The organism is Pseudarthrobacter sp. NIBRBAC000502770, assembly GCF_006517815.1.
Classification (GTDB): Bacteria; Actinomycetota; Actinomycetes; order Actinomycetales; family Micrococcaceae; genus Arthrobacter; species Arthrobacter niigatensis.
Genome location: NZ_CP041198.1, coordinates 1,363,734 through 1,418,943, shown reverse-complemented (window position 1 = coordinate 1,418,943; position 55,210 = coordinate 1,363,734). Strand labels below are relative to the sequence as shown.

The following is a 55,210-nucleotide window of genomic DNA, read 5'->3' as shown; positions in this document are numbered from 1 at the left end:
GCCCTTACATACAATGGGAATCCGCGAAATCATGCGGAATTCGAAGAAGTCCGGCAGCTGTACGAGGCAGTACGAGACGAAAAGTGTGAACATTGTCCACACCCCATTTTCGGGGGGTGAAGGACTACCGGGGCACCAGATGCCTGGAAATTTCGGCGGCAGAGTCCAGCAAGTCGACAGTGCCCGCGGCGACTCCGACGACGAGGTCGAAGCCTTCCTCCGTGGTGAAGCCATGCCGGTAACCGTTGACCCAGAGCAACAACACCATGAGCGTCCACGCCGTCCGTTTGTTCGCATCAATGAGTGGATGGAACCGCGCGACCGACTCCAACAAAGCGGCCGCCTTCACCGCCAGTTCCGGATAAGCATCCGCACCCATGACAGTCGTAGCCGGCCTGGCCAACGCCGAGGCCAACAACCCGACATCACAGATATGGAACCCGTACCGATCAACTACCTGAAGTGCATCCTCAATGTCCAGGTACGCCGTCACGCGTCCTCAAGGCGCTTCAGCAACTCCGCGTCATGACTCACAACAAAATCAAGCCCAGCGCTGATCTCACGCCGCCGCGCATGGCGCTGCAGAACCAGTTCTGCCCCCTGCAACAGAAGCGCGGACTTGGACGTGTGTTCCTCGGCGGCCAACTTCTCCAGCCGCCGATCGAGGTCTTCAGGGACACGGAGATTCATAGCCATGTCACCATGGTACCAAAACGGTACTGACACCTCAGCAGGCGGCACGCGCCTTCGATTCAAGTCCCGAGCTCAAGGGGCGGGAGCACCGGGATGAAGTTCGCTGCCCGAATCTTTCAGGCGGCCGGGCGCCTAAATCCGAAGGGTCCTGTCGGCTTTATCGAACGGCCGATATCGGCCTTCGAATTTGACCTGGGGATGGCTCGGAGAAGGACGCCCCTGGGCTTTTCTCTCGCTTACCAGCGCGTGACAGGTGGTCCCCGGGCAGTGCCGACGTTTTACCCTCAGTCGCCGGCGCCTGCCATCACCCTTGGCGAAGTGGTGCCTCAGGGGTAGCCCAGGCGGCCATCCCGAGCCATGATGGCACCATGACTGATCCCCAACGGAAGCTGTCCGCCGCCGAACTCGCCGAGGCCGGGCTCACCGGCTGGCACGTGACCGGCGAGGCCCTCGCCGCCACCTTCAGGACCCGGAAGTTCTCCACTGGCCTGGAGCTCGTAAACCGCATCGGCGCCTCCGCCGAGCAGGCCAACCACCACCCCGACCTCACGCTCACCTACCCCGAGGTCCGCGTCACGCTCTCAAGCCACGACGTCGGCGGGATCACCAGCCGCGACATCGACCTCGCCCGCACCATCAGTGGCCACGCCGCGGACCTCGGGGTCGCCGCCGCGGAGTGAGTCCGCGCCGTCGGGCACAGGGCGAACGGACCATCGAGGCGCTAAGCGGCCTTTACGGAATCTCCATTATCAGCCTTTGAAATCAGACAGGGAGTGCTCGGCATAGGGCTACTTCCGGCCGATATCGTGACGGTTTCTCCTCAAGCTCTCCCAGTCCAAACTGCCCCGCTGCGTCTAGCCGCCGGGCGGGGCCACGACCAGGCCGCGAAACGCTCCCTTTTGTTTATCAGGCCGGAATGAGGGAGGACATCTCGTCGAGGCGGTGGATTTCCAGTTCCGTGAGGGTCAGGGAGGCTGCTGCCATGAGGTCGGGCAACTGTTCCGCGGTGCGGGCGCTGGCGATTGGGGCGGCGATATTGGGTCGGGTGAGAAGCCATGCGAGAGCTGCTGTCGCAATGGTGGTGCCTCTCTCCTGTGCGATGTCGTCGAGGACGGAGATGACCCGCAAGCCTTCGGTACTGAAGTAACTGCCTGCCATCTTTTCTCGGGGTGTGCCTACGAGGTCTTCACGGGTCCGGTATTTGCCGGTGAGGAACCCGCTGGCGAGGGACCAGTAGGGGATGACCCCGAGCCCGTTGGTGGCAGCCAGTGAAGCGAGTTCGCCCTCGAAGCCGGTTCTGTGTACCAGGTTGTAGTGCGGCTGCAGGGCCACGGGACGGGCATAGCCGTTGTCGTCCGCGATCCTGATCCATTCCCTGATCCGCTCCGCGCTGTAGTTGGAGAGGCCGACGTGACGGACTTTTCCGGCGATGACGAGATCACCGAAGGCTCCGACGGTCTCCTCCAGAGGAGTGGTCTCGTCATCGAAGTGCGCATAGTAGAGGTCGATGTAGTCGCTGCCTAGCCGTCGCAGGGATGCTTCGGAGGCTGCCACGATGTTCTTCCGGGACAGGCCTGGAAAACCGGGGTGCTGGCTGACTTTCGTTCCGATGATGACCTGAGACCTGTTGGAGCGCCGTGCCATCCAGTCTCCGATGATCGTCTCGGATTCCCCTCCGGTGTTGCCCTCGGCCCAGGCCGAGTAGCTGTCTGCTGTGTCGACGAAGTTTCCGCCCTGCTCAGTGAAGGCGTCCAGGACAGCGCGGGACTCTGTTTCATTGGAGGTCCACCCGAAGGTGTTTCCGCCCAGGGCGATCGGAAAGATGGTCAGGTCGGAATGACCAACGGTAGGCATGAGGTGTCCTTGAGGTGTCGGGGTCAGTCGGAGAGCGCGTCGATGGCTTCCATCTCGGCCGTGTTTAGGGCGAACCCGTCCAGGTCGAGGTTTTCGACGATCCGTGCGGGATTGGTTGAACGCGGGATTGTCACGATCTGCTTTTGGAGCATCCAGCGAAGGACGATCTGGGCGACGCTGACGTCATGGTCTTCGGCCAGGTAAAGCAGTGTCTTGTTATGCAGGACCGGACCCCCCTGACCCAGCGGTGACCAGGCTGTCGTGACGATGCCGCGTGCGGTATTTTCCGCGACCAGGCTCTTGCGCTGCCGTAGAGGGTTTAGTTCGATCTGGTTTACCGCGGGGGTGACGTCCGAGTGCTGGGCCAGCAGGTCAAGATCGGCGGCTTCGAAGTTTGAAACACCGATGGAGCGGACGGTTCCGCGTTCCAGGAGTTTTTCCATGGCCCGCCAGGTTTCGGTGATCAGGCGGGAGTCCGGCTGGGGCCAGTGGATGAGATAGAGGTCGATGACGTCGGCATCGAGCAGGCGGCGTGAGGTTTCGAACGCCTTCAGGGTTTGAGCGTAGCCCATGTCGCCGCGCCATACCTTGGTGGTGAGGAAGACGTCTTCGGGGTTTAGCCCTGCGTCCCGGATCCCCTGACCTACGGCCTGTTCGTTCGCGTAGAAGGTTGCGGTGTCAAAGGCGCGGTATCCGGCGCGCGCGGCGGCGGCAATATCGGCGCGGGCGGTCTGCCAGCACCCGTATCCGACCGGCGGGATGCTCGCTCCGGTATTCAGCCGGATGTTTCCTGCGGTGGTCATGTTGTGATCCTTTCCTTGCCAGGGTTTGGTGTGGTGCGTTTCTGGTGCGTTGCGGACGCGAACCAGATAACGAGGGCTATGAGAACGAAGGCGCCAGCCTGCACGCCGACGAGGGGCATCCCTCCGGCACTGAAGGCGACCGTGCCCGTGAAGGCTCCGGCTGAGCCGCCCAGGAACACTGCGAACATGAAGACCGTGTTGGCCTGGGCTGATTGGACCGGGTTCGCCGCCAGGGTCCGGGCCTGGTTAGCGGAGAGGATTGTCTGGTTGGCCCAGGTGATGACGAACATGCTCGCACCAAACAGGACGGCCGACGAGGGATCTATGATCACCGACAGCACGCCCAGGAGCAGGACCAGCAAGAACACGAGACCGACCGGAAGGGGCCCGAAACGGTCAACGAAGCGACCGCTGAATGGGGTAGCGATTCCGGCGGCAAGTCCGACGGCCCCGAAAAGGCCGGCCGAGAGGACGCTCCAGCCGAAGCCAGGTCCGGTGAGGTGGAGCACCGTGACCGTCCACAGGGAGTTGAAGGTGGCGAACACGAAGAACTGCATCAGCGCAGACTGGATCAGTTCAGGGCTCCGCCGGCTCAGCTGAAGGGTCGAGGCCAGCAGGTGTCGGTACTGGCCGCCGGCGGAGTGCAGCTCGAGATCTGTGGCCAGGGCAGTGCGCAGGAACGGCAGCACGGCCAGGACCAGGGCGGCGAAAGACAAGACGACCCACCGCCATCCGATGGTCTGGACGAGCAGGCTTGCGATGATCCGGCCGCCGAAAATTCCGATCAGCAGGGCGCCGGCCACTGTTGCCAAGGCAGCGCCCGCCTTCCCTTTGGGGGCTAACCGACTCGCGGCCGGGATGACGATCTGGGCAATGTTTGCCACCAGGCCCACTGCCAGGAATCCCAAGGTGACGCCCACAATCTCGGGCAGCACCGCCGTTACTGCAAGGGCCGCGGCAAGGAGAACCGACTGAATCGTGACCTGCCGCCGGGGCTGAACGCGGTCAGCGAGGGGAACCAGCAGGAAGATGCCGATGGCGTAACCGGCCTGAACGCTGGTCGCGATGACACCGGCCGCTGCCGGGGCCACACCAAAACCAGCCGCCAGCACCGTCAGCATGGCCTGTGGCAGGTAAATAACGCTGACCGCTGTAGCTGCGGCGACCGCAAGAACGGTCAGTCTGGCGGCCCAGGACCATTCCCGCGCATTGCCCATCAGGGCACGTACCTTTCAGATGACTGGCTGCTTAGCACAACGGGCGGAATGATCCGATCGGCCTCAAGTTCACGGAAGAGTTCCAGGAACCGGTCTTCGCTGTCGAGGCAGTCGGTGAAGCCGGCCTGGCGGGCCTTAATGGTGGAGGAGACGTTGTCGAACCCGGACCGCAGCAGGAAGTCGCCGAATTCCCATCCGACCAGGTCTTCATACGGAGTCGGGACCAACGAGTGCCGGGCCACCAGCCGCTCCCAGACGTTTTTGAGCTGAGGCATCGCGTCAGCCAGGGGCACCGGCTGGGGTTCGGCGTAATCCATGCCGAGGTGACGGGCGAAGGCCGGCCACAGCTGGCGCCAACGGAACTGGTCACCGTTGGTGATGTTGAAGACTTCGCCGGCGGCCTGTGGATCCGAGCCCGCCCATACTGTGGCCCGGGCAAGCAGCCCTGCATCGGTGACCTGATAGAGGGCGTCAAAGGCGGCAATCGTGCCGGGAAACCGTAGCGGCTGGCCCAGTTCACGACAGATGCTGGCGTAGACGGCGATCACCATCAGCAGGTTCATTGGGTTGCCGACAGCGTAACCGACTACCCCTTCGGGACGCAGGATGGTCAGGTCAAAGCCGCGCTCCGCTGCGGTTTGACGCAGCAGGTCCTCCTGGTCGTAGTAAAAGTTCGGCTGCACGAGGCGCGGGTCCCGCTCCTTGGCCGGTGTGTTGAAGTAACCCAGATGCGCCCCGTAGGCCTTTCCGCCCTGATATAGGGTGACGTGACGCAGTGGGGCACCGGCGCTGTAAAGGCCGTCAAGGGTATTGCGCAGCAATCCGACGTTGGCCTCTGAAAGCTCCCGGGACGTCGGGCGCTCGGCGTAAGCGCCGAAGACCAGATGCGTTGTGTCTTCGGCCTCAGCCAGACCTGACGCGGAGGCTGCGGGATCGCTGAGATCTACCGACAAGTGGTCCCAGCCGGCGCCCTGGACGGGGCGCCGGCTGATGCCGCGAACCTGCCAGCCCTGACGTACATACTCATCGGCCGCATGCCGTCCGATCACTCCCCCGGCCCCGGCAACAAGCACGCTGCCCTTCCGGCGGGGCTGGTCCGGATCCCTGAGGTGCTGCTCAGACAAGGCGGGCTCCGCCGTCAACGTGGTGGATTGTTCCGGTCGTGAAGCCGTTATCGATCAGGTGCAGGACTGTAGAGGCGAGGTCCTCGGGACGTCCGATACGGCCGGTCGGCAAGGATTTGGCCTGCTGCTCGAAGGCTGCTGCTTTTTGGCCGTCGGGGAGGTGGGACCAACCCTCGGTGTCGGTCATGCCCGGACTGACGGCGTTAACCCGCACGGGAGCTAGTTCGACGGCGAGAGAACGGGTGAGGCCTTCGACGGCGGCGTTCACTGCTGTCACGGCTACCGTGCCGGGCGCGGGGCGGTCGGCGGCGATGCCGGAGAAGAAAGTGATGCTGCCGGTGTCCGGCAGCAACGGCCCGAAGACTTGGACGGCGCGGTAGTAACCCCAGAATTTTGCTTCGAAGACGTTCCGGGCGTCGTCGATGGCAAGTTCCCGGAAGGGGGCATAGGCCAGGGCGGCGGCGGAGAGGACCAGGTGGTCGATGGGGCCTGTTGCCGCAGCGGCTGCCCGGAGGCTGTCCATGTCAGTGAGGTCAATCTCAAGGCCGACGGCGCCACCGCCAATGTCCCGGGGCGTGGCCTGCGCGCGGGTTTGCGCGCGTCCGGCAACGATGACCGCGTCACCGCGTGATGCCAGCAGTTTCGCGGTGTCGCGACCTATGCCGGAGGTTCCGCCGATAATCAGTACTGTCTGCGAGGTGCTCATGCTGATGTTCCTTTGGGTTCGGGCCGTGAAGGCAAATTGGTCAGTTACGGGGTGGTGCACAGGGCGCCGGTGGAACCCGGATCCCTGGTGACGTACGAGCAGGCATGGTTTTTCAAGAGGCGGGCCGCGGCGGCGGCTTGACCCGCATCGAGGGCTGCCATGATTGCGGCGTGTTCTTCCACCGAGTTGGGGAAGCCCACCTGGTCGTGGGCGGCGCCTACGAGGGTGAGCATTTCGATTCCCAGGGCGTTCCAGGCCCGGGTGAGTGCATCGTTGCCGGCGCTTTCAACGATGTGGCGATGGAAGCGTGTGCTGTGGAAGCACAGCGCGATGAGGTCGCCGTTTTCCTGTGCGGCCCGCATACCGTCCAGCGCGCTGGCCAAGTCCGTTGTCTTGCCCTTCAGATGACGTGCAGCGGAATGTCCGGCGATTTCCTCGAGGGCGGCCCGGACGGGGTGGGCCTGTCGCAGGTCCTCGCTGTCCAGTTCCCGAACGCGGCAGCCCTTGTTGGGTTCGGACTCTACAAAGCCCATGCCCGCAAGGTCCCGCAGCGCCTCCCGCGCAGGTGTCTGGCTGGTGCCCAGGCTCCGGGCTATCTCCAGTTCTGTCAGGCGCTGGCCCGGGGCGTAGGTCCCGTCCACGATCCTGGCCGCGATGTGGTCGCGGACGCGGACGCGCAAGAGCGTGGCAACCAGAGGGCCGCCGGAAGAGGAGTCCGGATCCTTCACGGTGGACTCCCCCGCTGTCACTGTCATTTGTTGCTTACTTCCCTTAGATGAGCCTTACCAACCTAGATACTACATTATCGATAATGGATAATTGATTCATGACTGAAGAAGAGATTGATTCCACGCTCACCGACCATGGTCCCGCGCCTTATGTCCTGGACATCGAGCGTGCTACGGAGGCCAACGATGACTACCGAAGGACAATCTGGACGGGCGGCCGGCTGCAGGTCACTGTTATGGCCATTGCCCCGGGGGACGACATCGGACTGGAAGTGCACCAGGCTGTGGACCAGTTCCTGCGGGTGGAGAGCGGACAGGGGAAGGTCCAGATGGGTCCGGCAGCCGGGAACCTGATCCATGAGTGGGGCGCACGGGACGGCGATGCGATCTTTGTTCCGGCCGGAACCTGGCACAACGTCACAGCCGTGGGTGCTGTCCCCTTGAAGCTCTACTCGATCTATTCACCACCGGAACACGCGCACGGCACTGTGCAGGCGACAAAATCCGATCCCAAATAACTGCCCCAACATCGATACGGTCGGACCCCTGCGGCGGATTAACGTCCGGCACTGTGCGTCCCGATCCGAAAGGAACGCCGAGCTATGTCTGAACGAAACATTCCCCGGCTGACAGCTGTGGCTGTGACCCTGGCTGTCGTCATGGACCTGCTGGATACCACTGTGGTCAATATCGCGGTGCCTACCCTTCAGGAGGAGTTCGACGCCGGCCCCGGGCCGGTCCAGTGGGTGATCACCTCCTATCTTTTGGCGATCGCGGTGTCACTGCCGATGAGTGGCTGGATCAGCCGCCGTCTGGGCCAGGGCCGGGCATTCCTGATCGCGCTGGGAATCTTCGGGATGGCCTCGGCCCTCACTGCCTTGGCATGGTCCCTGCCGGTCCTCATCGCGTTCCGGGCTCTACAGGGTCTGGGCGGAGGGTTGATCCTCCCGATCGGCATGGCCATGCTTTTCGCCGCGTTCCCCGCCGACCAGCGGGCGAAGGCCTCCGCGCTCATTTCGGTGCCGGCGGCCCTCGCCCCGGTCCTGGGCCCGCTGATCGGTGGGTGGTTTGTGCAGGACATCGGCTGGCGGTGGGTCTTCTGGCTTAACATGCCCATCGCCCTCGCCGCCATTCTGACCGGCCTGCGCTTGCCGGCGCAGCGGCCGGCCACCCCCGGTGCCCGGTTCGACGGCGTTGGCCTTGTACTTGTCTCGGCAGGCCTTGTGCTTTTGGTGCTGGGTCTTACCGGAGCCGAGAACGGATACCCCGCCGCTCTGCCCCTGATCGCCATCGCCACCGCAGTGCTGCTCCTGGCCGGCTTCGCCGTGCGGCAGCTCCGCCGCGAAGATCCCCTGCTCAATGTCCGGCTGCTCGTCAAGCAGGAGATCTGGAGCAGCAACCTCGCCTTCCTCCTGACCGCCCTGTCCTATGGGGCGCTACTGTTCCTGCTCCCGCTGTATCTCCAGGGCCACGGCGGGATGTCCCCGCTGAACAGCGGATTCATGACATCCCTGCATGCCGTCGGCATCCTGCTGGCCACCCCGGTCACCACGCGCCTTACCCGGCGCACGGGCCCGCGTGCGCCGCTGGCTGCAGGGTTGGGTCTCATGGCAGCGGGAGCGGGTGCCCTGTCACTGGCGGGCCAGGCAACGCCGGGGTGGCTGACGGCAGCCGCGATTCTGGTTGCGGGTGCGGGTTTCGGCACAACCATCGTCCCGCTGCAGACGGCTACCGTCACCGGACTGCAAGGTCCGGAGCTGGCCGACGGTTCGACAATCGTGAACATGGCCCGGCAGATCGGCATGGCGGTCGGCGTAGCCGCCGCCGCTGCTGCCCTCAATGCCTTGAACGGCACCCACGGCCCCGGTTCCGGATATCCCGGCGCCTTTCTCCTCGCCGCGGCCCTGGCAGCGCTGGCCATTGTCCCCAGCCTGGCCTTCAGGGACCCCAAGCCCGCACCGCGAGATCCAGAACATGACCCGAAACGGCCTGAACGGACGGGCGCCACGAGAGCATCATGAAAGACTGGGGAAATGGCGGTATCAGCAGCATTTGAGAACGAGAGCCTCTCGGAAAAAGTCAAGCGCACCATCGTGGACAGGGTCGTTGACGGCACCTACCCTCCCGGTATGCGCCTCGTGGAGCTCCAGCTCGCCAAAGAATTCGGCGTCAGCCAAGCGCCGGTCCGCGAGGCCCTGCGGGAGCTGTCCTCCACACGGCTGGTCGAAAACATCCCCCGCCGCGGAACCTTCGTCCGGTCCGCCTCCCAGGATGACCTCGCCGAAGTCTACTTCGTCCGCCTCGCCCTGGAGGGAACCGCCGCCGCCGCCGCATATCCGGCACTGAACGCCGACCCGGCACCGCTGCGGGAGGCCCTGGCCGGCATGCGTGAGGCCGCGGCGACGAACGATGCCCACGGCATCGCCAAATACAGTACCGACTTCCACCGGGCTGTTGTAGTTGCGACCGGGAACCGGCTGATGCTGGAGATCTGGGATTCCCTGTATGTCGAGGCCCGCACCATGGCCACCGTCGTGCGCGGCCACGTCGACCTGCACGCAGCGGCCGAAGCCCACGTCCCGATCCTGGAAGCCTTCGAGAGCGGCACACCGGACCTCTGCACCAAGCTCGTCACCGAACACCAGCACGAGTACTCCATCCTCCCCCAGGAATAGGCCCCTTCCTCCTCCCCCGGAAGGGCCCGCACCCCCTCCAAAAGAAATTATCGATAATCGCTTGTGATGCCAGTCACGGTCATGTAGAGTCACATCATCAATTATCGATAATCGATTCGAAGGGGAATCACTTTGAAACTCGTTACTTTCCGCCACAACGGCACCCAGCAGACCGGCGTCCTCAACACCGACGCCACAACGGTGACTGCTGTGCCGGGCGGGCAGGACCTGCTTTCGCTCATCGACAACTGGGACAGCGCAGCTGCCCAGCTCGCCGCCTCGACCGGAGAAGCAATCCCCGTGGCCGACGTCGAGCTGCTGGCCCCCATCCCGCTCCCCCGCCGGAACATCTTCTGCGTGGGCCGCAACTACGTCGAACACGCCAAGGAATTCGCCAACTCCGGCTACGACGCAACCGCAAGCGCCACACCCCAGCCGGAATACCCGGTGGTGTTCACTAAGGCACCCTCCACGGTCATCGGCACCGGCGCGGACGTCGACCCGCACGCCGGCGTCACCTCCGAACTCGACTACGAAGCCGAACTCGGCGTCATCATCGGCACGGGCGGCCGCGGCATCAGCAAGGCCGACGCTCTGGACCACGTCTGGGGCTACACGATCATCAACGACGTCACCGCCCGCGACCTCCAGAAAGACCACAAGCAGTGGTTCCTGGGCAAGAGCCTCGACACCCACTGCCCCATGGGGCCCTGGGCCGTAACCCGCGATGAAGTCGGCGACGGCCCCCTGGACCTGCTCTGCACCGTCAACGGTGAAACCCGCCAGAAGGCCACGACAGCGGACCTGATCTTCGACATCCCCACCATCATCGAAACGATCAGCGCCGGCATCACGCTCCAGCCTGGGGACATCATCGCGACCGGCACCCCGGTCGGCGTCGGCATCGGCTTCACTCCGCCGCGGTTCCTGACCAGCGGAGACGTCGTCGAGATCACCATCAGCAAGCTCGGCACGCTGCGGAACCGGATCGGAGAAGGCCGATGAGCACCGCGACCATCCCCGCAGGGCTGACAGCCGTCGGAACGAAACACCTTTTCGTCGAAAGCACGGGCACCGGAGAGGATGTTGTCCTGGTCCACGGACTGGGCGGCACCACCAGCTTCTATGAACCGCTCGTCGCTTCACTTGCCGAACGGTTCCGGGTCACCCGCTACGACTTCGCCGGACACGGCCGCTCGCCCCGGGTGGGGGAACTTAGCCTGGAATCCCTGGCCGCCGAATTGGCCCTGGTCATCGAATCCCAGACCACGACAGGCCGCGCCCACCTTGTTGCCCACTCGATGGGAACCCTCATCGTCCAGCAGCTGGCCTCAACACGTCCTGACCTGGTCCGGGAAGTCGTCCTGCTGGGCGCGGTCCGGGAACAGGCCCAGGCGGCCAAGGACGCCACCCGGGCACGGGCGGCCCTCGTCCGCGAAAAGGGCATGGCCGCGGTGGCCGACACCGTCGCGACCGCCGCCACGGCCGATCATGCAGCGATCGGGAACCCGTTGGTGCGCCCCTTCGTGCGTGAACTGCTCCTGGGCCAGGACCCGGAAGCCTACGCGCAGGCCTGCGAAGCCCTGGCCTCAGCAACCAACCCGGACCTGGCCAGGATCCAGTCCAAGGTGCTGCTGCTGACCGGCAGCGAAGACAAAGTCAGCACCCCGGAATCGAACGAGGCCATTGCAGGGGAGCTGGGCCAGGCCGAACTCCTGGTCGCCCCGGGCACCGGCCACTGGACGGTGCCGGAGGCGCCGGACTTCGTCACCGCCGCGGTCCTGGACTTCCTCACCGGCTCCACGCTCAAGCCGGAGACGAAGAAGACATGTGCCTGCAGCAGCGCCAGCCCCGGCTGTCAGTCACGCCGCCAGCAGACCATCACCATGCAGATCCGCAAAACCCCCTAAGAACACCTCCACCGTTCCAGCTCAAGATAAGGACAACGAAGTCATGTCGAAAACCCTCTTCACCAACGTCAACATCCTGGACAGCACCGGCGCCCAGCCCTTCCTCGGGGAAGTGCTCGTCGTCGATGAGCGCATCACCGACGTCCGTCCCGGCACGGGCAACCTGCCCCGGGAGGGCTCCCGGGTCATCGATGGCCGCGGCCAGACCCTGATGTCGGGACTGTGCGACGCACACACCCACTTCACCTGGAACGACGGCGACCTCAACAGCCTGGAAACGATGAACGTCGAGGAACACCTGCTGCACACCGTCGAGTCAGCCAAGTACTACATCGACTACGGGTACACCATGTGCTTCGGGGCGGCCAGCGCCAAGAAGCGGCTCGATGTCGTCGTACGCGACGCCATCAACGCCGGCCGCATCCCCGGCCCCCGCTACCTGGCCAACGGCCAGGAAATCGCGACCACCGCAGGGGACCTCGTGCCCGGCATCACCCAGATCGCCGACGGCGTGGAGGAAATGCGCAAAGTGGTTCGTGAAACCATCGGACTGGGCGTGGACCAGATCAAACTCAGCATCTCCGGTGAGGAAATCACCGGCACCAAGGCAGCCACCGACACCTACATCACCGAAGAAGAACTCCAGGTCGCCGTCGACGAGGCGCACCGCCGGCACGTGCGCGTCTGCACCCACGCCCGCAGCCGCGACTCTGTGCTCATTTCCCTGAAAACCGGCGTCGACATGATCTACCACGCCTCCTACATTGATGACGAAGGCATGGACCTCCTCGAGGCCGCCAAGGACCGCGTCTTCGTCGCCCCTGCCATCAACTGGCTGGTCGCAACGCTCCAAGACGCCGAAGCGTTCGGCTACTCCCACGAGGCGGCCGAACAGGCCGGCTACGCCCGCGAACTCGACATCGCCGTCAAGGCAATGCAGGAGATGCGCCGCCGCGGCATCCGCGTGCTGCCCGGCGGAGACTACGGCTTCGCCTGGACGCCCCGCGGAACGTACGCCCGGGACCTGGACCACTTCGTGAAGCTCTTCGGCTACACCGAAATGGAAGCCATCATCGCTGCCACCGCCCTCGGCGGGGAACTCTTCGAAAAGCCCAACGAACTCGGCAAGGTCCTGCCCGGCTTCTACGCCGACATGATCCTCGTCGACGGCAACCCGCTCGAAGACATCACCATCCTGCAGGACATCAACAAGATCACCGCAGTGATGAAGAACGGCGAGTTCCACCGCGCACCGGTGGAACCCACGCCTGCGACTCCCGACAACGCGGACCCCGCCGACCTCGCCCTGACCCACCTCTAAAACACTCCCCACGTAGTACGGCCCCGGCGTCCTTGCCGGGGCCGTACCGCCAGATTCACCCGCACCCGAAAGAGCTAACACCCGCTCCGCGTTCTGCGCACTTCAGCGAAGCCTGCACATTCACACTCCCTCAGCTTTCCTTTTCAAAAAGACAATGACGCCATTTTGACCCTAAGGAACTACCCATGAAGCCCCTCGTCATCATCGGAATCACCGCCGGCATCCTCGCCGGGCTCTGGACCCAATTCAGCACACCCTTGGGCCTTATAACCTGGGTCGGATTCCTCTCCTGGGCATGCTTCTTCGCAGCCGGCGGAAAACGCGCCGCACTCCTCAAAACGATCCCTGCCAACCTCTCCGGAGTCCTCTGGGGCGCCATCATCGTCTGGGGAGCGGCGAACCTCCCCATCCCCGGCGCGCTCGGCATCTCCGTCGCCGTCGCAGCGTTCGCCATGTGCGTCCAGGCCCGCTGGAGCCTCCTGGGCTTCATCCCCGGAGCGTTTGCCGGATGCGCCGCCTACTTTGGCGCCACCTTCGACGTGGCCGGCACCTGTCTGGCCTTAATCGTCGGCGCCTGCCTTGGGTGGCTCTCCGAATACACCGCGGGGCTCCTCACCACGGCTAAAAAGGACCAGGCATCCGTCCCGGTCGCGGACACGCAACCCGTCGCCTGAACCACAGCAAGCCTGCTCGACCCGCCAACCCCTCTCAGGTGCCACCGGCCAGCTCCCCGGCGGTCGGTGGCACCTGACCCCACCCCTGCCCGCCGCCACCTGAGGAACCGTGATGAACGCACCAACAGCCCATGCTGCGGCCGGGTCCTTCCCGATCGAACGCAGAACCTTCACCCCCCACCCGCCACAGTCCTACCGGCTCGATGACTGGTTCCATCTCCCGACAACAGCAACAGTGGAAATCCGCCGAAACGGCACATACGTCAGAACCGCACGCATCGAAGATGCCACCCCCGACTCCCGAATGCTGTGGCTCGCACCCGAAGGCGTCGACTCACGCATCCTCATCGACAAACTCGACGGATACGAAGTGTGGATTGACGCCGAGCAGCTCTACTACATCCAGCAACACCGGTAACCGAAGGAGCCAGCCATGACTATCGTTACCGAACGGCCCGGCACTCTCGATCCCACCCACGTGCGGGACACCATGTCCATGGTGCCCACCAGCGTCGCCGTCGTCGCCGGACAGTCTGAACTCACCGGTGACCGTGCCGCAATGATCGTCGGATCGTTCGTCTTTATCTCCCTGGACCCGTGCCTGGTCGGCTTCTTCATCGGCCACGAGTCTTCCAGCTGGCCACAACTCAACAAGGCCACCGTGCTGGGCATCAGCGCTCTTGCATCAACACAGGCGCAGTTCTGCCGCAAGCTGGGTAAAAAGGACGCGGACCGCTTCGATGACAGCTTCTGGATCCAAGGAGCATACGGTGCCCCACTGGTCGCAGGCGCAGTCGCGGCCTTGGAATGCCAAATCGAGAACGTCACGCCCATCGGGGACCACGCCTTTGTCCTGGCCAGGGTCCTGGGCCTCAACACCGGGAACGCCAAAGATCCATTGGTCTTCCAAAACCATGAATTCGCGGGACTCCTCCCCCGCTAACGCCCTTTGCGTCCGCGCGCAGCAGCTTGAAATGCATTCACCGCGCACTAGGCCAGGGCACCGGACGCCGCCGGAGGGAAAGGCAGGGGCACGATGGTCCACACGATGGAAGCCGGCCTGAATGCCTCTGCCATCAGCATCGCCGGAAACGTCAACTAAATGCCAACGACGGATCAACTAAAATGGGACGCTCCCGCGTGTGGAGCACACCCCACACTCACAACGTCTCCTGGGTCGTCGGATGTCAGCGAAGCCGGAAGGCTTCGACCATCCGGGCGACGTGAAGGGTCAGGTATGTCACTTCGTATTCGGTCAGTTACCCGACAATCCAGGCCGAGCTGTTCCCGGCCTCTGTCCGGGTCTCCGGAATCGGCTTCGCACACCAGATCGTCATCGCCGTTTTTGGCGGCACCGCACCACTGATCGCCGCCGCGTTCGTCGGCGCCGGACAGCCCATGTTCGTCGCGGTATACATGATCGCCATCGTCGCCCTCTGCCTCGTCGTTTACTTCACACTCCCCGAGACCGGCAGCCGGGGCGGACGTGCCACCGTCGCTCCGGCAGACCCCGAAGTGCTGAAGGGCGAGCACCTGCTCGCCGAGACTCCACACGGCGGGATGCGGGCGCATAATTCCAAGCCGTAGACCTCCATCTCCTCCACAAGTCTGGACGTGAGGAAGGCCCTCGACCGACTCCGGTCGAGGGCTTTCCCCTTCCCCGCTAGGGCCGGCTCCAAGATGGAGTTAAACCCTAAGTTGACGTAAGGCCGCACGTCAGGCAGGGCTTGAATGAGGTGTGGTCGTTCATTTCCCACGTTGTCTTGGAAAAGCTCTTGGATCGAACCCTGCCACTTCTGTCTTAGCGCAACGTTGACCCCGTCGGGTCCCGATCACTGCAAACTGCAGCGCGGAGTCTCTCGAGCCGGGACGACCGTAGGCCCAATCCCCGGCGCTTGGTCCAAGCACTCGGTGTGTCAGAAGGCCGCGCCCGTTCCTGGGCGTCGTAGTGGCCCGCTCCCCCACAATTTTGTGCGACCTGCAGCCAAGCCTGCTTCGCCTTTATCCTTCTGCTCTTCACTGGGCCGTTCCCCGCCGCAGTCAGGGCGGCACATGGCGCCCTTGATCCGACATGCCCTTCCGTGCTCCTAGCCAGCAGGGACTCTCACAAAGCAGACGTAAGTGTGGACACTGTCCACACTCAATTTGGCAGGACAAATCGAGCGCATACGGCTCCGGCGGCGGTTGCAAGGAGCCCTTCAATAAAATTGCCGTACCAACGGCGGCTACGTCATGTTGTACCCGCTACCTCGGACCATGAATAGGTGTTGGACAACCACGCCCACCACACAGAACCGAAACGAGGAAGCATCTAACCGCACCACAGCAGGCGGAAGGCCCACCAGCTAGGGACTTGAACCCGCCACCCCACACACCTGAACAGGCCCCGCGGCGGCCAGGCACCAGCCCGCGACCCACCCGCCAGAGCGACGCGAAACAAGCTTTGTCAACACGTCAAAGCAAAAAAGCCCCTGACGAGGGAAAACACTGTGCCCGAGGTGGGACTCGAACCGCATTCCGGCCCTTGAAAACCCTGGGAACCCGCGAAAACATGCGGAATCCTGGCCAAACCGAAGGCTGTTTGGCTCAGTACGAGACGAAAAGTGTGGACATTGTCCACACTCCCTTCGGGGGCGCCGGAGGACTACCGGGGCACCAGATGCCTGGAAATCTCGGCGGCAGAGTCCACCAGGTCGACAGTGCCCGCGGCGACTCCGACCACGAGGTCGAAGCCCTCATCCGTGGTGAAGCCATGCCGGTAACCATTGATCCACAGCAGCAGCACCATAAGCGTCCACGCCGTCCGTCTGTTCCCATCAATGAGTGGATGGAACCGGGCGACCGACTCCAACAAGGCTGCCGCCTTCACCGCAAGTTCCGGATACGCCTCCACGCCCATGACAGTCGTGGTCGGCCTGGCCAATGCCGAGGCCAACAACCCCACATCACGGATATGGAAGCCATGCCGATCAACTACCTGAACTGCATCCTCAATGCCCAGGTACGCCGTCACGCGTCCTCAAGGCGCTTCAGCAACTCAGCGTCATGACTCATAACAAAATCAAGACCTGCGCTGATTTCACGCCGGCGCGCGTGGCGCTGCAGAACCAACTCTGCGCCCTGCAACAAAAGCGCGGACTTGGACGTGTGCTCCTCGGCAGCCAACTTCTCCAGCCGCCGATCGAGGTCTTCAGGGACACGGAGATTCATAGCCATGCCTTCATGGTACCAAAACGGTACCCGCCCTTGCCCGGGCGCGCGCCGCTAATTAGACCAGACCCACCCGAGCAGGATCGCGGTGTCTTGGAAGGCTCTGTTGTTTTTCCAGGCGCTACGCTGCCGAAACCAAAAGTGTGTTTCCTTCCGGCCTCGTTCCAACACCCTCAAACCGACGCCCGCTCACCTGTCTCATAACTAAGGATGAGTACCAGATTTGGGCTACGAAGTTATGAGACATAGTTACAAGAATCGCCGTTGCCATCGCGCGTCCAACATTGTGACTCGCGGCGCTATATGGCGGCATTTTCACGACACTAAATGTCGCGCAGATGACGCTGCGAATGGGAAGCTCGGACCCAAAAAGCCGGCGCGGTTTTAGGCGGTTCTCTCAAGGTCGGACGGGGATTCGTTCTCCCGCTCCTCCAACGCACCTGTCACCGATGCTGTGAGGCTGTTTGCGATGTGGGTGCGAGCGAGTTCTGCCGCGCCGGGCCCGTCTCCCGCGGTGACGAGTTCAAGGATTTGGTGGTGCTGGTTCAGGTCGATGGTGCGGGGCTCGTCACCGGAAGGCAGCTCCAGGCCGATGCGCCGGTAGCGGTCGGACTTGTCCCAGAGGTCATCCAGGAGCTTGATCAGGGTTGCGTTGTGAGAAGCCGTGTAGACGGCGCGGTGGAAGTCGCGATGAGCGATGATGGCGTCTTCGCCCCACACGCGCGTGACGGGGAGTAGTTTTTCGGCGGCCGACCGGATGATGGCAATGTCAGCGTCGGTCCGGCGGTAGGCGGCCAGTTCCGTTGCGGACGGCTCCAGGGAGAGGCGTACTTCCAGCAGTTCGCGGGCTTCGGCGGCGCTCATGTCAGCCACCTTGGAGTCGCGGTGGGTGTCCATCGTGATCAGGCCCTCACTCGAGAGCCGGCGGATGGCTTCACGCAGGGGGGTGATGCTCATCTGCATGTTTTCGGCCAACTCGTATTGAGAGATGCGCGAGCCGGGGGCTAAGGCGCCGGAGAGGATCATCTGACGCAATTCGCTGTACGCCAGGCTGCCCTTGCTCGAAAAGACGTTGGTACTCATCTGCCGCTCCAAATCTGTGGGAGCGTTGCCCCCGTCCCGCTAAGTGTAGCCCTCCAATCAACATCTTATAAGAAATCTCGTCGCCGGGCTTGTGCTCCGGGTCGAGGCCCGCTAACCTCGAATCAACGTCTTATAAGATATTTGCACACCCCACCCGCCGGATACGCGGCCAGTGCCATGGCGCGAGCATCCATCTTATAAGAAATAAGATCCGACCAAGAGAGATTCAAAGATGAAAATCGTTTCCGCCCACGTAGGCACCATCCCCATCAGTTCCTCCATCCGGAACGCGTTCATTGACTTCACCAAGATGGACTGCACAATCATCGCGCTCGTCTCCGATGTGTTCGTTGACGGCAAGCCGCTGGTCGGCTACGGCTTTAACTCCAACGGCCGCTACAACGCTACGGGCATCCTGCAGGACCGCATCCTGCCGCGCCTGCTGGATGCTCCTGCCGAGGACCTCATGGATGAGAAGGGCGAACTGTCACCTGAGAAGGCGTGGGACATCATGATGTCCAACGAAAAGCCCGGTGGCCACGGCGAACGGTCGGTCGCCGTCGGCGTGGCCGACATGGCGCTGCACGACCTCGCCGCAAAGATCGCCGGTGTCCCCTTGTACCGGTGGATCTCGGACCACTACGGTGACGGCAATCCGGACAAGGACGTCTTCGTCTACGCCGCCGGCGGCTACTACGCCCCCGGCAAGACCCTTGAAGACTTGCAGAACGAAATGCGCGGCTTCCTGGCCCAGGGCTACAACATCGTCAAGATGAAGATCGGCGGCGCCGACCTGGCCGAGGACCTTCGCCGCATCGAAGCCGTCATCGAAGTCCTGGACGGCGACGCGTCCCGCCTGATGGTGGACGTCAACGGTAAGTTCGACCTGGATACCGCCCTGGAATACGGAAAAGCCATCGATAAGTACGGACTGTTCTGGTACGAAGAAGTCGGCGACCCGCTGGACTACGCCCTGAACGCCACCCTCTCCGAGCACTACAGGAACCCCATCGCGACCGGTGAGAACCTGTTCTCCCTCCAGGACGCACGGAACCTGGTCCGCTACGGCGGCATGCGCCCGGACCGTGACTTCATCCAGGTCGACCCGGCGTTGAGCTACGGCCTCACCGAATACCGCCGGATCCAGGACATGCTGGCCCAGCACGGTTGGTCCTCCCGCCGCTGCATCCCGCACGGCGGACACCAGTTCTCACTGCACATCGCCGCAGCCCTCAAGCTCGGCGGCAACGAGTCCTACCCCGGCGAATTCCAGCCCACCGGTGGCTTCACCGACGACGCAGTCGTCGTCAACAGCCGCGTAGCCCCCGGCGACCTGCCCGGCATTGGCCTGGAAGGCAAGGCCGAGTTCTACAAGGTCCTGCGCGGCCTGCACGAGTAAACCACCCACACCTGCCTGGTCCCGGGCAGCAGAACTGCCCGGGACCAGGCAACCACCCCTAACTTCTCTGTCTGACGTGCAAAGGAGCACCCAAGATGTCTTCCCACACTGTGCAGGACCACCAGCATTCCCCGCACCCGCCCAAACAGTCGTCCCGGTTCGGGCGTCTGATCCGTGAACTCTGGTTCCAGGTACTCCTCGGAGGAGTCCTCGGCATCCTCGTAGGCATGTTCATCCCGCAGGTCGGCTCGCAGCTGACCCCGCTCAGCGACTGGTTCATCGCCCTGGTCAAGATGATCATCATCCCGGTCGTCTTCTGCGTCGTCACCCTCGGCGTTGCGTCCATGGACAGCCTCCGGAAAGCAGGACGAATCGGCATCAAGGCCCTCGGTTACTTCATCGTCCTCTCCCTTATCTCGATGCTCATCGGCCTGCTTGTCGCCAACATCTTCCACCCCGGCGAGGGCATGAACATCGACGTCTCCAAACTGAACGCCGACAAGATCCCCGGCGCCGGCAAGAGCTTTGACGGCATCGAGTTCGTCAACAGCCTGATCCCCACGTCATTCTTCGGCGCCCTCACCAGCAGCGCCATCCCGGCCGCCCTCCTGGTCTCCATTGTCTTCGGCGCAGCACTGAACCTCTCGGGCGAATCCGGTGTCCTGCTCACCGGCGGCATCCGCGCCCTGTCCACCGTCGTGTTTCGGATCGTTGGCTGGCTCATGCGCCTGGCACCCATCGGAACCTTCGGCGCCCTCGCCGCTACGGTGGCCAAGTACGGGGCCACCAGCCTTCAGCAGCTCGGCTTCCTGATCCTGCTCTTCACCGCCACGTGCATCGTGTACGTCCTCGTCGTCTTGGGCATCATCGCCCGGACCTGCGGCCTGAACATCTTCACCGTCATGCGCTACTTCAAAGACGAGCTCCTGATCGCCCTGGCAACATGCTCCAGCGAGGCCGTGCTCCCGCAGGTGATGAAGAAGCTCGAAAACATGGGCGTCGGCAAGCCGACCGTCGGCATCGTCATCCCGTCCGCGTTCTCTTTCAATCTCGACGGATCCGCGATCTACCTGACCATGGCGTCCGTCTTCCTGGCCCAAGCCGTCGGGATCCACCTCTCCTGGGAACAGCAGCTGGCCATGGTCGGCATCATGATGATCTCCAGCAAGGGAACAGCCGGCGTCGCCGGCGGTGCCTTCATTGTGCTCGCCGGCTCCCTGGGAGCCGTCAGTGCGATCCCCACCGCCGCCCTCGCCCTCATCGTCGGCGTTGACCGCCTCCTGAACGAAGGCCGCGTCTTCATCAACGTCATCGGCAACGTGCTGGCAACAGTCGTCGTCGGCAAATGGGAGAAAGACTTCGACCTGGCACAGGCCCGCAACGTGATACACGCATCGGGTCGAAAGAAGAACGAACTCCCGGCAAGGACGGCCGACCACGTCGAGACCGAGACGGTCGACGCCCACTAAACCCTGTCAGGGCCGCCTCTCTCCCGGGGGCGGCCCTGACCCGTGTGCACTTCACCCAGCACCAGCCCACCGCTATACCGACGAGGAACACCACACCATGGCCCGGCGCATACTCATCACTACCGACTACCTGCACGCCGGAGATGCCGTCGATCACCTCCTGCGCGACCGTGGCTTGGAACCCGTCTACGCACCGTCCAGAGGCTCACGGTCCCTTGAGGAACGTCGCTCACTGTTCGACGGCATCTCCGGAGCCATCCTCGCCAGTGAACCCGTTACCGCCGACATGCTCGCTGATGCGTCCTCCCTCAAAGTCATCGCCCGCAGTGGCGTCGGCTTCGACTCCATCGACATCCAGGCCGCTTCCGCCGGCGGAATCAAGGTCTGCAACGCCCCCGGAACAAACCACCACTCCGTCGCCGAACTGACCATCGGGCTGATTATCATGACCGCACGCCGCCTCCTGGAGGTCACCACCGCCGTTCGCGAGGGCGGCTGGCCGCGTGAAGCCGGCCACGAACTGCGCGGCTCCACCCTCGGCATCATCGGCTACGGCCCCAGCGGACGCGCCACCGCGACCCTGGGCGCTGCCCTCGGCATGAATATCCTCGTCAGCACCGCCCACCCAGACCCCCGGAACACTGCGGCCCGGTTTACCGACCTCGACACGGTCATTCAGGAATCCGACTACCTCTCCCTGCACACCCGCGGAGGCCGCGCCACCGGACAGCTCATCAGTGCATCCCGGCTGCAAGCAATGAAACCCAAGGCCGTGCTCATCAACACCGCGCGGGGCTCACTCGTAGATGAAGACGCACTGGCCAAAGCACTGTCCGACGGCACCATCGCCGCAGCTGCCTTGGACGTTCTCGAAAGCGAGCCCCTCCCCGACGACAGTTCCCTCCGGGGCCTAGACAACGTGCTCATCACCTCCCACCTCGCCGGACAAACCGTTGAAGCCCGTGCCCGGGCCGGACTCGCAGCCGCACACGCCGTCATCGACGTCCTCGAACACCGCCAACCGGCACACCAGGTCAACCACTAACCCCCATCGAGCAAATAGTAAGAAGGATCCTTGAATGTCGACATCCCACCGCATCGCAGTCATTCCAGGCGACGGAATCGGCACCGAGGTCGTACCGGAAGGGCTGCGCGTCCTGAACGCCGCAGCCTCAGCCTTCGACCTCAACCTCCAATACGAACACTTCGACTATGCCTCCGCCGACTACTACACCCGGCACGGCAAGATGCTCCCCGACGGGTGGTTTGAGGAACTAAACCAGTTCGATTCCATCTTCTTCGGCGCCGTCGGCTGGCCCGACGTCGTCCCCGACCACATCTCCTTGTGGGGCAGCCTCCTGCAATTCCGTCGCCACTTCGACCAGTACGTCAGCCTCCGCCCGGTCAAACTCCTGCCCGGCGTGCCCAGCCCCCTGGCCGGCCGCGCCCCGGGCGACGTCGACTTCTACGTCGTTCGGGAAAACACCGAAGGCGAATACTCCAGCATCGGCGGAAAGATCTTCGAAGGCACCGACCGCGAAACCGTAGTCCAGGAAACCGTCATGACCCGCACCGGCGTGGACCGCATCCTCAAATACGCCTTCGACCTCGCCCAAAGCCGGCCCAAGAAGCACCTCACCTCCGCCACCAAAAGCAACGGCATCGCCATCACCATGCCCTACTGGGACGAACGTGTGCAGGAAATGGCCAAAGGCTTCTCCGATCTGAAGGTGGACAAGTACCACATCGACATCCTGGCCGCTAACTTCGTCATGCACCCTGACTGGTTCGACGTCGTGGTAGCCAGCAACCTCTTCGGCGACATCCTCTCCGACCTCGGACCGGCCTGCACAGGGACCATCGGCATCGCCCCCAGCGGAAACATCAACCCCGAACGCAAATTCCCCAGCCTCTTCGAACCCGTCCACGGCTCCGCGCCGGACATCGCCGGCAAGGGCATCGCCAACCCCATCGGCCAAATCTGGTGCGCCGCAATGATGCTGGACCACCTGGGAGAACCCGAAGCCGCGGCCGCCATCACCACCGCCATGGAAACCGTCCTTGCCCGCGGACCCGAAGCCCTCACACCCGACATGGGCGGAAAAGCCACCACCAAGGAACTGGGTAAAGCAGTGGCCGCAGCCCTGACCGCATCATGACCCCCTCGACCGGCCCCAGCAACGGGCGCACGCCCGCCTTCGAAGAGCGGATCATGCTCCGCCAGCACCTCCACTGGCGACGGCTCATCGGAGCGACCGTCCAGATCCGCCAGCACGGCCAACTCATCCGCACCGGAACCGTGGATGACGCTATGGCAGACTCCACAGCGCTCTGGATCGCAGGCGACGCGGCCCAACCGCGCACCATGTACGAAGCTGCGCACGGGATCGAGGTGTGGGCCCACCCGGAAGAAGCCGAAGACGGGATCTGCTACCGGATGACATCAACAGCACCATCACATAACTGACCCAGTACGGAGACCCATGACGCAGCGCACCTACATGCCCCGAAGCACCGAAGACACCTCCTACTCCACCCCAGTGCTCAGCAGTGTGCTCCCGGGCTTCATCCCGGAACGCAATATTCCCGCAGAGATCGCCCGTTCCTGGCTGTTGGTCAATGCCATGAAGCCTGAGCTGTTCGACCAGTCGGCAGTGTCCCGGGCCGATTCGATCATCCTGGATATTGAGGATGCGGTGGACCCGTCGCAGAAGGACCAGGCCCGCGGCAACGTGATCGACTGGCTGACCGCCGGCGGCCAGGCCTGGGTCCGGATCAATGACGCCACCAGCCCGTTCTGGGCCGATGACCTCGCGGGCCTGCGCGGCACCCCGGGCCTGCTCGGTGTCATGCTCGCCAAGACCGAATCGGCTGACCAGGTGACCGAGAGCTTCCACCGCATGGACGGCAAGACCCCCGTGATCCCGTTGGTGGAATCCGCGGTCGGCATCGAGGAAGCCAACAACATTGCCAAGGCGCAGGGTGCGTTCCGGCTGGCGTTCGGGTCCGGTGACTTCCGCCGCGATACCGGCATGGCCGCCACCCCGGAAGCGATGGCCTACCCGCGCGCCAAGCTGGTCGTCGCCAGCCGCGTGGGCAACCTGCCCGGCCCCATCGACGGCCCCACCGTCGGCACCAACCACCCCATCCTGCGCGAGCAGACCGGCATCACCGTGATGATGGGCATGACCGGCAAGCTTTGCCTGGCCATTGACCAGACCCCGGTGATCAACGAGGTCATCAGCCCCACCCCGTCCGACGTCGCGTGGGCCACCGACTTCATGAACGACTTCGAGGCCAACGGCCGCGTGATCCGTGACGGCTCCGACCTGCCCCGACTGGGCCGCGCCGAGAAGATCATGAAGCTCGCCGTAGCCTTCGGGGTCCAGCCCGCACATTAACGCCCGCGCCGCCGCCCGCGTGGGCGGCCAAGGCGCACAACCACGCCCTTCGCACGTCCGCCCACTGCCGTATCAGCAACCAAGATCTGAAGAGAGAACGAATGGCCTACGCAAACTACCGATACAAGGGTCACAACTACCTTGGCGAAGTTCACGGCGAATACCTCATCCCGCTGGCCGGGCTCACAGACATCGGACCGGAAACATCCGCCGATCTCCTTGCCAGTGCCGCCCGCCTGAGGGAATTACGGGTTCCCCTATCCGAAGTCACCCTGCGCGCGGCGTCACCAAAAGCCGGCAAGATCCTCTGCGTGGGCCTGAACTACAAAGACCATGCCGACGACACCAGCACGGCCACCTTTCCCGCCCTCTTCCCCAAGTACACAACCACCCTCATAGGACCTGCCGACGACATCATCCTTCCCCCGGAGTCCACCCAGGTCGACTTCGAGGGCGAACTCGCCGTCATCATCGGCAAGACAGGCCGCCGCATCGTCGAACAGAACGCAATGGACCACATCCTTGGCTACTGCGTCTCCAACGACATCACCATGCGCGACTTCCAAAACAAGTCCCACCAATGGCTGCAGGGCAAGATCTGGGACAACACCACCCCGCTCGGCCCGCACATCGTCACACCCGCAGAATCCGACATCAGCAAGGTCGGCATCAGCACCACCCTGAACGGGGAAGTCGTCCAAAAATCGGATCTCTCCCACCTGATCTTCAGCATCCCCACACTCATCGCCACCATCTCCGAATTCACCACCCTAGAACCAGGGGACGTCATCCTCACCGGCACACCAGCCGGAGTCGGATACCGCCGTGACCCCCAACTGTTCCTCAAAGACGGCGACTCCGTCACCGTGACAGTCGAAGGGGTCGGCAGCATCACAAACACCGTCAGGGCAGAAACCACCTGACGCATACCCTGTGGAATTTGCCGATAAGTGCGGCGTTCTATGTTTAGCCGGTGTCGATAGTTCTTTCTGACGAAGATGCCGGGGCAGAGCTGACGCACGGACGTTAGGTGCCCCGCGCTTCCTAGATATTCGTCGGCCGGCACCATAAGGCCACACTTACAAAGCAGACATAGGTGTGGACACTGTCAACACCCAATTTGGCAGGACAAACCTCGGGGCACGACTCTCGCACGCACGCCCTAAGACCGACTCCCAGGGACGCCCTATAGCGAGATCGCCGAAGTCATGTCGTCCCCACTCCCCTGAGCCATGAATGAGTGTTGGACAACCACGCCCAACCAGACAGCACCCGAACGAGGAACCATATAACCCACTTCAGCAGGCGGAAGGCCCACCAGCCAGCGTCCCGAGCCCGCCACCCACACAACCTGAATAGGCCCACGCGGCGGCCAAGCTGAAGCCCGCGACCAACCCGTCAGACGACGCGACCGCAAGCTTTGTCAACACGTCAAAGCAAAATCGCCTCTGACGAGGAAATACGTCGTGCCCGAGGTGGGACTCGAACCGTCTTCCAGCCAGTGAGAAGACTGGGAACCCGCGGGAACATACCCAATACGAAGCAATACCAAGCCAATAACAGTCCATCCGGACCGGAAAGTGTGGACAATATCCCCACCACCATTCATCCTCAAGCGCTAGATCCACGACCGCAGACCTTCAACGAGGGATGCGGCTTTTCTTTGCCCTGCCACGGCCGGCCCTTCCCCTCCCCGCAAGCCTCCGGCTCTCCACACTCCTCCACACGCGGCACGACCGCGGTATTCAGCCCGAGCGGTCCTTTCCCTTGTGAGTCATGCCGCCGGCACCGTTCCTTGCGATGGATAAGCAAACGCACTATCGCTGCTTGTCATTCTGATACGCCCCCATAATCGCTGGGCGGTCCTCCGCGCAACCAGGGCGCTACCGCGCCGGCACCGGAACCGAAAACTTTCCAGAACAACGTCCGCACGCTCCGCAGCGAAGTTTTCAATCCCGGCGCCGGTCCCCCAAGTTGCACTCCGGTCCCTAACCCAGCGGATGGTCCCCTACCAGAACGACGCCCACGAAAAACAACCGCAGAAGAAACAGCATTCGCAAGGGTGAAGGAAACGCGATCATGGAAAAGCTCACGATCACAACACCATCAGATGTCCTCAGCTTCATCGGCCACACCCTGGGCTTCTGGCCCCAGGAAAGCCTCGTCTGCATCACCATGAACGAGAACAGCATCGGAGCAACACTCCGCATCGATCTCCCCCGCCAACCCGGCCAGGAACTCCCCTACGCGCGTACAGTCGCCCACTACCTCACCAGCGACACCACCGCCACATCCATCCTCTTCGCCGTCTACACCAGCGAAACCACCCACCCCGGCCAGACCAAACCCCACGCCGGCACCATCGCCGCACTTACCGGAGTCCTTGCCGAACAAGGGATCACCATCCGTGACGGACTGTTCGTCGGGGACACGACCTTCTCCCCCTACGACGGCGAACCCGGCACCAGCATCGCCCTGCCCGTCAGCTCCACCCAAACCAGCGCCATCAATGCCGAATTCATCTACCGCGGCAGCTACATCCAAGCCACCGACCGCATCACCCTGCCAACAACCAGCGAGGCACGAACCAAGGCGAACGCAGTCGGAAAGCACATGGAAACGATCAGCTCCCAGCAAAGCGACACCGCACTCGAGCAAGGCAGGAAACTTTGGGCGGACATGCTCGACTCCACCGAGTTTCCCGGTGACGACGACTGCCACGCCCTGGTCGCGAATCTCCAGTTCCCAGCAATCCGAGATCGGCTCATCGCGGACATCCCGGGCGTGGACGAACCCATGCAACACATCCTCTTCGCCCAAACGGAAACGGCCCCGAAGTGGTCACGGATCGAGTGGGCACAACAAGTGCTCCTGCACGCCTATACCCGCACCAGCCCCGAACACGCAGCCCCAGTGCTCACGGCCATCGGCTACATCAACTGGTGGGAAGGAAGAGGCAGCAAAGCCCACCAATTCCTCCAACTCGCCCTCGACACAGACCCCGCCTACCGCCTCGCCCGCCTCAGCGACCAAATGATCGGCTACGGCATCGTCGCAGGATGGAACATGAACAAGAACACGGCCTACAGAGCCCTGCCGTTCGACATGCCGTAAGTCTTACCCCGCAACGCGAAGGCAATGTGCTTCCTCTCAACTAGTGACAACTCCATCGGATCTCCTCTGCCGCAACGACAGCGAGACGCGGCCCAGGCATTAAGCCAGCCAGCGAATTAGCTTGACGGAACGTCGGTTATCGGCTCTTCAAAACAGGCGGGGGAGTGCTTCCAAAAGGGGCTGCTTCTTAGCGGCACTTGATGGCGATTTCTCCCGCGATATAGGAAGTTAGAACTGTTCAGCCAGGGCCCGGTTGACGGCGGTGATGTCCAGGAAGGCAGGGTCAAAAGGCACAACGTCATGATCGAAAAGTGGAAAGCTCCGGGCTGCTCGACGCCCACGGTGCGGGAGATGCCGTCAAGCGCCTCAACGCCTCGCTGGAGGACCTTCTTGAGGACCCTGTCATCGTTACGCGGTTCTCCCCCATTTCCGCCGGGACCGGGCATCAAGGGGCGCTGTCATGAAGCCTGTTCTTGTCGTGATGGGAGTGTCGGGGGCCGGTAAATCCACCGTCGGGTACGCGCCGGCCGAACGGACGGGCGCCGTTTTCATCGACTCGGATTCCCTTCACCCGGCCGCAAACGTGCAGAAGATGGCTGCCGGCAATCCTCTGGATGACCAGGATCGGCGGCCGTGGCTGGAACTTGTGGGAGCTGAACTCGCGTCATGGCATCCCGATGGGATCCTTGTTGCTTCTTCGACGTTGAAACGCGCCTATCGGGATGCCATCAGGGCTCAGGCCCCGCGACGGTGTTCGCGCAGCTCAGCGTGGATCTTCCGGTCTGGAGAACCGGGTGGCCCAGCGCCCCGGTCACTTCATGGCCCCCTCGCTCCGTGGAACCACGCGGGATGACGTCATCCTTCCCGGCTCCGATTTCCCCGGCAACAGCCTGGCGCACGTCGGTCTCGCGTCCCCCGAATCCACCCGGACCAGGTGATTCTGCGCCGCGTCACCAGGACCGGTCAGGCACCGGCAGGTATCTTCGCGTCCAATGGGAATAAGCTCTGATTACGTTCAGTTATGAGTGCAGTCACTTCCAAATGGGATCAGTAAGTAGGTTTCCTGTTCCCCGGGGCCGAACATCGGCTTGGCGCGGTGGTGATGCTCTGACCCTTCGAATGCAAAGGACGAACTCTCATGACCTTGTCTTCTCTTTGGCAACCCTTCACCCTTGGCCGCGTGGACCTTCCCCACCGGCTTGCGCTGGCACCAATGACCCGAAGCCGTTCCAACCCGGATGGCACACCGGGTGACCTGGCCGCTGAATATTACGGGCAGCGCGCATCCCTGGGATTGATCATTACCGAGGGCGTGCAACCGTCAGGGGATGGGCAGGGCTATCCGAATACGCCGGGGATTTACACCCCTGAGCAGATCGAGGGCTGGCGAAAGATCACCGACAAGGTGCACGCGGGCGGTGGGGCGGTGTTCATCCAGCTGATGCATGTGGGCCGGATGTCCCACCCGGACAACACCCCCCACCACCGTCAGCCGGTGGCACCGTCGGCGATCTCCGCCGACCAGGAAATATTCACGCCAACAGGATTGCAGAAGACGCCGACGCCGCGAGAGCTAAGCATCGAGGATATCCGGACCACCGTGGCTGAGTTTCGTCACGCCGCCGCCTCGGCCATCGCGGCCGGCGCTGACGGGGTCGAAATCCATGGCGCAAACGGCTATCTCCTGCACCAGTTCCTCTCCCCCAACGCCAACCACCGCACCGACTCCTACGGCGGAACGGTAGAAAACCGGTCCCGGTTCGTGATCGAGATCGCCCAGGCTGTGGCCGGGGAAATCGGAGCGGACAGGGTTGGCATCCGCCTCTCCCCCGCCATGCCCCTGGGTGGAATCGACGAAGGTGACACCGAGAGTGTGCGCGCCCAGTACCGGCACCTTGTCGGTGAGCTCGCGACCCTGAACCTGGCCTACCTGCACGTTCATCACCTGGGCGATGACGAGCTGCTCCGATCCCTCAGGGACGTATGGCCGACGGCGGTCCTGGTGGTCCGTTACGGGCGCAACCGCGAACAGATCGCCGGTGACATCGAGGCCGGCCTTGCCGACATCGCCCCGCTGGGCCGTTTCGCGCTTGCCAACCCCGACATCGTCGAGCGGTTGCGTTCCAACGCCCCGCTCAACGAAATGGACCCCACAACCCTCTATGGTGGCGGCGCAGCCGGGTACACCGATTACCCGGTACTTGCCAACGCGTGATCCGGCGCCCAAGGCCGGCCGCCCTGGCTGCTCCCCTCGCAGCCATAGGCGGGCGGGTCCCCAAAGAAGCATCACCACCATCCGCGCCGGCCGGCGCGGATGCAGTCCCGTCATAAGAAAGACCAAGAAAATGCCCTCACTCAATGGAGCAGTCGTCCTCGTCACCGGTGCAAACGGCGGCATCGGAACCCACTTCGTCCATGACGCCCTCGCCCGCGGCGCCAGCAAGGTCTACGCCACCGCCCGCACCCCCCGCGCCTGGGAGGACGAGCGCATCGTCCCGCTCACCCTCGACGTCGCCGACTCCGCCTCCATTCAGGCAGCGGTCGCAGCCGCCGGGGACGTCTCGGTGTTGATCAACAACGCCGGAGCCTCAGTGGCAAGCCCGGGCATCCTCACCCACACGGACGCGGAGATCCGGACCAACGTCGAGACGAACTTCCTCGGCCCGCTCTTCCTCGCCCGCGCCTTCGCGCCGATCCTGTCCGCGAAGGATGACTCCGTGATCATCGACATCCACTCCGCCATGAGCTGGTACGCGGTCGGCGGCATTTACAGCGCGACCAAGGCCGCCCTATGGTCGGCGACCAACTCGCTGCGGCTGGAGCTCGCCCCCGAAGGCGTCCATGTGGTGGGCGTCCACGTCGGGTACGTCGACACGGCGATGGCTTCGAACGCCACCGGTCCCAAGATGGACCCTGCCGATCTCGTCCGCACGGTGCTGGATGCCGTCGAAGCCGGCGAGTACGAGGTTCTCGCCGACGAGACATCCGTCCAGCTCAAGGCCGGACTCAGTGCCCCCATCGAGGCCCTTTACCCTCAACTGACCCACACCAAAGCCTAGAAAGGATCGGCGGTGCCGTGGCCATGACTCAAGATCATGACCACGGCACCACTCAATGCCGGTTCATCGAACCGCCATGGCAGGCTCCGAGCAGGGATGACCCAGCACCTCACCCACATAGGCAACTTGACAAATATCTGAGTAAACTCATAATTGATTGTAATCGGGATTGGAAAGCTGTCCGTCCCACAGCCCACTTACGGAAGGAGCAACACGGCATGCGAGCGTTCGTCGTCACCAAGTACAAGGAGCCGCTGCGCGAAGCCGAGGTCCCTGAGCCGGCCGTCGGCGAACGGGACGTGCTCGTGCAGGTTCAGGCAGCAGGCCTGAACCAGCTGGACGAGAAGATCCGGCTGGGTGAGTTCAAGCAGATCCTTCCCTACAAGCTCCGGCTGATCCTCGGCAACGACGTCGCTGGCACCGTCCTGCAGGTAGGGGCCAAGGTGCGCGGATTCAAGTCCGGCGATGAGGTCTATGCCCGCCCCAACCAACACCGCATCGGCACATTCGCCGAGCGCATTGCCGTCGCCGAGGAAGACCTTGCGCTCAAGCCCGCCTCGGCCAGCATGGCGGAAGCGGGCTCCCTGCCGCTCGTAGCGCTTACGGCATGGCAGGCCCTCATCGAGCAGGGCAACGTTGGTCCAGGGCAGAAGGTTCTTATCCACGCCGGCGCCGGCGGGGTTGGCTCGATCGCCATCCAGCTCGCCAAGCACCTCGGCGCGACCGTTGCAACCACCGCGAGCAGCTCCAACGCCGACTTCGTGCGGGACCTCGGCGCGGACATCGTCATCGACTACCGCACCCAGGACTTTGAGCAGCTCCTGAGCGGATTCGACCTGGTGCTCGACAGCCTTGGCGGCGAGAACCTGCAGAAGTCACTGCGCATCCTCAAGCCCGGTGGGAAGGCGATTGGGATCGCAGGCCCGCCTGATCCGGTGTTCGCCCGCAAAGCAGGCCTCAACCCCGTGATGCGCCTGGCGGTCACCGGGCTCAGCAGCAGGATTCGGAGGCAGGCCAGGAAGCTCGGCGTCAGCTATGAGTTTCTCTTCATGCGAGCCAGCGGCGACCAACTGCGCCAGATCAGCGCTCTGGTTGACGCCGGCGTGCTGCGCCCCCTCGTTGGGAAGGTCTTCACCTTCGAGCAGACCCCACAAGCGCTCCAGTCCCTGGCCGCGGGCGGCATCCGCGGCAAGGCAGTGCTCACCGTCAACAACTGACCCGCCACCAACCTTTCAGCCCGCAGACCATCCAGGAGAACAAGTGGACAACGCCGAAACCCCGAAGAAGCCCATTGTCACCTCGTACGCCAAAGCACCCGCTAGCACCGTCGCCGCCGGCGGTGTCACCTACGCCTACCGCGAGCTGGGACCGAAGGGCGGCATCCCCGTCGTGTTCTTCGTACACCTCGCCGGCACTCTGGATAACTGGGATCCCCGTATCATCGACCCCATCGCGAAGAACCGCCACGTCATCACCTTCGACCAGCCAGGTGTCGGCGCATCCACCGGACAGGTTCCCGACAGCATCGAGGTAATGGCCGACGACGCCCATACCTTCATCAAGGCCCTCGGGTTCGACAAGATCGATTTGTTCGCCTTCTCACTGGGCGGCATGATCGCCCAGGACCTGGCCATCAAGCACCCCGACCTTGTCCGCAAACTGGTGCTGACCGGAACCGGCCCGCGGGGAGGCAAAGATATCGACAAGGTCGTCGGCACCACCTACCGGGACATAATCCGCGCCACCCTGACACGGTCGGACCCCAAGGAGTTCCTGTTCTTCAACCGCAACACCACCGGCAAGACTGCCGCGAAATTCTTCATCAAGCGCCTTCAGGAGCGCACCGTCGACCGTGACAAGCCGATCACCACCCGTGCATTCCAAACCCAGCTGAAGGCAATCCAGAAGTTTGGCCGCTCCGCCCCGTCGGACCTGTCCACACTCGAGCACCCGACACTCATCGCCAACGGCGACAACGACCGCATGGTGCCCTCGGTCCTCTCCGAGGACCTGCACCGGCGCATCAAGGGATCCGAACTGATCATCTACCCCGACTCAGGCCACGGCGGGATCTTCCAGTACCACGCCACGTTCGCCCCCGCCGCCGTCGAATTCCTCACCCGCTGACGATCCCCTCTCGCGATCAGAAGGCACCCATGGGCACCTCCCCGTCAACCACGCAACCCCGCGTGAAAAAATACTTCACTTCCTCGATCCGGCTGTGGGTGCGCAGCGACCAGCCCCGCCACACCGGAATGGACTACTGGAAGGGTCCGCACTCCGGCATCATCGCCGCCACCCCCGGTCTGGCGGAGTACCGGCAGATCCACCTGGCCGAACACAACCCCGGCCTCTTGCCAGCCACCGCCGGGATGGAGACCACCATCCCCGGTGACCGCAGGATCGACGGCATCGCTGAAGTCACCTTTCAATCCGCGCTCTCCCCGCTACGGGGACGCAAGCAGACCGCCCTGGCGTTCAAGGACGAGATCAATGTGTTCCGCCGCACGCTGCTCTACGCCGCTCCGAACGCCTCCCGCTGGTACGACGTCGCCTCCCCGGCAAAAACAGTCGGCTCACGCGCCATCGTTTACCTCCGTCGCCGCCGTGGCGTCCGCCCGGTCGAATTCCGGAAGTTCCTTCAGAAAGAACTCATTCCTGCCCTGGCCGGCACCGGCTTGCTGACGGAACTACGCACCCAGTCGTTCATGCCCTGGATCGAAAAAATGTGGGACACACCCCACGTCGCGCACGACAACCCGAGCCACGAGCGCTTCCATGCCTCGGTCGTGCTGGGCTTCGCCGACGAAGCGGCCCGCGACGCCTTCTTCAGCAGCAGCACCGTTGAGAAGCTGTCACACCAGTTGACCCCGCTGGCCTCTGCGATTCACGCCTACGACGTCGAGGCAGCCCTCACCTTTGTCAGGCAGGGCCGCACCCTCCCCGACTACGAAGAGTAGACATACCGCCGGAGGGACCGGGGCTCACCTGATCGCTATACTCATTACTGAGTCCAGTCATTTACGGAGGAACCCCATGACCGTCGCGTCACAACCACTCGGACGGCGCGAGCGGAACAAGCAACAGAAACTCGACCGCATCACCCTCGCAGCCAGCGAACTGTTCGCGGAACACGGAGTCGAGGAGGTCACAACCCAGCAGATCGCTGACAAGGCCGACATCGGCACTGGAACCCTGTTCCTCTACGCAAAGACCAAGGGGGAACTCCTCCTGCTCGTGCAGAATGCCCACTACGCCGAAGCGCTCGAGCGGGGCCGGGCGGAAGCTGAAACCATCCCGGATGTGCTGACCGCGGTGATGTCCATCGTGCGGCCGATAGTGGAGTGCAACCGTGTCCAGGTCGCCAACGGGCGCACCTACCTGCGGGAGATGGTCTTCGGCGACCCGACGGAGCCACACCACAGCGAAGCCCTCTCCATCGTCGCGCAGACCGAGGAGGCCATCGCCGCGGTCCTGGCCAGGGAGGAGCCGGCCGGTTCCGGCGATGCCGCAACGACAGCACGCATCATCTCGGCGATCATGTTCATCAGCATGGCAGCAAGCGTGAACGCCGCCTTGAGTACCGAGGCCATCGTGCACGACATACGGACCCAAATCAGCCTGCTGATGCCCCGCTGACGCTTCGCCAAGACTTCCGGACAGGCCTGGAGCTCAACCGGCGGGAACACGGGAGTCATATCGCATCAGATTTGCAGCCAGCAGGATCGCCAGCCGACATGCGAGATTCACTTCCACCCTTGCGGATAACACAGCCCTCCCGCATTACGCCCGTCCCCGCTGTCGTGAATATTGCATGTCCGGCGACCAGTGAGACCGACTCTTATATCAGGTTGAAATACACCCCAACCTGACAAAGGGGGCTTGTTGGGCCCATGTAGACAGGGACCTTAGTCCATTCCACCAAGAGGCCGAGCCCACCGCCGCCCACAGCCAGGGACAATTCTCCTGGGTTGTCCACCGCTGCTGCTGCTCCGGTAACTAATCCAGGGGCTCACAATATCCAGCCGTGGGTAACCCGACTTGACCCAACTGTGGACGGAACTGAGTCATCCAGTGCAGCTTGTCCGAGTCTCGCCAGGTTGACGGAATACGCATTATCGGCTCTTCACCTTAGTAATAAGGGGACCGGCGCAAAGAGGCCAATGAGCATCTTTAGCCTCCTGTGGACATCGCCAGGCCAGCTGCGCGAGCAGCAACTCTTGCATTGTTGCAATAGCTTAGCCCGGTTCGCTTACGGCAGAACAGGCCCAGAAGCTTCCCCTCATCATCCCCTACTGCAAGTCGACGGCGGCCTGCTGACTGCAGAGTTGTGGTGGCAGCACCAAGAGACTGTTGCGGTTCTACTGTTCTGCCAAGGATCGTCCCAAAACCACTTGCCTTTGTAGTACCAGTGGTCTCCGCAGGAATATCAGAACGCTCCAAAGTCGTTAGGAGCCGCCCGTTCAAATCCACGATGAGCGCAAAATGAACGTGGTCATCGGCGAAGAACCTACGGACTTCTTCGACGCTGCTGTCTTCCGATAGGGTCTTCGGGCAGGTAATCATGGCGTCTTTGACACAGCGCGGATTTAGGGTTTCAAGCATGTGGGCGTCCAGTTAGTCGAATAGGTGCCTGGTCTGTCGCAGACTAGAGGAACCGGATCATGCACGTCTTGCTCAGGGCCCTTCGCTGAGCGTTAGCGGGCTCGAAGTGCTTAGTGCGACCTGTGAACCAGTCCGGTCCAGGGCACACGCTAAAAGGACGGCTGCCTCTCGCCAGCACCACGTGCGACGCTAACCGCTGCTGCAGGTGTCCGTCCTAAGGCCGCGATGCGTTCAGGTGCAAGGGCAATCTCTACGGCTCGGCGAAGAGCGCCGGTGACTCCCGCTTTTTCTCCGAGAAGGCTTGGTCTGATAACGAGGCTACGGACGGCAAGTGGTTGGGAACTCTGATAGACGCGTCCACGGACGGACGCGATGACAGTGTCGCTGGCCGCAGCCACAAGTCCTCCAATGACGACAGTGGCTGGATTTATTATCTGTACAAGGAGAGCTGCGGCGTCGCCAACAATTTCTGCCGCTCTCCTCACTTCGAGAACGGCACTGGGATCGCCTTCTTCCAGCAGTTTGGCGAGTTTCCGGGACGCATACGGATCAAACGGGAAGCCGGCGCCATCGCCCCGTAGCTTCCCCAGGATGGCCCGGGTCGAGGTTACCGCTTCCAAACACCCGACACGTCCGCAACCGCACAGCACGTCGTGGCTGCCGCTGGCTGGAGTGTGCGCGATGTCCCCGGCCGAGCCGTCCTTGCCTTGAAAGATCGACCCGTCCTCCAGCACGACACCGCATCCGATTCCGCTGCCTATTTTGAGGAAAACCATCGGAAGCTCAGCCGGTGTCAGCGCCAGCGCCTCCCCCGCAGCCATCATGTTTGCGTCGTTGTGCAGTTCCACTGCCCAGCCGAAGCGGGCATGCAGCTCAGAGGCAATCGGGTAACCATCCCACCCGGGCAGGAGCGTCGGCCGGACGACCGTCCCGTTTACGTCGTCAATGGGGCCAGGAAGCGCAATGACGAAGGCGCGGACCGCCGACTCGGTCAGCGACAGGGAATGAAGCAAGTCCAGAAGCCGTGCGCAAATCTCTTCCAGGACCTCCCCAGGACCCGGCGTCATCTCAATGTCGTCGGCCAGTTCGGAGGCGAGCACGCGGCCTGAAAGGTCGCCGACAGCCAGCATGGCGCCGACCGCCCCCAGTTCGGCAACCAGAACAACGCCCGCCGTGTTGTTCATGGCTAGTTGGTAGATTGGGCGGCCGCGGCCGCCCAATCGCTTGGCGCCAACCTCCGCCAAGACTCCCTGCTGGATCAGATGATCCACATGAGCGCCGACTGTGGAAGGAGACAAGGAAGTCTTGGCGGAAAGCTCAGCCCGGTTGTCCCCACCATGCAGTGCCACCAGAACTGCCAGGCGGCTTCGGATCTCATCAACCTTCTGAACCGTCATTACGAGCGCCCTTCAATACACCTGATTATTTGCATATATGGATTATTTTAGCGGATTGTGAAACTAAATTTGGCTGGATAGATTCGAATAGTGCTCAGCTAGTAACTGTCTTTGCAGTTGCGGCCATCAACGATGAAAGGTAGCCATGACCCTCTCCGTCCAGCTCTATAGCTTGCGGGACCAGCTTCTAGATGACCGGGCCGGGACCCTGCAGCAGCTCGCAGAAATCGGTTTTGACGAATTCGAACCCTTTGGCCTTGGTGAGAGTGGCATCGCGCTTGAAGAACGTCTCTCCGATGCCCGAGCCCTTTCCAAGGTGTGCGCCAGCTTGGGCGTGTCAACGAGTATCACTCATGCTGCCGTGCCCGCCGACTTGGATGAACTCATCGCCGAGCTTGATGCCCTCGGCGCGAGGACGATCATCGTGCCAAACCCGAAAAAAGTATCCGGCTTCGACGCTCAGATCTTCGAAAGCCCCTCCCGGATAGCCCAGTTCGCGGACCGAATGAATACTGTGGCGGAAAAGCTCGCTTCCCACGGAATCGCCCTCGGGTATCACAACCACGAATTCGAGTGGTCCGGGGCGTCCGGCCGGGAAGGCATGGCGGCTCTGTGGGATCTGCTGAGCCCGGCGATTCGGGCGGAAGTGGATATCTACTGGGCCACGGTCGCCGGCATCAACGTTCCCGATTATCTTCGTTCCATCAGCGACCGCGTGATCGCTCTTCACGTCAAGGACGGCCCCGCTCAGCGTGGCCTTGGCCAGACGCCGCTTGGCACCGGGGACGTTGATGTTGGGGCATGCCTCGCCGCGGCTCCTGAGGCGGCAACCGTTCTGGAGATCGACGTAACCGATCTCGACCGGCTGACACTTCTTAAAGACAACGCGCGATGGTTGAAAGCAGCCGCCTGATCGATGCCGGCAGCGAAGATGGCGGGTCCCTGGTTTCCAGGGCCCGCCATCTTTATGGGCTTCGTCGTTTACTTGCTGAATCCCGCAGTCAGCCCGGCGACAAGTTGGCGGCGTCCGATCATGTAAAGGACAACCAGGGGTATCACGGAGAGCACCACAGCCGCGAGGATTGCTGGGGCGTTGATGGAGAACTCGCCCTGGAACGCCCAGAGCGAGAGTGGGAGCACGCGGTTGTCTGAGCTTTGCGTGAGGATAAGCGGGAACAGGAATCCGTTCCAGACGTTCAATGCGTTGTACACGGCGATAGTTGCGATTGCCGGCCGGATCAGCGGGAACGCCAGCCGCCACATCATCGACCAGTCAGAACATCCGTCCAGCCTCATCGACTCGAAAAGCTCATTGGGTACATCACGCAGGAAGTTGGCCAGGATCAGCACCGAGACAGGCACTGCAAAGGCAATTGATGGAAGTATTAGCGCCAGAAGCGTGTCATAGAGGTATAGGCGTGTAATACCCCAATAGATCGGGATGATGGTTGCCTGCAGCGGGATCGCAAGGCCAAGCAGCAGGAGCTGATTGATTCCGCCCAGGAGCCGACCTGAGCCGCGGACGAGGGCGTAAGCGGCCATGAAGGAAACGAGGACGGCGGGGATTACTGCCCCTACCGTCACGATGACGCTGTTGCTGAAGTAGCGCAGGAAGTCGTTTTCGAGAACGAGCTGGTAGTTGTCCAGCGTCGGGCTCGTGGAAGGCAGGAGCGGGTTGGATGCGAAGAACGCCTGCTGGTCTTTGAAGCTGGTGATGACCACGTAGTAGAGCGGGATGATGATGATCGCCAGCCACACCCATCCGGCGGCACCGCCAGTGATGTTTCGCCGCCCAAATCCCGTACTCCCTGTCCCCTGCCGTTGCTTCATGGACGGAAGCGTCCGAGTATTTTGTGTCATTTAGGCACCTTCCATTTGGCTTGCCTGACGATTCTTTCCGCCGAGTCGTTGGAGCAGCAGGGCAAGTGCGAGACCGAAGACCGCGAGAATCACACCGAGGGCACTGGCGGCGCCCATGTCATTACCGCGGAACCCTTCCAGATACATCCGGAGAGCCAGCACGCTCGTTGCGTTTCCCGGTCCACCACCGGTGAGTACGAAGATCAAGTCAAAGTACGTGAGGGTACCGACGACCATGAGCGTTGTTGAAGTGATGAACGTGTACTTCAGCTGCGGAAGCGTAATCGCGAAGAACTGCTGTACTTTACTGGCGCCATCAATTTGCGCTGCCTCGTACAGCGATGCGGGTATCTGCCGTGCCCCACCTTGGTAGACCAGTATGTGGAAGGGGATGTGCGACCACGAGAGGACAAAGATCACCACACCGAGGGCTAGATCCGGATTTCCAAGCCAGTCCTGGGAGAGTAGTGGAATCGGAATTGCAGCGCTCATCCCGAAGTTGGGATCAAGGAGCGCCATAAACATGATTGCCACGGCAGCGTTGGAGAGCAGCAGCGGAATGAAATAAAGTACGGCGAGAACTGCCCGGTAGCGCTGCTGGCCGGCTGTGAAGACGCCGAGCAACAGACTGACGGGGATCTGCACTGCACAGCTGAGAAGAATCACCTTAAGAGTAATCCAGAGCGAATTACCGGTTAAAGGGTCGGTAAGGACGCTTGCCCAGTTCGCGAAGCCGGCCCAGGTTATCTGACCGATACCGTCCCAGTGCATGAAGCTTAGGACGAACACGCCGCCAAGGGGCAGGACGGCGAAGAGGAAGAAGAAGACCAACGCCGGTGCGGTCAGCCAGGCTGAGGGCCCGTGCCGAAGGGTCTTGCGGCGACCGGGAGGGGCGCCCCCCGCCTTGTGGGCGGAGGGCGTCCTTGGGGAAGCTGTTGAAATGCTCATTTCTTGCTCGCGGCATTCATAGCGTCGACGAACTGTTGGGGGACTTCTGCTTAAGGAAGACCTCTCCGAGGTTGTTTAGCAGAGTATCTGCCAGTGCCGGGTCTATCGCCTGGTCCCACGAGAGTTCAAACTTGGAGGCGTCCTCGGCCAGCCCGTAGGTGAACTTGAGGAAGTCGGCATCGGCTGCGGAATCGAGTTTGCTGTCCACACCCTTCAACGGGGGGACTGCTCCGGTTCCGATAATGCCACCGACGTATTCGTCATCGAAGAGCTCGGTGGCCAGGAACTCTTTGGCAATGTCCTTCTGGGCATCTGAGGCCTTGGAGGAAACCGAGAAGAAATTCGAAGGTGTGCCGACGACATAGGAGGGGTCACCCTTGCCGCCTGCGACCTTCGGGAAGGGAAAGTAACCCAGCTTGTCGCCGGCGATGAAGTCTGGGGCTCCCTTCTTCATGGTCTGGTACTGGGACGAAACCTGCAGCGACATCGCGGCCTTGCCGGTGTAAAGCAGGGCAAGCTCGGAGCCAGAGTTGGAAGCAGTTGAAGCGAATCCCTCCTGGAATGCTCCGGCGTCAACGAGCTGCTGGATCTTCGTAAGTGCATCTTTTACTGCAGGGTTTGACCAAGCGTCCGCCTCGCCCTTAGCGATGCGTTCGAAAATACCGGAGCCTCCCTGTCGGTCAATGAGGTACTCGAGCCAGATCAGTTCCGGCCACTTGGACTGGCCACCTAAAGCGAATGGGGCCACGCCCTGGGCTTTGAGTTTGGGCACGGCTGCAACCAGTTCGTCCCACGTGGTGGGAGGCTGGACTCCCGCTGCGGCAAAGATGTCCTTGTTGTAGTAGATCAGCGAGGGATTTATTTTGTTCATCGGCAGCGCATAGGTCTTGCCGTCAATCACGCCGTTCTTCATCACGCTGGGAAGGTAACGGTCGGTAACCTCAGGCTTTTTGCTAACCAAACCGCTGAGATCTTCCACAGCGCCGGCATCAACATAGGAATCCAGGACCCCGCCAGTCCAGTTGAAGATCAGGGTAGGGGCCTGACCAGCACCGACGGCTGTACGAATCTTGGACTTGTAGGCGTCCGAGGCAAAAAATTCCACGGTAATTTTTTTGTCCGGGTGTTCGCGATTCCAGGAATTCACAGCGGACGCGATGACGGGCTGATCCCCGGAGGTAATCGACCACATCGTAGCTGTGGATCCGGACTGCTGTCCCGGGCCACCGCTGCCGCAGCCGACGACGGTGATCCCCATGGCGGTAGCGACCGCCATGGACGCCAGCACGCGGCGCTTGGGGAAAAACGAGTTGAGTTTGAGCACCAGAAGGACCTTCTCTCCGTTGAGGTAATCGGCTAAGCGACGCCGTTGTAAAAAAGCTCAAGTGCGGGGTCTCACGCTCTGCACCACTAATTCGAATCTAATCGGCCCTAATTAGTTAGGCAATGCTCTGAATAAATCAAAAAATAGAATTATTATGGATCAATACAGTTCGCGGGTCTGAGCTTGATTCCCCTCTTGTGTGGACGTAATCTTGCCTACATCTCACGCTCTCCCCTTGACCTTGCGCACCGCTCTGGCGCGCATGAAGCAACGAGGAGACCCAACACAGTGGCATTTCTAAAGACATCCGCCGGTAGTCTCACCAATGAGAGTGCGAAACCGATCGGCATAGGCATCGTCGGAACCGGCGTTATCTTTGACGCCTACGCCCGCGGCCTCGGGCTGGATCCCCGGGTCGAAATCTTACGGGTGGCGGATCTAGACACCCTACGGGCCCGAGAGGCGGCAGCTCGTTGGGGCATCCCGAAATCCGGAACCGCGGAGGAACTGCTGGCTGACGGCGACATCTCCGTCGTCGTCAATATCACTCCGCCCGCGGCTCACTCTTCCCTCACGCGGGCGGCCTTGAATGCCGGCAAGCACGTCTATGTGGAAAAGCCTCTCGCCCTCACCCGCGAAGACGCCCAAGGCGATATCGAGCTGGCGACGGCCCGTGGATTGAAGCTAGGTTGCGCACCTGACACTTATCTTGGCCAGGCGGGTCAAACTGCCCGCTATGCAGTCGACGCCGGTCTCATCGGCGAGGTTTTTGCGGCCTCATCATTCATCATTTCATCCAGAACCGAAACCTGGCACCCGAATCCCGCAGCCTTCTTCGCACCTGGCGGTGGCCCGGCTCTCGACCTGGGCCCTTACCACCTTGCCCATCTGATCAATCTGCTGGGACCTGTTCGCGGCGTTCTGGGTGCCAGCCGGACGGTCCGCTCCCGCCTGCCGGTCAGCAGCGCCGGCCGCACTGCTGACTTCATCGATGTCAGCATCCCGACTCACACGAGCGCCGTCCTATGCTTTGACAGCGCGATCGCAACGGCGATGTACAGTTTTGAAATCTGGGACGCCGAGCTGCCACACCTCGAAATCTACGGCACAGAGGGCACGCTGATGCTTCCTAAGGCAAACCGGTTCGATGAACCTGTACGCATTATCCGTCGAAACGAGGAAGTGACCGTTCTCGAACCCGTCATTTCCAGGACGACACCCGAGCCTGCTTGGCCGTACCGCGCCCTTGGGGTATTGGATCTCGTCGAATCCTTAAGCGGCGGGACGCATAAAACCAGCGCCGACCGAGCCTTCCACATCCTCGATGTGCTTGACACCGTTTCCACACTTGACGAGCACGAAGGTTACCGGCCGATTTTCAGCACCTGCTCCCGTCCCGAACCGGTCTCCGCCGCTCCGCGAGTAAGCGCCTAGAGCAAGCTGGACACCGTAGGGCGCCATCCTTTGAAGGTGCAGACAGTCCCATGTCCGGACTGCCGTTTTGGGGCCAGCAGCACGACAGCTCGGTGCAACCGATGGGCGGCGAGCTTTGATTCAGAACAGCAAGGCCAATAAACCAACTGGCGAGCGAAACGCCAGCTCCGCGAAAAGTAGCCGCCATCTCGGGCCCGTACCCTGCCGGGGAACATCGAACCCGGGGGACGCTTTAGCGCCGCTTGCCCAGTGGTACCTCACCTAAGGGCCGGACAGGAATGTCATGAATCAACCTCGTACTGCTGGCACTGGCCGCCGGCGCAGGCTCACTCTTCATTGTTCACGTCACATCCAACACGTTCTGGCTGCTGCAATCCACGCTCGGCCAAACAACCCGCGGAACACTGAAGAGCTGCACCTTGGAGGTCTCCGTGGCATCCGTCGTCGCCCTGGCTTCACCCTCGTCCTCAGCATCTTTCATCTAAGAAGGAACCCCAGCAATGACTATCAACACCGCCATTTCCCCGCTTCAGGGTATCCGCGTACTGGAACTGGGCAACTACATCGCCGCACCCACAGCAGGGCGCATGCTGGCCGACTTCGGGGCGGAAGTCATCAAGATTGAACGCCCCCGTACCGGCGACGAACTCCGCAACTGGCGGCTCTACGCCGGGGACACCTCAATGCTTTACCGGACCATCAACCGGAACAAGAAATCCGTCGTGATCGACCTGCGCACCGAGGAAGGACGCCAGCTCGTCCTGGAACTCGCCGCAGCCTCCGATATCGTTCTGGAAAACTTCCGGCCTGGCACCCTGGAAAAATGGGGATTAGGACCGGAGGTGCTGAACGAAGCGAACCCAGACCTGATCCTGACCCGGATCTCCGCGTTCGGCCAAACCGGGCCCATGGCGTCCCGGCCAGGGTTCGCCGCTGTCGCCGAGGCCTTCGGGGGGTTCCGCGAGCTTGTCGGGGACCCGGACCGCCCACCCGTCCGGGTCGGCGTTTCCATCGGCGACACCATCGCCGGACTGTACGCAGCCTTCGGCGCGGTTATGTCCCTCTTCGAACGCGAGGTCAAGCGCGGGAAAACCCCGATCCCGCTGAGCCACCGGATGATGGACATCGCCCTGAACGAGGCAATGCTCTCTGTCACTGAGTCCCTGATTCCCGACCATACGGCCTTTGGAATTAAACGCCAGCGGACCGGCGGCAGGATGGAAGGGATCGCCCCCTCGAACGCGTACCTGTGCACCGACGGGAGCATCGTCGTAGCGGGCAACGGTGACGCTATCTTCAAGCGCTATATGGACGTCATCGGCCGACCGGACCTGGGCAATGACCCGAAGCTGCAGACAAACGCAGACCGGTGGGAACGGCGGGACGAACTGGACCACGCCATCGGGCAGTGGGCCCAAAACCTCACCACTAAGCAAGCCCTTGCCGTCCTTGACTCCGCCGGTGTGCCCGCAGGCCCCATCTACACCGCCGCGGACATCGTGTCCGACGACCAGTACGCAGCGCGGGACATGGTGCAAAGATTTGACGTTTCAACCGGTGAAGAAACCATCAGCAACGTGGCTTTTCCCGGGATTATCCCCGTCATTGGCGGCAAATCCCTGCCGATCAAGAACCTCGGTCCGGACCTGGGCGCGAACACCAGGGACGTCCTTGAACAGGTACTGGGAAAAACGGCGGACCAGGCCGACTTGCTCATAGCCAAAATGGAAAGGGAAACCGTATGAACACTACAAATGATTTTCGGCTCCGGGACGTCACCCTCCGGGACGGGCTGCAGCTCACTGGCGGCATGCTCTCAACTGAACGCAAAGCGGGCATTGTCCGGTCGTTACTGGCGGCAGGGGTGCCGGCAGTTGAAATCGGCTCGATGGCGCGCCCGGACCTGGTACCGTCGATGGCCAATACCCTGGAGCTCATCAGCGTCCTAACCGCCGAGGAACTGGAAAAGTGCTGGATCTGGGTGGCAACACCTCGCCACGTTGAAAGGGCCGCTGCCGCGGGGGCCGTGAACATGCAGTACTGCCTCAGCGTTTCCGACGCCCATAACCAAGCCAACATAGGCCGGTCCAGAGAGGCGAGCATGGCAGCCCTGCCCCAGACACTGGAGCACGCCCGCGAAGCAGGAGCCACCCTCCAGTTGTGTTTGGCCACCTCGTTCACGTGTCCCTTTGAAGGTGACATCGATCCGGACCGGGTACTGAAGCTCGTGGAAGACCCCCGGGGCGAGGGCGTAAGCGATGTCGTCATCTGCGACACCCTGGGGCACGCCGTGCCGGATCAAGTGAATGCCCTGATCCGCGAGGTGAGAGCTGCCGTGCCCGACCTTGGTGTGGTTTTTCACGGACACGACACGTGGGGGATGGGGGTCGCGAACGCGATAGCGGCCCTGGACGCCGGCGCCACCACCATTGACGGTGCACTCGGCGGGCTCGGCGGTTGCCCCTTCGCCCCCGGCGCCTCGGGGAATACGTCCACTGAGGACCTGCTCTTCGGCCTCCGCCCGGACTGGCTGAACCCGGAAAACTTCGCTGACCTCGTCCGGCTGGGCGAATCAATCACCAGCGAACTGCAAGAGGACAACAGGTCCAAGTCAGCGATGGGGGCTCGATCCAAAGCAGCGACATTCCAGTGGGTTATATCGAGCTGACCGCTTGTCGAAGTCAAGCGCCCACCGATCACCGGGTTATCCGTTTTGCGTCCTCCAGCATCATCCACCCACTCCTCGCACACCGCCAACGGCATCCGAAGAGTGGTGCCATGATGCTCAGCGCCCCAACAAGATCCGCCTGCCAGTCCGTCCTCGAACGACGGCGAGGGCTGGGTGCCGCTGCTGATGGCCAGCAGGAGGTCGCGGACTTCGTGGGTGAACGTGTGTTCCCAGCCGATGATGTGGCCCTGCGGCCACCAGGCGTCCATGTAGGGGCGCCCCGGTTCGCAGACCACGATCCGGCGGAATTCCTGCTCACATGCGGGTGCGATGGCGTCCAGGAACTGGAATTCGTTGAGGTTCTCGAGGTCGAAACGGTGGGCGCCCTTGTCACGTGCTGGACACCATGGTCTCGATCTCCGAGTCCATCGATGCGGGCACATTCGTGAACGTCGAAAGCTCGGCCCCGGTATCCCCCGCCCTCCCCGAGGACTGGGCACCGGAAACCGCCACCCTCTAAATCCAGCACGTAGTCCAGCCAGCAGGAAGCACGCAGGAACGCATCATGACCACACCCGCACACCCCTCCGATTCCACGCCCTCCCGTCCCCTGGGGGTGGCCGCGATCGGTTACGCCTTCATGGGCAAGGCGCATTCCAACGCCTGGCGGAATGTGGCCAGCTTCTTCGACGTCCCGGCCTTCGAGCAGAAGGTCCTCGTGGGCCGGGACGCGGACGCCGTGGCCGAGGCCGCCGCCAGGTACGGGTGGGCCGAATCGGCAACGGACTGGCGCACCGTGATCGAACGGGACGACATCGACATCGTAGACATCTGCGCCCCCGGCTGGATGCACGCGGAAATCGCGGTCGCCGCCCTGGCGGCGGGCAAGCACGTCCTGGTGGAAAAGCCCCTGGCGAACACCCTGGCCGAGGCCGAACTCATGACCGCCGCCGCTGCCAAAGCACGGGCCAAGGGCGTCCAGTCGATGATCGGATTCAACTACCGGCGTGTCCCGGCGCTGGCCCTGGCGAAGGAACTCATCGCCGAAGGCCGCCTGGGCACGGTCCGGCACGTCCGCGCCGCGTACCTGCAGGACTGGCTCGCAGACGCCCAGGCCCCCATGACCTGGCGGCTGCGGAAGGAAACCGCCGGGTCCGGCGCGCTCGGGGACATCGCCAGCCACGCCATCGACCAGGTCCTGTTCCTCCTGGGAGACCAGGTCACCGAGGTCAGCGGCCGGCTCACCACCTTCGTGGGCCGCCGCCCCGGCACCAACGGCATCGAGGACGTCACGGTCGACGACGCCGCTTGGGCAACGCTGGCCCTCACCTCCGGGGCGGTGGCCTCCGTGGAGGTCTCCCGCGTGGCCACCGGCCGGAAGAACTCCCTCCAGATCGAGGTCTACGGCGACAAGGGCAGCCTCCTGTTCGACCTGGAAAACCTCAACGAACTCGGCTTCCTGGACGCCACCGTCCCGGTCCGCGAACAGGGCTTCCGCCGGATCCTGGTCAACGAACCCGAGCACCCGTACCTGGCCGCGTGGTGGCCGCAGGGCCACATCATTGGCTGGGAGCACACGTTCACCCACCAGGTGCATGACTTCCTGCTGGCCGTCCGGGACGGAACCCAGCCCTCGCCGTCGTTCGAAGAAGGACTGAACGTCCAGTACGTCCTGGACGCGGTGGAGGAATCCGCTGCCAACAAAAGCACCCTCACCGTCGTCCGCCACTAGCACCCCCGTCCTCCAAGGAGCCTGACCATGCCCCGCCCGTTTACCCTGTTCACCGGCCAGTGGGCCGACCTGCCCTTTGAAGAAGTCGCCCGGCTCGCCTCCGGCTGGGGCTACGACGGCCTGGAAATCGCCGTGTCCGGGGACCACCTGGACGCCTGGCGCTGGGACGAACCCGGCTACGTCGAGTCCAAACTCGCCGTCCTGGAGAAGTACAACCTCAAGGTCTGGGCCATCTCCAACCACCTCAAGGGCCAGGCCGTCTGCGATGACCCCATCGACTTCCGCCACGAAGCCATCGTCGGGTCCAAGGTCTGGGGCGACGGCGACCCCGAAGGCGTCCGCCAACGCGCCGCCGAGGAAATGAAACACACCGCCCGGCTCGCCAAAGCACTCGGCGTGGACACCGTCGTCGGGTTCACCGGCTCCGCCATCTGGCAATACGTGGCCATGTTCCCGCCCGTCCCGGAGAAGGTCATCGACGCCGGCTACCAGGACTTCGCCGACCGCTGGAACCCCATCCTGGACGTCTTCGACGAATGCGGCGTCCGCTTCGCCCACGAAGTCCACCCCTCCGAGATCGCCTACGACTACTGGACCACCGTGCGCACCCTCGAAGCCATCGGCCACCGCGAAGCGTTCGGCCTGAACTGGGACCCCTCCCACATGATGTGGCAAGGCATCGACCCCGTCTCCTTCATCTGGGACTTCAAGGACCGGATCTACCACGTGGACTGCAAGGACACCAAGATCCGCCAGACCGGCCGCAACACCGTCCTGGGCTCCCACCTGCCCTGGGGCGACCCCCGCCGCGGCTGGGACTTCGTCTCCGCCGGACGCGGCGACGTCCCCTGGGAAGCCTCCTTCCGCGCCCTCGCCGCCATCGGCTACAACGGGCCCATCAGCATCGAATGGGAAGACGCCGGCATGGACCGCCTCCACGGCGCCCCCGAAGCACTCGCCGCCCTGAAAAAATACGACTTCCCCGCCTCCCAAACCAGCTTCGACGCCGCCTTCAGCAGCAACCCGAGGGCAATTCGTGGTGACCAAAGCCCTGACAATTCGGGCCCCGCTAGTGCTTAAGAACGGGAGTTGAATCCACGACTGCCGCCTTGCGTAAACCCGGCCCCAAGATGCCCATCAGCTTGATGTACACCCCAACCTGACACACCCAGGGCGCTTGGCTAAGAGACTTAGATCTGGTTCCACTGAGAGCCACGTTGCCGCCGCCAACACCCGGGGACAATTCCATGGGTTATCCACCGCTACTGCTGCCAGGGAGCCACCCCAACGCTCCCGAAGTTTAGCCGTGGATAGCCCGAATTGACCCCAAGTGTGGACGGATCAGAGTCACCGAAGCGGCTTGTCCGAGCCCAGCAGGTTGACTGAATATCCATTATTGGCCCTTGAGTTGGGCAGGCATTGGCAAGAGTTTTCCTGCATCTGCTACGACTTTGGCTGAGGGCACATCTTGAGCGTTCGGGTAAGTTCATTCCACCGCGGTTCCCGGTTCGTCTGCACGGCCGCAAGGATGGTGCTGCCGTGTTCGAGTATGTGAACGCGCGGCCTGCCGGAGAGTTGTCCTCGACCGACAGACCGCGCACGTATAGATACTCGTGGGCAGGTTTCTTAGAACAGGGGGTAGGCGGCGAGGAGTCCGCCGACGGCGAGCATGACGAGGGCGACGATGAGTCCGCGCCAGATCACCTTCTTGAAGTGGTCTCCCAAGTTGACGTTGGCCAGGCCGATGAGGAGAAGGAAGGAAGCGACGAGGGGGCTGGACTGGTGCAGGGACTGGCCGACGAGGGACGCGCGTGCCATTTCGACCGGTTCGATGCCGAAGTGGCCTGCGGTTTCGGAGAGGATCGGCAGGACGCCGAAGTAGAAGGCGTCGTTGGTCATGATGAAGGTCAGCGGGATGCTGAGGATGCCGGCGATAACTGCCATGAAGGGGCCCATGGAGTCCGGGATGATGTGGACCAGCCAGGCGGCCATTTCCTTGATCATGCCGGTGCCGTTCATGACGCCTGTGAGGACGGAGGCGGCGAACACCATGCCCACGACGGAGATGACGCTGCTGGCGTGGGCTTTGATCTGGGCCGACTGTTCGGTGACCTTGGGGAAGTTGATGACCAGGGCAATCCCGACCGCGACCATGAAGATCAGGGCAGGGGCGACGATGTCCATAACCAGCAGGACCATGACGGCGACTGTGAGGATGAAGTTCACCCAGATGAGCTTGGGGCGTGCGTTGGGGCGCTGGATGAATTTGCCGTCGTCAGTGAAGGATGCGGAGAAGTCGTTTGCAATGACAACCGAGGAGCCTTCGTCGCTGCCCTGGCCGGCGGAGCCGCCGTGTGTACCGCGGGTGCTCCCTCCGCCTACTGCCCCGACCAGGACACTTTCCGGCTCGGCGTGGCGCAGTCCTAGCACTCCGCGGCCCTCGTCCAAGGACAGCTCTCCGAGGCGTTTGCGTTCGCTGCGGCCGAGGAAATAGGCCAGGACCAAGGTGGCAGCCAATCCGGCGATGATCGAGGGGATCATCGGGACGAAGGTGTCGATCGGCGAGACGTTCAGTGCCGCGGCCGCGCGGGAAGTCGAGCCTCCCCATGGCACGGTGTTCAGGACGCCGTTGGAGATCGCGGCGACCACGGTCAGTACGACCGGGCTCATGCCCAGCCGCAAGTACAGCGGCAGGAATGCTGAGGTGACGATGATGAAGGTCGTGGAGCCGTCACCGTCAAGAGACACGATGGTGGTGAGCAGCGCGGTTCCGATGACGAGTTTCATCGGGTCGTTGCCGGCGAATTTCAGGATTGCCTTGATCAGCGGGTCGAAGAGTCCGACGTCGATCATCGTTCCGAAGAAGATGATCGCGAAGAACAACAGCGCCGCCGTGGGGGCTAGTTTGCCCACGGACTGGATCACCATGTCACCGACCCCAAGCCCGGCCCCTGCAAACAGGCCAAAGATCAGAGGGACAAGGATCAGGGTCGCAATGGGCGTGGCCTTCTTGGCCATAACCAGGTACATGAAAACGGCAATCATGAGAAAGCCGAGTACTACGAGCATCATCGCTCCTTACTAGGAAATGGGCTCCCGGGGAGAAGACAAGGGGGAGTGATTGAGCACACACTACATGTATACAATCTGGTGCACAATACGGTGTTCAGTGTTGCACCTATACTTAGGGCATGGTGGAACGCGACGGGGTCCGGCCCGTGGGTAAGACAGAGGCCGTGTATCAGCAGCTGAAGTCCGAAATTGAGAACGGCGATTTTGAGCCCGGTCAGGCACTGACTGAGTTCATGCTGGTGGAGCATACGGGCGCTTCTCGAACCCCGGTGCGGGAGGCGCTGCGCCGGCTGGCCGCCGAAGGTCTGGTCAATATCACTCCCCGCATCGGAGCGACAGTAGCGAGGATTTCGCTGCGCAGTGTCCAGGAGCTTTTCGACTACAGGCGCGTCCTGGAGCCGGCGGCCATCCGCATGGTTACTGAAGAATCTGCGACAAATGCCGCCATCGGCCCGAAATTTGAAGACATCGAGCAGCGGTTCGCCCAGCTGGCCGAGTCGCCCGACGCGGAAGACTTCATTGCCGAATTCCGCGAACTCGCCGAAGCGTTTGACATGGCCCTGATCGCCTCCACCCCCAACGATCACCTTTCCCGGGCCATCCGGGACCTCCGGCCACATACGGCAAGGCTGCGCCGCATAGCCCACGCAGACCGGAACCGGCTTGCGGAGGCTATTGCCGAGCACCGGCAGATGTGCAGGGCGATTTTGTCCGGTGATGCCGACAGCGCCGCGGTGGCGCTGCGGCAGCACCTGTTCCATGTCGACGAGGCCATCTTCAGGGCATTGATGGCATCCGGGCGCGGGGCCCGGGGTGGGAATATCGACCTGGTCTCCTAGGCCTGCCTACTCGACCCAGGTGAAGGTGTTCTGCAGCTGGCCACCCACATTCACCTGGCTGCCCGGAACCACGACGCGGGCAGCAATATCCCGGTAGGTAAAGTAGTGCCCCGCCTGCTTGTGCTCGTTCTCGAAGGCATCTTTGTCCCGGTACACCTCGTAGAAGGCGAACCGGTTGGATCCAGCCTCGCCAAGTTCGATCACGTCAAAGCGGTAGCAACCCAGCTCATCCCGGACTGAGGCGCGTGCATTTTCGGCAATAGCGGCCAGGAACTCCTCCCGTCCCTCGGCGGTGACTTCCAGGGTGACCCACAGGCTGAACATCAATTTCTCCTTCTCTTCGGCTGATTGCAATGATATTGTATACAACACGGTGTACATAGTGGTGTGCCGATAATCACCGGGCCGCCTGTTATTGAAAGGACGGACATCATGCCGGAAACAGAGACCAAAACCAGCAGGAATCTTCTCCTGCCCCAAGACCTGATTGACCTAGCTATGGACATATTGTGTGCCCACGGCGTGCCGCAGGATGACGCCGTCCTGGTTGCCGACAGCCTGGTGCAGGCTGATCTATGGGGCCACCAGTCCCATGGCGTACTGCGGCTACCGTGGTACGTGGAGCGCATTCGCCAGGGTGCCATGTCGGCCGTGACGGAGCCCGAAACGTTGGTGGACACCGGATCGCTGCTACTGATGGACGGTAAGGACGGCATCGGGCAAGTCATCGCCGAACGCGCCCGCACCGAGGCGGTTGCCCGCGCCAAGGCCCACGGCGTCGGCGCTGTGGGAGTTCGCAATTCGAACCACTTCGGCACGGCAATGTATTTCACCCGGCGGGCCGCAGCCGATGGCTGCGTGGCGATCCTGACCACCAACGCTTCCCCGGCCATGGCCCCGTGGGGCGGGCGGAAGAAGCTGATTGGCACCAACCCCTGGTCCATCGCTGCCCCGTACGGTGATTCGGCTGTAGCGGTCGACATCGCCAACACGGCCGTCGCCCGCGGAAAGATCTACCTCGCCCGGCAACGCGGCGAAGACATCCCCGATTCCTGGGCACTGACCCCGGACGGGGCACGAACCACTGATGCCTCTGCCGCCATCGACGGAGTTATCCTGCCGATGGCCGGCCACAAGGGATACGCCATTTCCTTCATGATGGACGTTCTCTCCGGCGCCCTGACGGGCAGCCAAACCGGCAAGGGAGTCAACGGACCCTACGCCGCGGACCAGCGCAGCGGCTGCGGACACATGTTCCTCGCCATTGACGTGGCCACCCTTGGATCCCCGGAGGACTTCCAGGCCCGGGTGGCTGCGTTGATCGCCGACATCAAAGCCATACCTCTTGCCCAGGACGCCACCGCTATCTACTACCCGGGCGAAATCGAGGACCAAAACGACGCACGTAACCGCGCCGCGGGCAGCTTGGTGCTTCCCTTGCAGACCATCGACGACCTGCGGCAGCTCGCGGCAGAATCAGGGATAAACCCAGCCTCAGTGCTCGGGGAGCCCGCATGAAAACCGCGGAAATCATCGCCCAGGACTGGTCCTGGATAGAACCAGGTGACGGTGTTGTCGTCATCGAGGAATCAGACGAGTTCACCGCGGTGATCGATACGAAAACCGAGGACTCCCACGTCGTCTGGACCGTCGGCAAGGGCAACTGCCGACGCGCCCTCGACTACCGGGACGGCATCCTCATTCTCCCGCTATGAACCCCAGGAAAGACCAATGAGCACATACACACCACCGCGGCAGACCCCCGGCGCACGTTCCGGACCGGCCCCTGCCAGCCGGACTGGAGACGGCGTGTCGCTGTCAACGGGAACGTTCGCTTATGTCGGCTGCCGTACCACTGTCGAACGCCGTGCCGAAGGGACCGGCCTGAGTGTTTTCCGCATTGATGGCACCACCTCGATGTGGGAACAGGTGCAGCATCTGACCGGCCTGGTCAACCCCTCGTTCCTTGCGTGGGGCCAAAACGGCCGGCACCTTTACGTCGTCCACGGGGACCACCGCGAAGTCAGCGCATTCGCCGTTGAGTCAGGTACCGGGCGCCTGGAGGCGCTCGGCACCGTCTCGTGCGGCGGCACCAACCCCGTCCATCTGACAGTTTTGGATGGACGGACCCTTGCTGTCGCCAACTACGCAAGCGGCTCGATCGCCCTCATCTCCATCGGCGATGACGGATCCCTCGCGCCGGCACCGCGCCAGGTCCTGGAGCTTGCCCCGTATACCGCGGGGAAGCCGTCCCAGCCCCATCAGATCCTTCCCGGGCCCCACTCGAAAACACTGGTGGTCCCCGACAAGGGAGCCGACGCCGTCCACTTGATCGACTACGAGGACGGCCGGCTGCGGCTGGCCGACACCGTGCCCGCAGAGCCCGGCGCAGGGCCACGCCATGCGGTGTTCCACGCAAGCATCAGGCGGCTGTATGTGGTCAATGAACTGGCCAGCACCGTCACGACCTACGCCTACACGCAGGCACTGGATGCCGATCACGCCCATGCCACGGCCGTGCGGTCCCTGATCCCCATGCAGACCCTGCCCACCGTGCCGGCAGGTTCGGGGGTAACCACCGCGGCCGGCATCGTCGCAACAACGGACGGCAGCAGCGTCTACATCTCCAACCGGGGACACAACAGTGTCGCCCACTACCGGGTGGACCCTGACAGCGGGCTACTGACCCCCGCCGGCTGGTACCCCACCGAAGGTGACTGCCCCAGGTTCCTGACCCTGGACCCCGCCGGCAGCAGGCTGTATGTAGCCAACGAGCTCAGCAGCACCATCATCTCCTTCGCCGTGGACCCCCGCACCGGCGAACTGCAGAGAGAACCCTTCACCCTGCAGACCGGAAGCCCTGTCTGCACGGTATTCACCCCATCCCCCCTCGGCTGAGACCTCAGCCACCACCGAGTACAAGGAAGTCCGGTCGGCCATGCCCGCAATCCAAATCATCTCCCTGGTGATCCTCGGGATCATCCTCGCCCTTTCCATCTGGCGAAAAGTCAACGTCGGCGTCCTCGCCTACGCAGCCACCCTGGTCCTGGCGCTCATCTCAGCCCAGGACCCCACGAAAACATTCAGCGCCTTCCCCGCCAGCCTCGTCATCCTCATCATCGGCGTCACCCTGCTCTTCGCCCATGCTGAACGCAGCGGAGCCATCAACTGGCTGATCGGTGTATCCCTGCGACCGATCGGCACCCGCCGCTGGCTCGTGCCCTGCATCGGCTTCTTCGCCGGGGCGGCCCTGTCCACGATCGGAGCGTTCCCGACCGCACCCATCAGCCTGCTGCTGCCAATCCTGGCCCGCCTGGCCAAGGCCTACCGGCTGAACTACCTCGTCCTTGCCATCATCTGCGTCTGGGGTTCGAATGCCGCCGGCCTGTCGCCGCTGAGCCCGGCCGGCGCCCTGGTCCAGACCCTCGCGGCAAAGGCCAACGTGACGTACTCCCCATGGGAGGTCTACGGCATCATCATGGGCCTGCACGCGGTCCTCTGCGCCGTCCTTTTCTACGTCAAGGGCGGTATCCGCCAGCGGGCCACCGGAGTGAATGCGGCTGAAAAGATCGACCCCGCCTCCATCATTGAACGCACGCCCCTCAACGCCTACTCCATCGCCTCACTTATCGGACTTGCCGCCATGGTTATTGGCGCTGTCGGCTTCAAACTCGACATCGGCCTCACCGCAATCTCGCTGGCGCTGGTCCTCCAGCTCGTCTTCCGCCCGAAGGAATCCGAGCTCATCGCCAAGGTGCCGTGGTCGGTCGTCCTTCTGCTCTCCGGCCTCGTGGTCTACCTGGGCCTGCTGGAAAAGATCGGTACCCTGGGAGGCGTCCAGGACGCCGTCAGCCACATCGGCAGCCCCCTGCTGCTCATCGTCGTCCTGACTTACCTGACCGCGGCGGTCTCCAACGTCGAGTCCTCCACACTCGTCGTCCTGGGCATCATGGTCCCCATCGGGTTCAGCGTCGCAGGCCACGATCCCATGGCGCAGCTCGCCATGCTCGTCGCCGTCGTCATGTCCGCCGCCGTCGTCGCCATCAGCCCCGTCCACATCGGCGGAGCGCTCATCATCGGCAACGCCCACGACCAGCAGCGCGCCTACCGCAAAATGTTCGCCGTCACCGGGGTCACGGCAGCAGTCGTTCCCGCCCTTATGGCGATCTACCCCATCGCCATTGGTATCTAAACGCTTTCACGAAAGGAAAACAGACCAATGATCACCGCCATCAATCCCACGACCGGGGAAAAGATCGCCGACTACGACCTCCACTCGTCACGGGAAGTCGACGCGGCACTCTCGGACGCCGCCAAGGCCCAATCCGAGTGGCGCAATTCCGAACCTGCCAAACGCTCACAGCTGCTGCGCTCCATCGCATCCGTGCTGCGCGCCGATGCCGCCCGCTATGCCGGCCTCATCACCGAGGAAATGGGCAAGCCCATCACCGAAGCGCAGGCCGAAATCGAAAAGTGTGCCGTCACCCTGGACTACTATGCCGAAAACGCCGCCCGTTTCCTCGACTTCGAGGAAATCCCTTCGAACGCCATCCGCAGCGGCGTAGTCTACGACCCCCTTGGCGTCGTCCTGGCGATCATGCCCTGGAACTACCCGTTCTGGCAGTTCTTCCGCTTCCTCGCCCCCGCCCTGGCCGCAGGCAACGGCGCGATCCTCAAACACGCCAACAACGTCCCGGCCTGCGCCCTCGAGGTCGAGAAGATCGTCAACGCCGCAGGCGCCCCCGCGGGGCTCGTCAAAACCCTCTTGATCGAGGCCTCCGATGTGGCCGCCATCATCGCAGACGACCGAATCGCGGCTGTGACCCTGACCGGCTCCACCGAAGTAGGGCAAATCGTCGCCGCCCAAGCCGGTGCAGCACTCAAAAAGCAG

At 62.8% G+C, this 55,210-nt stretch carries 58 protein-coding genes and 2 pseudogenes (1 of these 60 running past the window's edge); 41 read left to right on the top strand and 19 right to left on the bottom strand.

Translation table 11 applies throughout. From position 1 onward, the window contains the following. Nucleotides 1-124 precede the first annotated feature (124 nt). On the bottom strand, nt 125-493 hold the full coding sequence (locus tag NIBR502770_RS06885) for a type II toxin-antitoxin system death-on-curing family toxin (RefSeq protein WP_141181463.1): 369 nt from the start codon (nt 491-493) through the stop codon (nt 125-127). After that, nucleotides 490-696, bottom strand: a complete 207-nt coding sequence (locus NIBR502770_RS06880) for a ribbon-helix-helix protein, CopG family (protein ID WP_246857432.1) — start codon at nt 694-696, stop codon at nt 490-492. The genes NIBR502770_RS06885 and NIBR502770_RS06880 overlap by 4 nt, the downstream gene beginning before the upstream one ends. A gap of 365 nt (nt 697-1,061) precedes the next feature. On the opposite strand from NIBR502770_RS06880, the gene NIBR502770_RS06875 reads away from it, so the two are divergent. After that, on the top strand, nt 1,062-1,373 hold the full coding sequence (locus NIBR502770_RS06875; RefSeq protein ID WP_141181462.1) for a 4a-hydroxytetrahydrobiopterin dehydratase: 312 nt from the start codon (nt 1,062-1,064) through the stop codon (nt 1,371-1,373). Between the two features lie 226 nt (nt 1,374-1,599). Here the strand turns inward: NIBR502770_RS06875 and NIBR502770_RS06870 are convergent, their stop codons facing one another. The 6 genes from NIBR502770_RS06870 to NIBR502770_RS06845 are packed head-to-tail and all read right to left on the bottom strand — an operon-like array spanning nt 1,600 to nt 7,152. Next, nucleotides 1,600-2,547 (bottom strand): aldo/keto reductase, encoded by a 948-nt coding sequence (locus tag NIBR502770_RS06870; protein ID WP_141181461.1) that lies wholly within the window; start codon nt 2,545-2,547, stop codon nt 1,600-1,602. A gap of 23 nt (nt 2,548-2,570) precedes the next feature. Continuing rightward, nucleotides 2,571-3,350 (bottom strand): aldo/keto reductase, encoded by a 780-nt coding sequence (locus tag NIBR502770_RS06865; RefSeq protein WP_141181460.1) that lies wholly within the window; start codon nt 3,348-3,350, stop codon nt 2,571-2,573. Further along, nucleotides 3,347-4,567 (bottom strand): MFS transporter, encoded by a 1,221-nt coding sequence (locus NIBR502770_RS06860; RefSeq protein ID WP_141181459.1) that lies wholly within the window; start codon nt 4,565-4,567, stop codon nt 3,347-3,349. The genes NIBR502770_RS06865 and NIBR502770_RS06860 overlap by 4 nt, the downstream gene beginning before the upstream one ends. Next, nucleotides 4,567-5,691: an SDR family oxidoreductase gene (locus NIBR502770_RS06855; protein ID WP_246857431.1), complete on the bottom strand. Its 1,125-nt coding sequence runs from the start codon at nt 5,689-5,691 to the stop codon at nt 4,567-4,569. The genes NIBR502770_RS06860 and NIBR502770_RS06855 overlap by 1 nt, the downstream gene beginning before the upstream one ends. Then, nucleotides 5,684-6,397: an SDR family oxidoreductase gene (locus NIBR502770_RS06850; RefSeq protein WP_141181457.1), complete on the bottom strand. Its 714-nt coding sequence runs from the start codon at nt 6,395-6,397 to the stop codon at nt 5,684-5,686. The genes NIBR502770_RS06855 and NIBR502770_RS06850 overlap by 8 nt, the downstream gene beginning before the upstream one ends. A gap of 44 nt (nt 6,398-6,441) precedes the next feature. Next, nucleotides 6,442-7,152: a GntR family transcriptional regulator gene (locus tag NIBR502770_RS06845; protein WP_246857430.1), complete on the bottom strand. Its 711-nt coding sequence runs from the start codon at nt 7,150-7,152 to the stop codon at nt 6,442-6,444. A gap of 86 nt (nt 7,153-7,238) precedes the next feature. Between NIBR502770_RS06845 and NIBR502770_RS06840 the strand changes: the two genes are divergently transcribed. The 10 genes from NIBR502770_RS06840 to NIBR502770_RS21325 all read left to right on the top strand — a co-directional run bounded on the left by NIBR502770_RS06840 (nt 7,239) and on the right by NIBR502770_RS21325 (nt 15,292). Then, a complete protein-coding gene (locus tag NIBR502770_RS06840; RefSeq protein WP_371416516.1) occupies nt 7,239-7,643 on the top strand; it encodes a cupin domain-containing protein in 405 nt (134 codons plus the stop codon). Between the two features lie 84 nt (nt 7,644-7,727). Further along, the gene (locus NIBR502770_RS06835) at nt 7,728-9,146 is read left to right on the top strand and encodes a DHA2 family efflux MFS transporter permease subunit (protein WP_141181455.1); all 1,419 of its coding nucleotides are present in this window, start codon (nt 7,728-7,730) and stop codon (nt 9,144-9,146) included. A gap of 12 nt (nt 9,147-9,158) precedes the next feature. Continuing rightward, nucleotides 9,159-9,800, top strand: coding sequence for a GntR family transcriptional regulator (locus NIBR502770_RS06830; RefSeq protein ID WP_141181454.1), 642 nt, complete (start codon nt 9,159-9,161; stop codon nt 9,798-9,800). A 132-nt stretch (nt 9,801-9,932) separates the two neighbouring features. Then, on the top strand, nt 9,933-10,805 hold the full coding sequence (locus NIBR502770_RS06825) for a fumarylacetoacetate hydrolase family protein (RefSeq protein WP_141181453.1): 873 nt from the start codon (nt 9,933-9,935) through the stop codon (nt 10,803-10,805). Next, nucleotides 10,802-11,710 (top strand): alpha/beta fold hydrolase, encoded by a 909-nt coding sequence (locus NIBR502770_RS06820; protein ID WP_141181452.1) that lies wholly within the window; start codon nt 10,802-10,804, stop codon nt 11,708-11,710. Before NIBR502770_RS06825 ends, NIBR502770_RS06820 begins: the two co-directional genes overlap by 4 nt. A gap of 43 nt (nt 11,711-11,753) precedes the next feature. Beyond that, complete coding sequence (locus NIBR502770_RS06815; RefSeq protein WP_018763837.1) at nt 11,754-13,031, top strand: amidohydrolase family protein; 1,278 nt, start codon at nt 11,754-11,756, stop codon at nt 13,029-13,031. A gap of 185 nt (nt 13,032-13,216) precedes the next feature. Continuing rightward, nucleotides 13,217-13,705: a DUF1097 domain-containing protein gene (locus tag NIBR502770_RS06810; RefSeq protein ID WP_018770795.1), complete on the top strand. Its 489-nt coding sequence runs from the start codon at nt 13,217-13,219 to the stop codon at nt 13,703-13,705. 112 nt (nt 13,706-13,817) lie between these two features. Beyond that, entirely contained in the window at nt 13,818-14,123 is a 306-nt protein-coding gene (locus NIBR502770_RS06805) for a hypothetical protein (protein ID WP_018770794.1), read from the top strand. 15 nt (nt 14,124-14,138) lie between these two features. Beyond that, entirely contained in the window at nt 14,139-14,648 is a 510-nt protein-coding gene (locus tag NIBR502770_RS06800; RefSeq protein ID WP_018763840.1) for a flavin reductase family protein, read from the top strand. A 455-nt stretch (nt 14,649-15,103) separates the two neighbouring features. After that, the gene (locus NIBR502770_RS21325) at nt 15,104-15,292 is read left to right on the top strand and encodes a hypothetical protein (protein WP_210418924.1); all 189 of its coding nucleotides are present in this window, start codon (nt 15,104-15,106) and stop codon (nt 15,290-15,292) included. A 1,057-nt stretch (nt 15,293-16,349) separates the two neighbouring features. Here NIBR502770_RS21325 and NIBR502770_RS06790 read toward each other — a convergent pair. The 3 genes from NIBR502770_RS06790 to NIBR502770_RS06780 form a co-directional block, all read right to left on the bottom strand. Further along, the gene (locus NIBR502770_RS06790; RefSeq protein ID WP_141181451.1) at nt 16,350-16,718 is read right to left on the bottom strand and encodes a type II toxin-antitoxin system death-on-curing family toxin; all 369 of its coding nucleotides are present in this window, start codon (nt 16,716-16,718) and stop codon (nt 16,350-16,352) included. Next, nucleotides 16,715-16,921: a ribbon-helix-helix protein, CopG family gene (locus tag NIBR502770_RS06785; protein WP_246857429.1), complete on the bottom strand. Its 207-nt coding sequence runs from the start codon at nt 16,919-16,921 to the stop codon at nt 16,715-16,717. Before NIBR502770_RS06785 ends, NIBR502770_RS06790 begins: the two co-directional genes overlap by 4 nt. A gap of 378 nt (nt 16,922-17,299) precedes the next feature. Beyond that, nucleotides 17,300-17,998, bottom strand: coding sequence for a GntR family transcriptional regulator (locus NIBR502770_RS06780; protein ID WP_141181450.1), 699 nt, complete (start codon nt 17,996-17,998; stop codon nt 17,300-17,302). Nucleotides 17,999-18,230: 232 nt separating this feature from the next. On the opposite strand from NIBR502770_RS06780, the gene NIBR502770_RS06775 reads away from it, so the two are divergent. From NIBR502770_RS06775 to NIBR502770_RS06700, 16 genes are all read left to right on the top strand, one after another. Beyond that, nucleotides 18,231-19,397, top strand: coding sequence for a mandelate racemase/muconate lactonizing enzyme family protein (locus NIBR502770_RS06775; RefSeq protein ID WP_141181449.1), 1,167 nt, complete (start codon nt 18,231-18,233; stop codon nt 19,395-19,397). A 95-nt stretch (nt 19,398-19,492) separates the two neighbouring features. Beyond that, nucleotides 19,493-20,866 carry a cation:dicarboxylate symporter family transporter gene (locus NIBR502770_RS06770; RefSeq protein WP_141181448.1) on the top strand — a complete coding sequence of 458 codons (1,374 nt, stop codon included), beginning with the start codon at nt 19,493-19,495 and terminating at the stop codon, nt 20,864-20,866. 97 nt (nt 20,867-20,963) lie between these two features. After that, complete coding sequence (locus tag NIBR502770_RS06765) at nt 20,964-21,911, top strand: phosphoglycerate dehydrogenase (RefSeq protein ID WP_141181447.1); 948 nt, start codon at nt 20,964-20,966, stop codon at nt 21,909-21,911. Between the two features lie 34 nt (nt 21,912-21,945). After that, nucleotides 21,946-23,025: a tartrate dehydrogenase gene (locus tag NIBR502770_RS06760; protein WP_141181446.1), complete on the top strand. Its 1,080-nt coding sequence runs from the start codon at nt 21,946-21,948 to the stop codon at nt 23,023-23,025. After that, nucleotides 23,022-23,333 carry a hypothetical protein gene (locus NIBR502770_RS06755; protein WP_056392006.1) on the top strand — a complete coding sequence of 104 codons (312 nt, stop codon included), beginning with the start codon at nt 23,022-23,024 and terminating at the stop codon, nt 23,331-23,333. The genes NIBR502770_RS06760 and NIBR502770_RS06755 overlap by 4 nt, the downstream gene beginning before the upstream one ends. A gap of 16 nt (nt 23,334-23,349) precedes the next feature. Then, nucleotides 23,350-24,267 carry a CoA ester lyase gene (locus NIBR502770_RS06750; protein WP_246857428.1) on the top strand — a complete coding sequence of 306 codons (918 nt, stop codon included), beginning with the start codon at nt 23,350-23,352 and terminating at the stop codon, nt 24,265-24,267. A gap of 101 nt (nt 24,268-24,368) precedes the next feature. Further along, entirely contained in the window at nt 24,369-25,190 is an 822-nt protein-coding gene (locus tag NIBR502770_RS06745) for a fumarylacetoacetate hydrolase family protein (RefSeq protein ID WP_141181445.1), read from the top strand. 1,156 nt (nt 25,191-26,346) lie between these two features. Beyond that, nucleotides 26,347-27,381, top strand: coding sequence for a DUF4192 domain-containing protein (locus NIBR502770_RS06740; protein ID WP_141181444.1), 1,035 nt, complete (start codon nt 26,347-26,349; stop codon nt 27,379-27,381). Nucleotides 27,382-27,692: 311 nt separating this feature from the next. Further along, nucleotides 27,693-27,845: a hypothetical protein gene (locus tag NIBR502770_RS21475; RefSeq protein WP_246857427.1), complete on the top strand. Its 153-nt coding sequence runs from the start codon at nt 27,693-27,695 to the stop codon at nt 27,843-27,845. A 330-nt stretch (nt 27,846-28,175) separates the two neighbouring features. Then, nucleotides 28,176-28,319, top strand: coding sequence for a hypothetical protein (locus NIBR502770_RS21175; protein WP_168223090.1), 144 nt, complete (start codon nt 28,176-28,178; stop codon nt 28,317-28,319). 200 nt (nt 28,320-28,519) lie between these two features. After that, on the top strand, nt 28,520-29,596 hold the full coding sequence (locus NIBR502770_RS06725; RefSeq protein WP_141181442.1) for an alkene reductase: 1,077 nt from the start codon (nt 28,520-28,522) through the stop codon (nt 29,594-29,596). Nucleotides 29,597-29,726: 130 nt separating this feature from the next. Next, entirely contained in the window at nt 29,727-30,440 is a 714-nt protein-coding gene (locus NIBR502770_RS06720) for an SDR family oxidoreductase (protein WP_141181441.1), read from the top strand. A gap of 218 nt (nt 30,441-30,658) precedes the next feature. Next, nucleotides 30,659-31,657: an NADP-dependent oxidoreductase gene (locus NIBR502770_RS06715; protein WP_141181440.1), complete on the top strand. Its 999-nt coding sequence runs from the start codon at nt 30,659-30,661 to the stop codon at nt 31,655-31,657. Between the two features lie 43 nt (nt 31,658-31,700). Beyond that, on the top strand, nt 31,701-32,567 hold the full coding sequence (locus tag NIBR502770_RS06710) for an alpha/beta fold hydrolase (RefSeq protein ID WP_141181439.1): 867 nt from the start codon (nt 31,701-31,703) through the stop codon (nt 32,565-32,567). A gap of 29 nt (nt 32,568-32,596) precedes the next feature. Next, nucleotides 32,597-33,400, top strand: coding sequence for a strictosidine synthase (locus tag NIBR502770_RS06705; RefSeq protein WP_141181438.1), 804 nt, complete (start codon nt 32,597-32,599; stop codon nt 33,398-33,400). A 76-nt stretch (nt 33,401-33,476) separates the two neighbouring features. Further along, nucleotides 33,477-34,079, top strand: coding sequence for a TetR/AcrR family transcriptional regulator (locus NIBR502770_RS06700; RefSeq protein WP_141181437.1), 603 nt, complete (start codon nt 33,477-33,479; stop codon nt 34,077-34,079). A 534-nt stretch (nt 34,080-34,613) separates the two neighbouring features. Here the strand turns inward: NIBR502770_RS06700 and NIBR502770_RS06695 are convergent. Together NIBR502770_RS06695 and NIBR502770_RS06690 are read right to left on the bottom strand one after the other, a co-directional pair. Then, entirely contained in the window at nt 34,614-35,045 is a 432-nt protein-coding gene (locus NIBR502770_RS06695; RefSeq protein WP_141181436.1) for a CBS domain-containing protein, read from the bottom strand. 149 nt (nt 35,046-35,194) lie between these two features. After that, nucleotides 35,195-36,442, bottom strand: coding sequence for an ROK family transcriptional regulator (locus tag NIBR502770_RS06690; RefSeq protein ID WP_141181435.1), 1,248 nt, complete (start codon nt 36,440-36,442; stop codon nt 35,195-35,197). A gap of 145 nt (nt 36,443-36,587) precedes the next feature. Here NIBR502770_RS06690 and NIBR502770_RS06685 point away from each other — a divergent pair, with 145 nt between their 5' ends. Beyond that, complete coding sequence (locus tag NIBR502770_RS06685; protein ID WP_141181434.1) at nt 36,588-37,355, top strand: sugar phosphate isomerase/epimerase; 768 nt, start codon at nt 36,588-36,590, stop codon at nt 37,353-37,355. Nucleotides 37,356-37,423: 68 nt separating this feature from the next. Here NIBR502770_RS06685 and NIBR502770_RS06680 read toward each other — a convergent pair whose 3' ends face one another. The 3 genes from NIBR502770_RS06680 to NIBR502770_RS06670 are packed head-to-tail and all read right to left on the bottom strand — an operon-like array spanning nt 37,424 to nt 40,574. Continuing rightward, complete coding sequence (locus NIBR502770_RS06680; RefSeq protein WP_246857478.1) at nt 37,424-38,272, bottom strand: carbohydrate ABC transporter permease; 849 nt, start codon at nt 38,270-38,272, stop codon at nt 37,424-37,426. 30 nt (nt 38,273-38,302) lie between these two features. Then, entirely contained in the window at nt 38,303-39,250 is a 948-nt protein-coding gene (locus tag NIBR502770_RS06675) for a carbohydrate ABC transporter permease (RefSeq protein ID WP_141181432.1), read from the bottom strand. A gap of 16 nt (nt 39,251-39,266) precedes the next feature. Next, complete coding sequence (locus tag NIBR502770_RS06670; RefSeq protein WP_246857426.1) at nt 39,267-40,574, bottom strand: ABC transporter substrate-binding protein; 1,308 nt, start codon at nt 40,572-40,574, stop codon at nt 39,267-39,269. 288 nt (nt 40,575-40,862) lie between these two features. Here NIBR502770_RS06670 and NIBR502770_RS06665 point away from each other — a divergent pair, with 288 nt between their 5' ends. From NIBR502770_RS06665 to NIBR502770_RS06650, 4 genes are all read left to right on the top strand, one after another. Next, a complete protein-coding gene (locus tag NIBR502770_RS06665) occupies nt 40,863-42,008 on the top strand; it encodes a Gfo/Idh/MocA family protein (RefSeq protein ID WP_168223136.1) in 1,146 nt (381 codons plus the stop codon). A gap of 287 nt (nt 42,009-42,295) precedes the next feature. Beyond that, a complete protein-coding gene (locus tag NIBR502770_RS06660; RefSeq protein ID WP_371416515.1) occupies nt 42,296-42,493 on the top strand; it encodes a hypothetical protein in 198 nt (65 codons plus the stop codon). Between the two features lie 15 nt (nt 42,494-42,508). Further along, nucleotides 42,509-43,753, top strand: a complete 1,245-nt coding sequence (locus tag NIBR502770_RS06655; protein WP_141181430.1) for a CaiB/BaiF CoA-transferase family protein — start codon at nt 42,509-42,511, stop codon at nt 43,751-43,753. Further along, the gene (locus NIBR502770_RS06650; protein ID WP_141181429.1) at nt 43,750-44,676 is read left to right on the top strand and encodes a hydroxymethylglutaryl-CoA lyase; all 927 of its coding nucleotides are present in this window, start codon (nt 43,750-43,752) and stop codon (nt 44,674-44,676) included. Before NIBR502770_RS06655 ends, NIBR502770_RS06650 begins: the two co-directional genes overlap by 4 nt. Before the next feature lie 143 nt (nt 44,677-44,819). On the opposite strand, the pseudogene NIBR502770_RS21470 reads toward NIBR502770_RS06650, so the two are convergent. Then, a pseudogene (locus NIBR502770_RS21470) lies at nt 44,820-45,068 on the bottom strand (gfo/Idh/MocA family oxidoreductase); the annotation flags it as partial. Here NIBR502770_RS21470 and NIBR502770_RS06640 point away from each other — a divergent pair. The 3 genes and pseudogenes from NIBR502770_RS06640 to NIBR502770_RS06630 form a co-directional block, all read left to right on the top strand. Continuing rightward, nucleotides 45,068-45,196, top strand: a pseudogene (locus NIBR502770_RS06640) (gfo/Idh/MocA family oxidoreductase); the annotation flags it as partial. The pseudogenes NIBR502770_RS21470 and NIBR502770_RS06640 sit on opposite strands and share 1 nt — an antisense overlap. A gap of 45 nt (nt 45,197-45,241) precedes the next feature. Next, entirely contained in the window at nt 45,242-46,408 is a 1,167-nt protein-coding gene (locus tag NIBR502770_RS06635; RefSeq protein ID WP_141181428.1) for a Gfo/Idh/MocA family protein, read from the top strand. Nucleotides 46,409-46,435: 27 nt separating this feature from the next. Beyond that, nucleotides 46,436-47,488 carry a sugar phosphate isomerase/epimerase gene (locus NIBR502770_RS06630; RefSeq protein ID WP_141181427.1) on the top strand — a complete coding sequence of 351 codons (1,053 nt, stop codon included), beginning with the start codon at nt 46,436-46,438 and terminating at the stop codon, nt 47,486-47,488. A 546-nt stretch (nt 47,489-48,034) separates the two neighbouring features. Here the strand turns inward: NIBR502770_RS06630 and NIBR502770_RS06625 are convergent. Further along, a complete protein-coding gene (locus tag NIBR502770_RS06625; RefSeq protein ID WP_371416500.1) occupies nt 48,035-49,480 on the bottom strand; it encodes a CitMHS family transporter in 1,446 nt (481 codons plus the stop codon). 119 nt (nt 49,481-49,599) lie between these two features. On the opposite strand from NIBR502770_RS06625, the gene NIBR502770_RS06620 reads away from it, so the two are divergent. Further along, nucleotides 49,600-50,319: a GntR family transcriptional regulator gene (locus NIBR502770_RS06620; RefSeq protein ID WP_141181426.1), complete on the top strand. Its 720-nt coding sequence runs from the start codon at nt 49,600-49,602 to the stop codon at nt 50,317-50,319. A gap of 6 nt (nt 50,320-50,325) precedes the next feature. Here NIBR502770_RS06620 and NIBR502770_RS06615 read toward each other — a convergent pair whose 3' ends face one another. Further along, a complete protein-coding gene (locus NIBR502770_RS06615) occupies nt 50,326-50,643 on the bottom strand; it encodes a putative quinol monooxygenase (protein ID WP_141181425.1) in 318 nt (105 codons plus the stop codon). Nucleotides 50,644-50,751: 108 nt separating this feature from the next. Between NIBR502770_RS06615 and NIBR502770_RS06610 the strand changes: the two genes are divergently transcribed. The 5 genes in view from NIBR502770_RS06610 to NIBR502770_RS06590 are tightly spaced (at most 40 nt apart) and all read left to right on the top strand, a layout consistent with a single transcriptional unit that may run on beyond the window. Continuing rightward, entirely contained in the window at nt 50,752-51,837 is a 1,086-nt protein-coding gene (locus NIBR502770_RS06610) for an Ldh family oxidoreductase (protein WP_141181424.1), read from the top strand. Then, entirely contained in the window at nt 51,834-52,034 is a 201-nt protein-coding gene (locus NIBR502770_RS06605) for a hypothetical protein (RefSeq protein WP_141181423.1), read from the top strand. The genes NIBR502770_RS06610 and NIBR502770_RS06605 overlap by 4 nt, the downstream gene beginning before the upstream one ends. Before the next feature lie 16 nt (nt 52,035-52,050). Next, the gene (locus NIBR502770_RS06600) at nt 52,051-53,217 is read left to right on the top strand and encodes a lactonase family protein (RefSeq protein ID WP_141181422.1); all 1,167 of its coding nucleotides are present in this window, start codon (nt 52,051-52,053) and stop codon (nt 53,215-53,217) included. Between the two features lie 40 nt (nt 53,218-53,257). Then, the gene (locus tag NIBR502770_RS06595) at nt 53,258-54,511 is read left to right on the top strand and encodes an SLC13 family permease (RefSeq protein WP_141181421.1); all 1,254 of its coding nucleotides are present in this window, start codon (nt 53,258-53,260) and stop codon (nt 54,509-54,511) included. Nucleotides 54,512-54,538: 27 nt separating this feature from the next. Beyond that, on the top strand, nt 54,539-55,210 hold the 5' end (the start) of the coding sequence (locus tag NIBR502770_RS06590; protein WP_141181420.1) for an NAD-dependent succinate-semialdehyde dehydrogenase. The gene runs 735 nt beyond the window's last position; the window shows 672 of its 1,407 coding nt (coding positions 1-672); it begins with the start codon at nt 54,539-54,541; its stop codon lies off the right edge, out of view.

What these genes read in the sequence shown, in the direction of transcription:
- NIBR502770_RS06880 (WP_246857432.1), bottom strand. Translation starts at nt 696, where the DNA reads ATGGCTATGAATCTCCGTGTCCCTGAAGACCTCGATCGGCGGCTGGAG.
- NIBR502770_RS06875 (WP_141181462.1), top strand. Translation starts at nt 1,062, where the DNA reads ATGACTGATCCCCAACGGAAGCTGTCCGCCGCCGAACTCGCCGAGGCC.
- NIBR502770_RS06870 (WP_141181461.1), bottom strand. Translation starts at nt 2,547, where the DNA reads ATGCCTACCGTTGGTCATTCCGACCTGACCATCTTTCCGATCGCCCTG.
- NIBR502770_RS06865 (WP_141181460.1), bottom strand. Translation starts at nt 3,350, where the DNA reads ATGACCACCGCAGGAAACATCCGGCTGAATACCGGAGCGAGCATCCCG.
- NIBR502770_RS06860 (WP_141181459.1), bottom strand. Translation starts at nt 4,567, where the DNA reads ATGGGCAATGCGCGGGAATGGTCCTGGGCCGCCAGACTGACCGTTCTT.
- NIBR502770_RS06850 (WP_141181457.1), bottom strand. Translation starts at nt 6,397, where the DNA reads ATGAGCACCTCGCAGACAGTACTGATTATCGGCGGAACCTCCGGCATA.
- NIBR502770_RS06845 (WP_246857430.1), bottom strand. Translation starts at nt 7,152, where the DNA reads ATGACAGTGACAGCGGGGGAGTCCACCGTGAAGGATCCGGACTCCTCT.
- NIBR502770_RS06835 (WP_141181455.1), top strand. Translation starts at nt 7,728, where the DNA reads ATGTCTGAACGAAACATTCCCCGGCTGACAGCTGTGGCTGTGACCCTG.
- NIBR502770_RS06830 (WP_141181454.1), top strand. Translation starts at nt 9,159, where the DNA reads ATGGCGGTATCAGCAGCATTTGAGAACGAGAGCCTCTCGGAAAAAGTC.
- NIBR502770_RS06820 (WP_141181452.1), top strand. Translation starts at nt 10,802, where the DNA reads ATGAGCACCGCGACCATCCCCGCAGGGCTGACAGCCGTCGGAACGAAA.
- NIBR502770_RS06815 (WP_018763837.1), top strand. Translation starts at nt 11,754, where the DNA reads ATGTCGAAAACCCTCTTCACCAACGTCAACATCCTGGACAGCACCGGC.
- NIBR502770_RS06810 (WP_018770795.1), top strand. Translation starts at nt 13,217, where the DNA reads ATGAAGCCCCTCGTCATCATCGGAATCACCGCCGGCATCCTCGCCGGG.
- NIBR502770_RS06805 (WP_018770794.1), top strand. Translation starts at nt 13,818, where the DNA reads ATGAACGCACCAACAGCCCATGCTGCGGCCGGGTCCTTCCCGATCGAA.
- NIBR502770_RS06800 (WP_018763840.1), top strand. Translation starts at nt 14,139, where the DNA reads ATGACTATCGTTACCGAACGGCCCGGCACTCTCGATCCCACCCACGTG.
- NIBR502770_RS21325 (WP_210418924.1), top strand. Translation starts at nt 15,104, where the DNA reads ATGTTCGTCGCGGTATACATGATCGCCATCGTCGCCCTCTGCCTCGTC.
- NIBR502770_RS06785 (WP_246857429.1), bottom strand. Translation starts at nt 16,921, where the DNA reads ATGGCTATGAATCTCCGTGTCCCTGAAGACCTCGATCGGCGGCTGGAG.
- NIBR502770_RS06780 (WP_141181450.1), bottom strand. Translation starts at nt 17,998, where the DNA reads ATGAGTACCAACGTCTTTTCGAGCAAGGGCAGCCTGGCGTACAGCGAA.
- NIBR502770_RS06775 (WP_141181449.1), top strand. Translation starts at nt 18,231, where the DNA reads ATGAAAATCGTTTCCGCCCACGTAGGCACCATCCCCATCAGTTCCTCC.
- NIBR502770_RS06770 (WP_141181448.1), top strand. Translation starts at nt 19,493, where the DNA reads ATGTCTTCCCACACTGTGCAGGACCACCAGCATTCCCCGCACCCGCCC.
- NIBR502770_RS06765 (WP_141181447.1), top strand. Translation starts at nt 20,964, where the DNA reads ATGGCCCGGCGCATACTCATCACTACCGACTACCTGCACGCCGGAGAT.
- NIBR502770_RS06760 (WP_141181446.1), top strand. Translation starts at nt 21,946, where the DNA reads ATGTCGACATCCCACCGCATCGCAGTCATTCCAGGCGACGGAATCGGC.
- NIBR502770_RS06755 (WP_056392006.1), top strand. Translation starts at nt 23,022, where the DNA reads ATGACCCCCTCGACCGGCCCCAGCAACGGGCGCACGCCCGCCTTCGAA.
- NIBR502770_RS06750 (WP_246857428.1), top strand. Translation starts at nt 23,350, where the DNA reads ATGACGCAGCGCACCTACATGCCCCGAAGCACCGAAGACACCTCCTAC.
- NIBR502770_RS06745 (WP_141181445.1), top strand. Translation starts at nt 24,369, where the DNA reads ATGGCCTACGCAAACTACCGATACAAGGGTCACAACTACCTTGGCGAA.
- NIBR502770_RS06740 (WP_141181444.1), top strand. Translation starts at nt 26,347, where the DNA reads ATGGAAAAGCTCACGATCACAACACCATCAGATGTCCTCAGCTTCATC.
- NIBR502770_RS06725 (WP_141181442.1), top strand. Translation starts at nt 28,520, where the DNA reads ATGACCTTGTCTTCTCTTTGGCAACCCTTCACCCTTGGCCGCGTGGAC.
- NIBR502770_RS06720 (WP_141181441.1), top strand. Translation starts at nt 29,727, where the DNA reads ATGCCCTCACTCAATGGAGCAGTCGTCCTCGTCACCGGTGCAAACGGC.
- NIBR502770_RS06715 (WP_141181440.1), top strand. Translation starts at nt 30,659, where the DNA reads ATGCGAGCGTTCGTCGTCACCAAGTACAAGGAGCCGCTGCGCGAAGCC.
- NIBR502770_RS06705 (WP_141181438.1), top strand. Translation starts at nt 32,597, where the DNA reads ATGGGCACCTCCCCGTCAACCACGCAACCCCGCGTGAAAAAATACTTC.
- NIBR502770_RS06700 (WP_141181437.1), top strand. Translation starts at nt 33,477, where the DNA reads ATGACCGTCGCGTCACAACCACTCGGACGGCGCGAGCGGAACAAGCAA.
- NIBR502770_RS06695 (WP_141181436.1), bottom strand. Translation starts at nt 35,045, where the DNA reads ATGCTTGAAACCCTAAATCCGCGCTGTGTCAAAGACGCCATGATTACC.
- NIBR502770_RS06690 (WP_141181435.1), bottom strand. Translation starts at nt 36,442, where the DNA reads ATGACGGTTCAGAAGGTTGATGAGATCCGAAGCCGCCTGGCAGTTCTG.
- NIBR502770_RS06685 (WP_141181434.1), top strand. Translation starts at nt 36,588, where the DNA reads ATGACCCTCTCCGTCCAGCTCTATAGCTTGCGGGACCAGCTTCTAGAT.
- NIBR502770_RS06680 (WP_246857478.1), bottom strand. Translation starts at nt 38,272, where the DNA reads ATGAAGCAACGGCAGGGGACAGGGAGTACGGGATTTGGGCGGCGAAAC.
- NIBR502770_RS06675 (WP_141181432.1), bottom strand. Translation starts at nt 39,250, where the DNA reads ATGAGCATTTCAACAGCTTCCCCAAGGACGCCCTCCGCCCACAAGGCG.
- NIBR502770_RS06655 (WP_141181430.1), top strand. Translation starts at nt 42,509, where the DNA reads ATGACTATCAACACCGCCATTTCCCCGCTTCAGGGTATCCGCGTACTG.
- NIBR502770_RS06650 (WP_141181429.1), top strand. Translation starts at nt 43,750, where the DNA reads ATGAACACTACAAATGATTTTCGGCTCCGGGACGTCACCCTCCGGGAC.
- NIBR502770_RS06635 (WP_141181428.1), top strand. Translation starts at nt 45,242, where the DNA reads ATGACCACACCCGCACACCCCTCCGATTCCACGCCCTCCCGTCCCCTG.
- NIBR502770_RS06630 (WP_141181427.1), top strand. Translation starts at nt 46,436, where the DNA reads ATGCCCCGCCCGTTTACCCTGTTCACCGGCCAGTGGGCCGACCTGCCC.
- NIBR502770_RS06625 (WP_371416500.1), bottom strand. Translation starts at nt 49,480, where the DNA reads ATGATGCTCGTAGTACTCGGCTTTCTCATGATTGCCGTTTTCATGTAC.
- NIBR502770_RS06620 (WP_141181426.1), top strand. Translation starts at nt 49,600, where the DNA reads ATGGTGGAACGCGACGGGGTCCGGCCCGTGGGTAAGACAGAGGCCGTG.
- NIBR502770_RS06615 (WP_141181425.1), bottom strand. Translation starts at nt 50,643, where the DNA reads ATGTTCAGCCTGTGGGTCACCCTGGAAGTCACCGCCGAGGGACGGGAG.
- NIBR502770_RS06610 (WP_141181424.1), top strand. Translation starts at nt 50,752, where the DNA reads ATGCCGGAAACAGAGACCAAAACCAGCAGGAATCTTCTCCTGCCCCAA.
- NIBR502770_RS06605 (WP_141181423.1), top strand. Translation starts at nt 51,834, where the DNA reads ATGAAAACCGCGGAAATCATCGCCCAGGACTGGTCCTGGATAGAACCA.
- NIBR502770_RS06600 (WP_141181422.1), top strand. Translation starts at nt 52,051, where the DNA reads ATGAGCACATACACACCACCGCGGCAGACCCCCGGCGCACGTTCCGGA.
- NIBR502770_RS06595 (WP_141181421.1), top strand. Translation starts at nt 53,258, where the DNA reads ATGCCCGCAATCCAAATCATCTCCCTGGTGATCCTCGGGATCATCCTC.